General features: G+C 74.2%; 44 protein-coding genes (2 of these 44 running past the window's edge). 16 read left to right on the forward strand and 28 right to left on the reverse strand.

What is annotated here, in order from left to right; genetic code table 11:
- The 3 genes from ACZ58N_RS04225 to ACZ58N_RS04235 all read right to left on the reverse strand — a co-directional run.
- Window positions 1-719, reverse strand: the beginning of a protein-coding gene (locus ACZ58N_RS04225; RefSeq protein WP_471155418.1) for a helicase-associated domain-containing protein. Its footprint begins 1,765 nt before the window's first position; 719 of the gene's 2,484 nt are visible here — the first part of the coding sequence; its start codon is at window positions 717-719; its stop codon lies beyond the left edge, outside the window.
- 232 nt (window positions 720-951) lie between these two features.
- Window positions 952-2,679 carry a PP2C family protein-serine/threonine phosphatase gene (locus ACZ58N_RS04230; protein WP_471155423.1) on the reverse strand — a complete coding sequence of 576 codons (1,728 nt, stop codon included), beginning with the start codon at window positions 2,677-2,679 and terminating at the stop codon, window positions 952-954.
- Window positions 2,680-2,993: 314 nt separating this feature from the next.
- Window positions 2,994-4,067, reverse strand: coding sequence for a nuclease-related domain-containing protein (locus ACZ58N_RS04235; protein WP_471155425.1), 1,074 nt, complete (start codon window positions 4,065-4,067; stop codon window positions 2,994-2,996).
- Between the two features lie 400 nt (window positions 4,068-4,467).
- Here ACZ58N_RS04235 and ACZ58N_RS04240 point away from each other — a divergent pair, with 400 nt between their 5' ends.
- Both ACZ58N_RS04240 and ACZ58N_RS04245 read left to right on the forward strand, forming a co-directional pair.
- The gene (locus tag ACZ58N_RS04240; RefSeq protein ID WP_471155428.1) at window positions 4,468-5,448 is read left to right on the forward strand and encodes an XdhC family protein; all 981 of its coding nucleotides are present in this window, start codon (window positions 4,468-4,470) and stop codon (window positions 5,446-5,448) included.
- A gap of 531 nt (window positions 5,449-5,979) precedes the next feature.
- The gene (locus ACZ58N_RS04245) at window positions 5,980-6,384 is read left to right on the forward strand and encodes a DUF6479 family protein (RefSeq protein ID WP_471155431.1); all 405 of its coding nucleotides are present in this window, start codon (window positions 5,980-5,982) and stop codon (window positions 6,382-6,384) included.
- Window positions 6,385-6,467: 83 nt separating this feature from the next.
- Here the strand turns inward: ACZ58N_RS04245 and ACZ58N_RS04250 are convergent, their stop codons facing one another.
- Both ACZ58N_RS04250 and ligD read right to left on the reverse strand, forming a co-directional pair.
- Window positions 6,468-7,379: an ATP-dependent DNA ligase gene (locus tag ACZ58N_RS04250; protein ID WP_471155433.1), complete on the reverse strand. Its 912-nt coding sequence runs from the start codon at window positions 7,377-7,379 to the stop codon at window positions 6,468-6,470.
- A complete protein-coding gene (ligD, locus tag ACZ58N_RS04255) occupies window positions 7,376-8,260 on the reverse strand; it encodes a non-homologous end-joining DNA ligase (protein ID WP_471155436.1) in 885 nt (294 codons plus the stop codon). The genes ACZ58N_RS04250 and ligD overlap by 4 nt, the downstream gene beginning before the upstream one ends.
- A gap of 31 nt (window positions 8,261-8,291) precedes the next feature.
- On the opposite strand from ligD, the gene ku reads away from it, so the two are divergent.
- Window positions 8,292-9,533 (forward strand): non-homologous end joining protein Ku, encoded by a 1,242-nt coding sequence (ku, locus tag ACZ58N_RS04260; protein WP_471155439.1) that lies wholly within the window; start codon window positions 8,292-8,294, stop codon window positions 9,531-9,533.
- 103 nt (window positions 9,534-9,636) lie between these two features.
- On the opposite strand, the gene ACZ58N_RS04265 is transcribed toward ku, so the two are convergent.
- Complete coding sequence (locus tag ACZ58N_RS04265; RefSeq protein ID WP_471155441.1) at window positions 9,637-10,446, reverse strand: nuclease-related domain-containing protein; 810 nt, start codon at window positions 10,444-10,446, stop codon at window positions 9,637-9,639.
- Between the two features lie 211 nt (window positions 10,447-10,657).
- Here ACZ58N_RS04265 and ACZ58N_RS04270 point away from each other — a divergent pair, with 211 nt between their 5' ends.
- The 3 genes from ACZ58N_RS04270 to ACZ58N_RS04280 all read left to right on the forward strand — a co-directional run bounded on the left by ACZ58N_RS04270 (window position 10,658) and on the right by ACZ58N_RS04280 (window position 13,540).
- The gene (locus tag ACZ58N_RS04270) at window positions 10,658-11,299 is read left to right on the forward strand and encodes a hypothetical protein (RefSeq protein ID WP_471155444.1); all 642 of its coding nucleotides are present in this window, start codon (window positions 10,658-10,660) and stop codon (window positions 11,297-11,299) included.
- A gap of 196 nt (window positions 11,300-11,495) precedes the next feature.
- Window positions 11,496-12,305: a hypothetical protein gene (locus ACZ58N_RS04275; RefSeq protein WP_471155446.1), complete on the forward strand. Its 810-nt coding sequence runs from the start codon at window positions 11,496-11,498 to the stop codon at window positions 12,303-12,305.
- Window positions 12,302-13,540 carry an ATP-binding protein gene (locus ACZ58N_RS04280; protein WP_471155448.1) on the forward strand — a complete coding sequence of 413 codons (1,239 nt, stop codon included), beginning with the start codon at window positions 12,302-12,304 and terminating at the stop codon, window positions 13,538-13,540. Before ACZ58N_RS04275 ends, ACZ58N_RS04280 begins: the two co-directional genes overlap by 4 nt.
- Before the next feature lie 526 nt (window positions 13,541-14,066).
- Here ACZ58N_RS04280 and ACZ58N_RS04285 read toward each other — a convergent pair.
- Genes ACZ58N_RS04285 through ACZ58N_RS04295 form a run of 3 tightly spaced genes read right to left on the reverse strand, consistent with a single transcriptional unit; the run spans window position 14,067 to window position 16,013 of the window.
- Window positions 14,067-14,336, reverse strand: a complete 270-nt coding sequence (locus tag ACZ58N_RS04285) for a hypothetical protein (protein WP_471155450.1) — start codon at window positions 14,334-14,336, stop codon at window positions 14,067-14,069.
- Between the two features lie 10 nt (window positions 14,337-14,346).
- Window positions 14,347-15,060 carry a TetR/AcrR family transcriptional regulator gene (locus tag ACZ58N_RS04290; RefSeq protein WP_389706024.1) on the reverse strand — a complete coding sequence of 238 codons (714 nt, stop codon included), beginning with the start codon at window positions 15,058-15,060 and terminating at the stop codon, window positions 14,347-14,349.
- A gap of 23 nt (window positions 15,061-15,083) precedes the next feature.
- Window positions 15,084-16,013, reverse strand: coding sequence for an AurF N-oxygenase family protein (locus ACZ58N_RS04295; RefSeq protein ID WP_471155453.1), 930 nt, complete (start codon window positions 16,011-16,013; stop codon window positions 15,084-15,086).
- Window positions 16,014-16,183: 170 nt separating this feature from the next.
- Between ACZ58N_RS04295 and ACZ58N_RS04300 the strand changes: the two genes are divergently transcribed.
- Window positions 16,184-17,290: a ferritin-like domain-containing protein gene (locus tag ACZ58N_RS04300; protein WP_471155454.1), complete on the forward strand. Its 1,107-nt coding sequence runs from the start codon at window positions 16,184-16,186 to the stop codon at window positions 17,288-17,290.
- Between the two features lie 40 nt (window positions 17,291-17,330).
- Here ACZ58N_RS04300 and ACZ58N_RS04305 read toward each other — a convergent pair whose 3' ends face one another.
- Together ACZ58N_RS04305 and ACZ58N_RS04310 are read right to left on the reverse strand one after the other, a co-directional pair.
- A complete protein-coding gene (locus ACZ58N_RS04305) occupies window positions 17,331-18,800 on the reverse strand; it encodes a penicillin-binding transpeptidase domain-containing protein (protein WP_471155457.1) in 1,470 nt (489 codons plus the stop codon).
- Window positions 18,797-20,164 (reverse strand): FtsW/RodA/SpoVE family cell cycle protein, encoded by a 1,368-nt coding sequence (locus tag ACZ58N_RS04310; RefSeq protein ID WP_471155460.1) that lies wholly within the window; start codon window positions 20,162-20,164, stop codon window positions 18,797-18,799. Before ACZ58N_RS04310 ends, ACZ58N_RS04305 begins: the two co-directional genes overlap by 4 nt.
- 112 nt (window positions 20,165-20,276) lie before the next feature.
- Between ACZ58N_RS04310 and ACZ58N_RS04315 the strand changes: the two genes are divergently transcribed.
- The 3 genes from ACZ58N_RS04315 (at window position 20,277) to ACZ58N_RS04325 (ending at window position 23,790) form a co-directional block, all read left to right on the forward strand.
- The gene (locus ACZ58N_RS04315) at window positions 20,277-20,678 is read left to right on the forward strand and encodes a DUF6325 family protein (protein ID WP_471155461.1); all 402 of its coding nucleotides are present in this window, start codon (window positions 20,277-20,279) and stop codon (window positions 20,676-20,678) included.
- On the forward strand, window positions 20,678-21,166 hold the full coding sequence (locus tag ACZ58N_RS04320) for a hypothetical protein (RefSeq protein ID WP_471155463.1): 489 nt from the start codon (window positions 20,678-20,680) through the stop codon (window positions 21,164-21,166). The genes ACZ58N_RS04315 and ACZ58N_RS04320 overlap by 1 nt, the downstream gene beginning before the upstream one ends.
- Before the next feature lie 1,472 nt (window positions 21,167-22,638).
- Window positions 22,639-23,790: a C40 family peptidase gene (locus ACZ58N_RS04325; protein ID WP_471155466.1), complete on the forward strand. Its 1,152-nt coding sequence runs from the start codon at window positions 22,639-22,641 to the stop codon at window positions 23,788-23,790.
- Here the strand turns inward: ACZ58N_RS04325 and ACZ58N_RS04330 are convergent.
- From ACZ58N_RS04330 to ACZ58N_RS04350, 5 genes are all read right to left on the reverse strand, one after another.
- Complete coding sequence (locus ACZ58N_RS04330) at window positions 23,721-25,001, reverse strand: styrene monooxygenase/indole monooxygenase family protein (protein WP_471155469.1); 1,281 nt, start codon at window positions 24,999-25,001, stop codon at window positions 23,721-23,723. The two genes, ACZ58N_RS04325 and ACZ58N_RS04330, sit on opposite strands and share 70 nt — an antisense overlap.
- 168 nt (window positions 25,002-25,169) lie before the next feature.
- Window positions 25,170-25,793, reverse strand: a complete 624-nt coding sequence (locus ACZ58N_RS04335) for a GTP-binding protein (protein WP_471155471.1) — start codon at window positions 25,791-25,793, stop codon at window positions 25,170-25,172.
- Window positions 25,774-26,157 carry a DUF742 domain-containing protein gene (locus ACZ58N_RS04340; protein ID WP_471155473.1) on the reverse strand — a complete coding sequence of 128 codons (384 nt, stop codon included), beginning with the start codon at window positions 26,155-26,157 and terminating at the stop codon, window positions 25,774-25,776. Before ACZ58N_RS04340 ends, ACZ58N_RS04335 begins: the two co-directional genes overlap by 20 nt.
- The gene (locus ACZ58N_RS04345) at window positions 26,154-26,627 is read right to left on the reverse strand and encodes a roadblock/LC7 domain-containing protein (RefSeq protein ID WP_471155475.1); all 474 of its coding nucleotides are present in this window, start codon (window positions 26,625-26,627) and stop codon (window positions 26,154-26,156) included. Before ACZ58N_RS04345 ends, ACZ58N_RS04340 begins: the two co-directional genes overlap by 4 nt.
- Window positions 26,624-29,896, reverse strand: coding sequence for a sensor histidine kinase (locus ACZ58N_RS04350; RefSeq protein WP_471155478.1), 3,273 nt, complete (start codon window positions 29,894-29,896; stop codon window positions 26,624-26,626). Before ACZ58N_RS04350 ends, ACZ58N_RS04345 begins: the two co-directional genes overlap by 4 nt.
- A gap of 377 nt (window positions 29,897-30,273) precedes the next feature.
- Here ACZ58N_RS04350 and ACZ58N_RS04355 point away from each other — a divergent pair, with 377 nt between their 5' ends.
- On the forward strand, window positions 30,274-31,047 hold the full coding sequence (locus tag ACZ58N_RS04355) for a protein phosphatase 2C domain-containing protein (protein WP_471155480.1): 774 nt from the start codon (window positions 30,274-30,276) through the stop codon (window positions 31,045-31,047).
- A gap of 95 nt (window positions 31,048-31,142) precedes the next feature.
- Here the strand turns inward: ACZ58N_RS04355 and ACZ58N_RS04360 are convergent, their stop codons facing one another.
- Both ACZ58N_RS04360 and lon read right to left on the reverse strand, forming a co-directional pair.
- A complete protein-coding gene (locus ACZ58N_RS04360; protein ID WP_389711796.1) occupies window positions 31,143-31,583 on the reverse strand; it encodes a MarR family winged helix-turn-helix transcriptional regulator in 441 nt (146 codons plus the stop codon).
- Window positions 31,584-31,783: 200 nt separating this feature from the next.
- A complete protein-coding gene (lon, locus tag ACZ58N_RS04365) occupies window positions 31,784-34,192 on the reverse strand; it encodes an endopeptidase La (RefSeq protein ID WP_471155484.1) in 2,409 nt (802 codons plus the stop codon).
- A gap of 204 nt (window positions 34,193-34,396) precedes the next feature.
- On the opposite strand from lon, the gene ACZ58N_RS04370 reads away from it, so the two are divergent.
- Window positions 34,397-34,744 (forward strand): hypothetical protein, encoded by a 348-nt coding sequence (locus tag ACZ58N_RS04370; RefSeq protein WP_471155485.1) that lies wholly within the window; start codon window positions 34,397-34,399, stop codon window positions 34,742-34,744.
- A 132-nt stretch (window positions 34,745-34,876) separates the two neighbouring features.
- Here the strand turns inward: ACZ58N_RS04370 and ACZ58N_RS04375 are convergent, their stop codons facing one another.
- From ACZ58N_RS04375 to ACZ58N_RS04385, 3 genes are all read right to left on the reverse strand, one after another.
- Window positions 34,877-35,650 carry a DUF4097 family beta strand repeat-containing protein gene (locus ACZ58N_RS04375; protein WP_471155486.1) on the reverse strand — a complete coding sequence of 258 codons (774 nt, stop codon included), beginning with the start codon at window positions 35,648-35,650 and terminating at the stop codon, window positions 34,877-34,879.
- A 223-nt stretch (window positions 35,651-35,873) separates the two neighbouring features.
- A complete protein-coding gene (locus tag ACZ58N_RS04380) occupies window positions 35,874-36,773 on the reverse strand; it encodes a sulfurtransferase (RefSeq protein ID WP_471155488.1) in 900 nt (299 codons plus the stop codon).
- Window positions 36,774-36,936: 163 nt separating this feature from the next.
- On the reverse strand, window positions 36,937-38,271 hold the full coding sequence (locus ACZ58N_RS04385; protein ID WP_471155490.1) for a glycosyltransferase family 39 protein: 1,335 nt from the start codon (window positions 38,269-38,271) through the stop codon (window positions 36,937-36,939).
- Window positions 38,272-38,400: 129 nt separating this feature from the next.
- On the opposite strand from ACZ58N_RS04385, the gene ACZ58N_RS04390 reads away from it, so the two are divergent.
- The 4 genes from ACZ58N_RS04390 to ACZ58N_RS04405 all read left to right on the forward strand — a co-directional run bounded on the left by ACZ58N_RS04390 (window position 38,401) and on the right by ACZ58N_RS04405 (window position 45,317).
- A complete protein-coding gene (locus ACZ58N_RS04390; protein WP_471155493.1) occupies window positions 38,401-39,087 on the forward strand; it encodes a hypothetical protein in 687 nt (228 codons plus the stop codon).
- Window positions 39,088-39,300: 213 nt separating this feature from the next.
- Window positions 39,301-40,041 carry a response regulator transcription factor gene (locus tag ACZ58N_RS04395; protein WP_281210121.1) on the forward strand — a complete coding sequence of 247 codons (741 nt, stop codon included), beginning with the start codon at window positions 39,301-39,303 and terminating at the stop codon, window positions 40,039-40,041.
- The gene (locus tag ACZ58N_RS04400) at window positions 40,038-41,171 is read left to right on the forward strand and encodes a HAMP domain-containing sensor histidine kinase (protein WP_471155495.1); all 1,134 of its coding nucleotides are present in this window, start codon (window positions 40,038-40,040) and stop codon (window positions 41,169-41,171) included. Before ACZ58N_RS04395 ends, ACZ58N_RS04400 begins: the two co-directional genes overlap by 4 nt.
- 258 nt (window positions 41,172-41,429) lie before the next feature.
- On the forward strand, window positions 41,430-45,317 hold the full coding sequence (locus ACZ58N_RS04405) for a multifunctional oxoglutarate decarboxylase/oxoglutarate dehydrogenase thiamine pyrophosphate-binding subunit/dihydrolipoyllysine-residue succinyltransferase subunit (RefSeq protein WP_471155497.1): 3,888 nt from the start codon (window positions 41,430-41,432) through the stop codon (window positions 45,315-45,317).
- 76 nt (window positions 45,318-45,393) lie between these two features.
- Here ACZ58N_RS04405 and fxsT read toward each other — a convergent pair whose 3' ends face one another.
- The 7 genes from fxsT to ACZ58N_RS04440 form a co-directional block, all read right to left on the reverse strand.
- Entirely contained in the window at window positions 45,394-48,396 is a 3,003-nt protein-coding gene (gene fxsT, locus ACZ58N_RS04410; protein WP_471155499.1) for an FxSxx-COOH system tetratricopeptide repeat protein, read from the reverse strand.
- A 110-nt stretch (window positions 48,397-48,506) separates the two neighbouring features.
- Window positions 48,507-50,024 carry an HEXXH motif domain-containing protein gene (locus ACZ58N_RS04415; protein WP_471155501.1) on the reverse strand — a complete coding sequence of 506 codons (1,518 nt, stop codon included), beginning with the start codon at window positions 50,022-50,024 and terminating at the stop codon, window positions 48,507-48,509.
- Window positions 50,021-51,286, reverse strand: coding sequence for an FxsB family cyclophane-forming radical SAM/SPASM peptide maturase (locus ACZ58N_RS04420; RefSeq protein WP_471155503.1), 1,266 nt, complete (start codon window positions 51,284-51,286; stop codon window positions 50,021-50,023). The genes ACZ58N_RS04415 and ACZ58N_RS04420 overlap by 4 nt, the downstream gene beginning before the upstream one ends.
- 97 nt (window positions 51,287-51,383) lie before the next feature.
- A complete protein-coding gene (fxsA, locus tag ACZ58N_RS04425; protein ID WP_471155505.1) occupies window positions 51,384-51,650 on the reverse strand; it encodes an FxSxx-COOH cyclophane-containing RiPP peptide in 267 nt (88 codons plus the stop codon).
- Window positions 51,647-56,185 carry an SAV_2336 N-terminal domain-related protein gene (locus tag ACZ58N_RS04430; RefSeq protein ID WP_471155507.1) on the reverse strand — a complete coding sequence of 1,513 codons (4,539 nt, stop codon included), beginning with the start codon at window positions 56,183-56,185 and terminating at the stop codon, window positions 51,647-51,649. The genes fxsA and ACZ58N_RS04430 overlap by 4 nt, the downstream gene beginning before the upstream one ends.
- 6 nt (window positions 56,186-56,191) lie before the next feature.
- Window positions 56,192-57,223, reverse strand: coding sequence for an AAA family ATPase (locus ACZ58N_RS04435; RefSeq protein WP_471155510.1), 1,032 nt, complete (start codon window positions 57,221-57,223; stop codon window positions 56,192-56,194).
- A gap of 166 nt (window positions 57,224-57,389) precedes the next feature.
- Window positions 57,390-57,671, reverse strand: the final stretch of a protein-coding gene (locus ACZ58N_RS04440) for a VMAP-C domain-containing protein (protein WP_471155512.1). The gene runs 1,830 nt beyond the window's last position; 282 of the gene's 2,112 nt are visible here — the last part of the coding sequence; its start codon lies off the right edge, out of view; its stop codon occupies window positions 57,390-57,392.

Genomic DNA, 57,671 nt, shown 5'->3' on the forward strand with positions numbered 1-57,671 from the left:
AGCGGTGGGCCGGGAATCAGGTGGTCCAGCAACTGCTGCGCCCGGAGGGGTGCCTCCGCCACCAGTGCGCGTACCCGGGCGGGATCGGCGAGGAGGGCGGTGATCAGCGCCTGAGCCTGGTCGCGCGTACGGGCCGGGCCCTCACCGAACAGGGTCGTGGCGATCCGCTTGACCTCCGGGGCGTTGAAGGCGCAGGTCAGCAGCCGGGTGGCGGTGCGCCCGTAGCCGTCGAACCCGGCGGCCCGAACGTGGAACAGCGGCGGCAGCGCCAGTTTCCCCTTGGGCGCGGGGAGCAACAGTGCGCGTTCCCTCAGTCGGGCGAGCATGTGCTCCGCCGCCCGCCGATCCTCCCCCGGCTCGAACCAGGCCAGGACGTCCCGCTCGGGCACCAGTCGGTCCATGGGCTCCACCGCGGCACCGGGCTTCTGCTGTTGCCAGGGGTATCGGGGCCCGTCCTCGTCCTCGCCGCCGGCTACGGGGCCGTGCCGCTCCAGGGCGAGGGCGGCGATGGAAGCGAGCAGTTGCAGCTCTCCGGCGTTGCCCGCCACCAGGCCCTGGGCCACCGACAGATCGGTGAGCAGGTGCTCGGCGAGCTCGCGGAGGGTGCCGATCCCCCGCGACCCGGCGGCGAGCGGCAGCTCCCGCTCCTCCAACAGCGCGGTCAGACGCTGAGGTTCCAGGGTTCCCAGCCATTTCGCGAGGGCGGTACGCGCGTTCACCCGGCCAGGCTAGCGCCGTCGGGTCGACCCGCGGGGGTGAACCGGTCGCGAACGCCTTCTCGGACTGCCGTGCTCGGTTCCCACGCGGGATCGCGCCTCCTGGCCCTTCACCTCGCGGCCGCGTGTGCGGGTCTCGCCGCCCGGACGGCCAAGACCTCGCCGCCGGCCCCGGCTCCGGCACGGGGTCTTCGTGTGTGCGGCCGACTCGTCTCCCGGGGTGGCGCGTCGGGGCTCATGTGGGCGGCAGGACCTGGACCGCCACCAGGCAGGTGTCGTCCGCGAGTTGGTCCTTTTCGTACGAGGCCATCAGGGAGTCCAGGGTTTCCTGGGCGCCGAGGCCCGTGCAGGTGGACAGGCGGCGGCGGAGTTCCGCGATGCTGTCCGTGATGTCCTCGTCCCTGCGCTCGACGAGGCCGTCGGTGTAGAGGAGGACGAGGTCCCCGATGTTCAGGGGCAGGGTGGCGGTGGCGTACGGGTTCCCCGGCAGCATTCCCAGGAGCGGGCCGCGGTGCGAGGCGTCGAGCACGGTGGCCTCGTCGCCGCGGAGCAGGAGGGGCGGGGGGTGGCCGGCGCAGGCCCAGGTCAGGCGCTGCTCGCCGTCGATGTGGCCGATGACGGTGGTCGCCGTCTCCGCCGACGGGTCGGCGCACAGCAGTTCGTTGAGCCAGGTGGTCAGGTCTCCGGCGTCGGTTCCCGGTGCGTGGGCGAGGCCGGCGAGGGCGTGGCGCTGCTGCGCCATCCGGGCGACGGCTCCCAGGCCGTGCCCGCAGGCGTCCCCGACGGCGAGCAGGATCCGGCCGTCGGGCAGGGCCCGGCACTTGTACCAGTCCCCGCCGATCGCGGCGTGCGGTTCCGCGGGCAGGTAGGCCGCGGCCACCGCGTATCCCAGGCCCGCGATCTCCGTGGAGTGGGTGGGCAGGAGCGCCTCGCGCAGGGTGGATGCCACGCGGCGTTCGGCGGCGACCTGCTCGCGGAGCCGTTCGCGTTCGTGGCGGATCTCCGCGAGCCGGTTGCGGGAGCGGACCTGCGCGGTGAGGTCGCGCGCGATGAGGTGGAGCGCCCAGGGGACGGCGTCGTCGTCGGTCACCGGGCGGCCGAGGACGTGCAGCGTGCGGATGTCGCCGTGGACTGTGAAACGGATGTCCTGGCCCGGTGGTTCCTCGCCGTCGAACAGGGCCCGCAGGAGTCGTCCGAACGCGGGGACGTCGTCGGCCGGCACGGTGTCGCACAGGTCGATGAGCGTCATCGGGCGGCCGGGTCCGGTACGGAAGATCGCGGCGAGGCCGTCGGACCAGGTCGCGGTTCCGGAGAGCAGGTCGAAGTGGGCCCAGCCCATGCCGGCGATGCGCTGTGCCTCCAGGGACATCAGCTCCGCGGGCTGTTGCGCGGGGCGCCACGTGGCGAGGACGTGGCCGTCGCAGCAGGCGGCGTCGTAGAGCAGTTTGGTGCGGTGCAGGCCGTCGGGGCGCCACTCGGTGTAGTCGACGGGGTGGGCCTTGAGGGCGCGGCCCGTGCGCAGGACCTCCCGGAGGGCGGCGAGGAGGCCCGCGCCGTCGGCACCGGGGCGGACGTCGAGGAGGCGTTCGCCCACGTGCCGGTCGGGTGCGTCGAGCCACGCGGAGGAGCGGACGTGGTTGCCGGCGCGGATGCGGAAGTCGACGGTGCGGCCGTCCTCGTCGGTGACGGGCGTGAGCAGGGCCGCCGACACGGGGATCGCGGGCAGGGTCGCGCACACGCAGGCCCAGGGGTCGTGTTCCCGCGCGGCGTCGCCGCAGCCGTGGCCGCGGTCGGCGCTGCCGCCGCAGGGGCACGCCTCGGCGACGGCCGGCGTACGCGGGTCCGGGGCGGGGGCCTCGTGGCGCACGCCGGCACGGCGGGCCGCCGCGGCCCGGAGGGCGCCCACCTCGCCGGCGATGAGCCGCTTGAGTCCCTCAGGGTCCTGGGGAACGGCCGGGCCCATAGGTCGCCTGCTTTCTCGGTGCGGTGCGGAGCGGCTCCCCGCCATCGGCCGGCGCGGGACAGGTACGCCCATGCTGCGCACGCCTGCCGCGCCGGCGCACGTCGGCATACCGCGGCGACCGGTGGCGTGCGGCGGTGGGGTCGGGGGCCGGCGGTGCGGGGTCCGGTTTCGGATGCCGTCGACGGGCGGGGGTGCGGGACGGGGTTCCGAGCGGGGCGACGGGTCCGGGCGTGGACGGGACGGGTGGGGACGGGACGGGTGGGGACGGGACGGGTCGGGTCGGGTCGGTGGGGGCGCCGGGGCGCTGCTTCGCGTCAGGGGGCCAGCCAGGCCCTGCGGTGGCGGGCGACGGCGTACACGATGTCGACCTGTTCCGGGGCGAGCCTTCCGGTGAGGGGGCCGAGGGCGGCGACCTCCCGTTCCCGGTAGACCCGGACCCGGAGTTGGGGGTGGGGTCGGGTGGGGGCGCGGGTGGATGTGGAGGTGGATGTGGAGGTGGATGTGGGGGTGGTCGCCCTGGGGATCTCGTGGGCGCCCACGAACACGAGGACCGGCTCGACCTCCACGGGGAACGGGCAGTGCCGTTCCAGGACGCTGCGGGCGAGTGCCGCCTCGGCGCGGCTCCGGGCCGGGTAGGGGTGGGGCGGCCCGTGATCGACCTTGACCACGTCGTCGCCCACCCAGATCGACTTCCCGCGGAAGTTCTTGGTGTTGACGGTGAACACCCCGCCCGGTCCGACGAGCAGGTGGTCGATGTCGCCGCCCCGGGTGAGGGGGATCGAGTGCAGGACCTTCCAGCCCTGGTTCCGCAGTCGGTCGAGTTCGGCCCCGGCGATGCGCTCGCCCGCCAGTCCCTTGAACCAGGGGTCCCACTCGGTCTCGCGCCGCAGGAGCCGGTCCAGCGTCCGGCGGAACCTGCTCGGTCCCTTCGAGCGGAGCATTTCCTGGATCCCGGAGCCGGGCCGGTTGCGCGCGAGGTCGTCGGGCGCCTTCAGGGGCGGCAGGTGCCGTGGTCCGGTGCGGCCACCGTGTGCGCGGGCCCCGGATCGGTCCGCGGGCGGTGGGGGTGGGGGCGGTGGGGCGGAGGGCAGGGCGGCGGTGGCCGGTGCGGGGAGGCGTGGTGCCGGTTCGGGTGGCGCGGGGTCGGGGCGCCCGGGTGCTGTCGGCTCCGGGCGGTCGGGGTCGGCCGCGGGATCGGGCGCGGGTTGTGTGTGCGTGGTGTGCGGGAGCTCCGCCAAGTGCCGCCTGAGCAGGGCGAGTGCCTCCTGACGGTGCTCCTCGACGAGGACCGTCACCCTGCCCGTACGGCAGTCGGCCCAGGCGACGGCGGCGCCGTCCGGCAGGTTCACGTACAGCCGGTCGTGACCGGGCTTCCGCCAACGAGACACTTTCAGCCGCCCCACGTCGCCCCCTGACCACGTCACGCCCCGGTGTCCATGGGAACAGCCGGATCGCGCCCCCACAAGATGCCCTGTCCGGGCCCGAGGGGCCGGGCCCGAACAGGGGCTCCGGCCAACGAGCCTGGATCGGGGCCGGGTTGGAGGTCGGCCGTCGCTCGGCGGTCGGGGTGAGGGCCGGGTGGCGTGGGCGTGGTACTGCCCGGGGCGGCGGCGGGGCCCGGGGGGCCGGTGGGTTCCGGTGGTCCGTACGAGGGCTGGGAGCGGGGTCTGTGGGATTTGGGGGGTGGGGCGGGGGTGGGGGCGTGCGTAGGGTGGTTGTGGAGGCCGCCTTGTGTTGTTGACCAGGCACTTTGCGGGTACGTAGCGCGTAGAGGATGGGGCGACGAGCATGCGTGAACTGGCGGAGACGGCGCGGCAGTGGGTGTCCGAGGGGCGGGCCGGGTTCCTGGCCCGGCCGGTGACCGAGCAGGGGTTCGGGCCGCGGGACCCGTCCGGGGCGGTGCTCGTGGACGCGCGCGGGGAGTGTGTCGGGGCGCTCTACCGGGGTGTGTTCGACGCCGAACTCGTCGCCGAGGCCGGGGCCATGGAACCGGGGCGCACGGCCCGGGTGTGCGAGGTGTCGGTCCGTGCGGGGGAGGCCGTGGAAGCCCGGCTGACGTGTGGCGGGCAGGCCGAGGTGCTGATCCAGCCGTTGACGGAGATCCCGGCCGAGTGGTGGGAGCTGCTCGGGACGGGGGCCGGTGTGGCTCTGGTGACCCGGTTGGACGAGAGTGCCGAGAACGCCGTGAGCCGGGTCGTGCGGGTGGGCGGTACTCCGGTCGACGATGCCGAGCGTCGGGCCGGGGAGCTGCTGGGGACCCGTCGACCCGGTCGTGACGCGCTGTACGGGGGGTCCGGGCTGGTGCTCGTCGAGGCGTACCCGTCCGCACCGCACGTGGTGATCGGTGGTGGCGGGGAGCTCGCCGAGGTCATCGGGAAGCAGGCCGCGCTGCTGGGCTGGGAGTCGGTCACCGTGCACACCGCCGTCGAGGCCGGGAAGGTGCTCGACGAACACCGGGACGCCGCCTGCCTGGTGCTGCTCAGCCACGAGCCGGACTTCGACGTGCCGACCCTGAGGACGGCCCTGGCGCTCGGGATCCCGTACGTCGGGGCCCTCGGCTCGCGGCGGACGACCGCGCGGCGCCGGGAGGGGCTGATCGCGGCGGGAGTCGGGGCGGACGGGCTGTCCCGGGTGCACGGCCCGATCGGCCTGGACCTCGGCGCCAAGACCCCGGCCGAGACGGCCCTGGCCATCTGCGCGGAGATCCTGGGGGTGCTGGGCGGGCGGGACGCGCAGGGGCTGCGGGACTCCGACGGGCCGCTGAGGTGACGGGCCGCCGCGGGGCGGTGAGGCGGTGGACGGCGGTGAGGCGGTAGGTGCCGGCGGGACGGCAGGTGGTGGCGGGCCCTGAGGGGTCGCAGCCCGCCGAGTCGGGGTGACGGATCCCTGGGGGGCGGCCCCTCAGGGACCCGGGCGGTACGAGTCCCCTGAGCGGGGCGGGCCCCTGAGGAGTGGCGAGCCCCCGGGTGGGGCGGGCCTCCTCGGTGAGGGAACCCCGGACACAGGCCCGCCGGGCCGCGACCCGTCGGGGGCCGCCTTGCGCGGCGCCGCCGCCCGGCGGGTCGTGCTGCCGTGGTCTGCGGAGGGGTGGGCATCCGGGTGCGCCGGGTGCGCGGGTGGCCTCCGTTCACCCGTCCGGAGTACGCGGCCCGGGGCGGTCGGTCGGGGGACGAAGGGACCGGCCCGTGGGCGGTCGGGGGCGTTCCGGGTGGTGTTCCCCGGTGCCGGTCGGGCGGGGGCGTGCGCGGATTCCTCGCACCACCCGCGTGAATTCGGAGCAAATGCGGGAAAATAGGACGTATGAACACGACCCTGAACACCCTCGCGCTGGACACGGCGGTCAGCGACATCGCGTGGTTCCTGGTCATCGGGATCATCGTGGTGGGCTTCCTGCTGGGCGGTTTCATCCTGGGCAAGCGGGTCCGGAACCAGGAACCGGCACCGCCCACCGCCGAAAGCCAGCCGCACCTGCCGGAGGGCGGGGCGGTCTACGAGGTCCGTGAGGAACGCGAGTCCGTGGAGATCCCGGAGGGCGGCCTGCGGCCCCACGAAATGCAGGGCTACGGCAACTTCGGCTCCACCACCCACAGCCACCAGGACGAGGCCCGCGCCGAGCGGGAGGCCGCGCACCGGCACACCGAAGGGCCCGAGCCGCACTCCCAGCCCGGGGCCCCGCCCGACGCCGGACGCGGCGCCCACGCCTGACGTCCCCGACCCCGTCGACCCCACCGACCCCGACGCCCGACGCCCGACGCCCGCCATCCTCTGACCCGCGCCTCCCGCGCGGGTCAGAGGTCCGTTCGCAGCCGCAGCACCTCGGGCGGCGGGTGGCGGGCCGAACTGTGGCGGACCTCGGCGGCCAGGGGCGGATCGAGCGGGCGGTACGGCACCTCGCCGAGCCCGATGGCGGTGACCGTGGCCCCGGCAGGGGCGGTCCGCGCTCGGGCGGCCACCGCGGCCGCCAGCTCCGTGCGCAGCCCGGCCGCCAGCGGGCTCGACACGAGCGGCGCCTCGTCCTCCTCCCCCGGCAGGACCAGGACCAGGGCCACCGGGCGGGCCGGGGTGCCGGTGTAGCCGATGCCCGCCGCGTCCCGGACGTCGGTGTGGCGGAGTTTGCGCCAGGCGCGCCGCCCGGCCGGGTAGGGCTGGTCCAGCCGTTTGACGACCAGGCCCTCGATGCCACTGGCCGGCAGGGTCTCGTACCAGGTCTCGGCCAGCTCCGGGTCGGTGGTCATCGGGACCGGCTGGAGCGGCGGCCCGAGCGGGAGCAGCAGGTCGACGAGGAGGGCCCGGCGGCGTTCGTAGGGGCGGCCGCGCACGTCCAGCCCGGCCAGCTCCAGTACGTCGAAGGCCGCGTACGAGGCGGGCAGGCTCTGCGCGAGCACGGCGGCCCGGGCGGCGGTGGCGGCCGCCGCACGCCGTTGGACGAGCGCGAAGTCGGTGCGGCCGGCGTGCCAGACGACGACCTCCCCGTCCAGGACGGTCCCGGCGGGCAGCAGGCGGGCGGCGGCGGCCAGGTCGGGGAAGGCAGGGGTCACGTTCCGGCCGGAGCGGGCCCGGAGCAGGACGTCCGTCGCCGTCCGCACGACGACCATGCGGTGCCCGTCGAACTTCGGCTCGTACGCGAGACCCGCCCCGCGCGGCAGGGTCCGTACGGCGGCGGCCAGAGCGACCCGTACGGGCCCGGTGGCCGCGGTCACGGCAGCCTCCCCGTCAGGGCCGGATCGAACAGCGGCGCGAGGAGATCGCCGTCCTGAGCGAGCCGGGGCGGGATGTCGTCGGCGAGGAACACCAGGTCGGAGGCGGTCCGACAGGCGTCGACCTCCTCCCAGGAGACGGGCGCGGAAACGGTCGGCAGCTCGCGGGCGCGCAGCGTGTAGGGGGCGGCCGTCGTCTTGGCGGCGGCGTTCTGACTGTGGTCGACGAAGACCTTGCCGGGGCGCAGTGCCTTGGCCATCCGGTGCACGACCAACTCGGGGAGCGCGCGTTCGGCCTCCTGGGCGAGGGCCTTCGCGTACGCGGACACCAGCTCGGACGGGGTGGGCTCCAGGGCGACGGCCAGGTGGATGCCCTTCGAACCGGAGGTCTTGGCGTAGGAGCGCAGACCGTCGGCGGCGAGGCGGTCGCGCAGCCAGAGGGCGGCGGCGCAGCATTCGACGACGCCGGCGGGCGGCCCGGGGTCCAGGTCGAGGACCATCCGGTCGGCGACGGCGGGTCGACCGGCCGTCCACTGGGGGGTGTGGAGCTCGACGACCAGGTTGGCCGCCCACATGAGGGTGGGCAGGTCGTCGACGATCACCTGTTCGGCCGATTCGTCCTCGGAGCGCGGGACACGGGCGGTGCGCACCCAGTCGGGTGTGCCGGGCGGCGGGTTCTTGGTGAAGAACAGTTGGCCGTCGGGCCCGTCCGGATAGCGCAGGAAGGAGACGGGCCGGTCGCGGAGGTGCGGGAGGAGGGAGTCCGCGACGGTGGCGTAGTAGTGCAGCACCTCGCCCTTGGTGAAGCCGGTCCGCGGGTACAGGACCTTGTCCAGGTTGCTGAGGGCGATGCGACGCCCCTCCACCATGGTGATCGGCGTCATAGGATGAGATTGCCACGAATCAGGAGGAACCGTGCGATCCATTTGGAACGGGGCCATCTCCTTCGGCCTGGTCAGCATTCCGATCAAGCTCGTGAACGCCACCGAGAGCCATTCGATCTCCTTCCGTCAGATCCACCTCGCCGACGGCGGGCGGATCCGCTACCGCAAGGTGTGCGAACTGGACGGCGAGGAGGTGTCGGGCGCCGACATCGGCAAGGGGTACGAGGAGGCCGACGGGGCCATCATCCCGATCACCGACGAGGACCTGGCGCAGTTGCCGATCGCGACGGCGAGGACGATCGAGATCATGTCGTTCGTCCCGTCGGAGGAGATCGATCCGTTGCAGATGGACGCCGCGTACTACCTCGCGGCGAACGGCCCGACGGCCGCGAAGCCGTACACGCTGCTGCGGGAGGCGTTGAAGCGGAGCCGGAAGGTGGCCATCGCCAAGTACGCGCTGCGGGGGCGGGAGCGGCTCGGCATGCTGCGGGTCGTCGATGACGTGATCGCGATGCACGGACTGCTGTGGCCGGACGAGATCCGGGTCCCGGAAGGGGTGGCCCCGGAGGCCGACGTATCGGTCCGGGAGGCCGAACTCGACCTGGCGGACGCGCTGATGGCGACGCTCGGGGAAGTGGAGATGGCCTCGCTCCACGACGACTACCGGGAGGCCGTCGAGGCGATGATCACGGCGAAGGCGGGCGGGGCGTTCGAACCGTCGGAGACGGTGGCGGAGCCGGCCGGGGGCCAGGTGATCGACCTGATGGCGGCACTGGAGAAGAGCGTACGGGCGGCCAAGGCCTCCCGCGGCGGGGCCGGCCCGGACGTGGAGCCGGACGCGGAGCCGAGTGCGGAGTCCGGTGCGGAACCGGCCGAGGTGACACCGATCCGGCGGCGGTCTGCGGCCGCGCCGAAGGCGGTCGGCGGGAAGAAGTCGACGGCGTCGACGGCCACCCGGAAGACGACGGCGGCTGCGGGTACGAGTACGGGTACGGGTGCGGGTCGGAGCACGAAGACGGCCAGGTCGGTGAAGACGACCGCGGGAACCGCCAAGGCCACCGGGTCCGCGAAGGCCACGGGAGCGGGTGCGGGCACCACCAAGTCGACGGCGAGGAAGACCACTTCGACGGCGGGGAAGAAAGCGACGGCGGGAAAGGCCACCACCGCGAAGGCCGCTTCCAGGACCGCCGCGAAGACCACGGCGAAGAGCGGTGGAGCCGCGAAGGCCGGAGCCCAGCAGGCCTCCCCCACCCGCAAGAAGGCCTCGGCCTGACCGACCGGTCGCGACCGGCCGGCCCCGACCGGTCGCGGCGCGACCCAGGCGCGCCCCGGCCGGTCCTGTCCGGCCGGGCCGGCCGGACAGGGCCCGGGTTGCGTCACCCGGCGTGGGCGCCCCGCCAGGTGCCGAGGTCGCGGCCGAGGGTGAACAGGGCCTCGATGTCCGGGACTTTGAGGGTGACGGGCGCCTCCGCCAGGGCGGTGACGGCAGTCGCCTGCTGGAGGACGCGGACGTCCCGCAGGGTCGGGGCGACGTCCAACCGGGAGGCGTCCGCCACGACGAGGACCGGGACGATCGGCGCGGACAGGGCCCTGGACGCCCGGCCGGCCGCGCCGCGTATCCGGCGGGGATCCGGGCGCGGTTCGGAACGGCCCACCGTGAGCTGGAGGTCACCGATGTGGACGCGCTGGCGGCGCCCCGGGACCGACAGGATCGCGAACACCCCCGGCGGGCCGATCAGCAGGTGGTCCAGCAGGCCGAACCCCGGGATCGGCACGTCGTGCACGGCCCGCCAGTCCACCGCCTCCAGGGCCTCCAACTCGGCGCCCGTCCGTTGCCTCGCCTGGAGGTCCTGACGCATCCGGTGCCGGGCCCGGCTGCCGGGTGAACCGTGGGTCAGCTCGCCGATCAGGGTCTCCCCCGGCCGGTTCGGGGCCAGGTCCTCGTCCGGAGCGAGCACCAGGCGGCGCAGATCGGCGGCGGTGGGAACCGGGGGCGGCCCCAGCGTCCAATCACCGGTCAGGTACGGGCGCAGGGCGGCCAGTACCGCCTCGCGCTGGTCGCCGGCCAGCAGGCTGACCCGGTTGGGTTGCCGGTCGTACCAGGCCACCGCCCGGCCGTCCGGTCCGTTGACGTACAGCCGGCCGCGACCGGGTCGGCCGCTCGGCAGCACTCGCAGTCCCCGCATCGTCCTCACCCCCGCCCTCCATGGGAGCAGGAGGCGGGCCGCGGGGCAATCCCTCGACTGTGTAACGACTCCGTCGGGTCCCTGCCGCCCCGCTGTTACAAGACCACCGCCGTACCGCAACGGCCGCCGGCTACTTTTGGCCTGTCCGGGCTCCCCCGGAACCCACCGGACCCCGGGACCCACCGGATCCGAACTGCCCCGAAGGAATCGCGTGAACTCCGCCCGCCGCCGCACCCTCGTCCGCGTCGCCGTCGTGACCGCGTGCGCCGCGGGCCTGCCGGCCCTGACCGTCACCGCCGCGTCCGCGGATCCGTTGGCCGACGCGGCACCGGCCGCCTCCTCGACGCAGCGGACGCTGGTCAAGAGCGTCGCCCTGGCGGACGGCCGGTCGACGGCCAGGGTGTACCGGCTCGCGCAGGACGCGTACCAGGCCGACATCCAGCGGGCCGGGGTCACCGTGGCCACCTTGACCAGCCGCGCCGGAGCCACCGGCTTCGGCAGCAGCGGCGAGCTGCGCGCCGCCCTGCTGCCCGACGGCCGGCTCACCTCCTGGGTCGGTGACACCCGCCCCGGGGACGACGCCCGCGCGGTGGACGCGGGCGGGCACAAGACCGGTACGCGCAGCGGGCACGCGGTCCCCGCGTCGGCGCAGCGCGTGGACGCGGACGGGTCCCGGGTGGGCGGGTCCGGGTCGGGCGGGGCCGCCGGTACCGCCGAGGCGCTGCGGCTGCACACCCTGGCCGACGGGCCCGGTGAGGGCGTGCTGCTGCTCGCCGCGGGCGGTGGGATCGCCGCCGTCGGCGCGGCCGGACTGGGATTCGCGATGCTGCGGCGCGGGCGCTCCGCGGGCTGAGCCCCGGGGCGGTCGCCGCGGGCGGGGCCGGGGCGGCGTGCGGGGCGGCGCCGGTGTCAGGGGTGGGGCCGGTGTGCACGGTGGGGCTGGTGTGCAGGGTGGACCGATCGACAAATGGGGCGTACCTCTGCATAAGGTTGACGGGATACCGACCGTCGACGCCGCCTTCGTGGCGCGGAGAGGAGCCCCTGCCGTCGTGGCCGTACCCGTGATCCCGGGCCGCTCGCGCACGCCGCGTCGTGCGGGCCGGCCGCTGCTCCTGGCGGCGATCCTGCTGCCGCTGGTCATGGGGTGCGGCAACACCGGCGGGCTGGTGCCGGCCGGGCCGACCCCGACGGCGAGCGGACCCGTACACCTGTGGCCGGAGCGCCGGGGCGCCGACGTACCGCCCGCCGATCCCGGGGGCGCGCCGCCCCAGTACGTACCGGGTTTCCCGCCGGTCGCCGACCAGGACGTCCACGCGGTCGACCCCGTGGCCCTGGTCCAGGCGGAACTGCGGGCGTACCCGGACACCTCCGTGGGGCCCGACGGCATGTACCCCGAGACCGCCGCCGCGGTGCTGGCCTGCGGGAAGGAGGGGTCGGACCCGGCGAAGTGCCCGGTGCTGGCGCCCTACTACCGGGACCTCACCGGCAACGGCGTGGACGAGCTCGTGATCGGCATCGAGTTCCCCGACAAGATGATGTCCGTACGGGTCTACACGGCGGATCCGGACGGCCGGCTCAACCGGATCATGGCGACCACCGAGACCGTCGTCGCGGTGGAACTCGCCGGTCGGGACGTGATCCTGCGGGTGCCCAGCGGGAACCCCGGGTACGAACTGATCACCGCGTGGTCCTGGGACGCGAAGCAGCGGTCGATGCTGCCGACGCGGGAGCAGATCGTCCGGATCCCGGCGAAGCAGCCGGGGGTGTCGGGTTCGCGGAAGCCGTCTCCGTCCGTTTCGTCGGCGCCGGCGACGTCGCCGTCCATGTCGCCGTCTCCGTCGGGGGCGGGCGGCCGGTGAGGGTGCGGCTGCCGGCGTGGACGGCGACGCTGACGTGGAAGTCGGCGTGCTTCATCGTGGTGATGTGCTGCTCGCTGGCGGCGGTGCTGGGTGTCCTGGTGCACGTCGAGGTGACCCGGCAGACCGTGGCGACGGCGCGGGACAAGGCCCTGGCCCGGCTGCACGACGCCTCGCGGGCGTACGAGGCCGGTGAGGTCCTGCCGCCCGACTCCGGGCTGGACCCGGCCGGGTTGCCGCCCGAACTGCGGGACCTCGCGGTGAGCGGCAGGCGGGGCACGGTGGTGGCCGACTACGAGGGGCGGGCCGTCATGTGGGCCGCCGCCCCGGCCGACGGGCGGGCCCTGGCCGCGGCGGTCGACTACAGCCAGAGCGCCCGGACCATCAGCGGCCTGGACAACGCGATCATCGGCTCGTCGGCGCTGGCCCTCGGGGGGACCCTGCTGGTGGGGGCGTTCGCGGTGACGCGGGTGACGCGTCGGCTGCACCAGACGGCGACGGTCGCGCGGCGGATCAGCCACGGCGACCTCGACGCGCGGGTCGACGACCCGCGCACGAAGGATCCGGGGCGGCGCCAGGACGAGGTGTCGACGGTGGCCGGGGCGTTGGACACGATGGCCGGCACGCTCCAGGACAAACTGCTGCGGGAACAGCGGTTCACGGCGGACGTCGCACACGAGTTGCGGACGCCGTTGACGGGGTTGCAGGCGGCGTCCGAGCTGCTGCCGGAGGGGCGGCCCACGGAGCTGGTGCGGGAGCGGGTTCGCACGATGCGTCAGCTGACGGAGGACCTGCTGGAGATCTCGCGGCTGGACTCGCGCAGCGAGGTCGTCGAGACCGATCTGCACCAGTTGGAACGGCTGGTGCGGAGGGTTGTGCGGGGGGCGGCGGGGGTGGGGGTGACGGAGGTCGTCGTACGGCGTGACGTGCACGTCGAGACGGATCGGCGGCGGTTGGAGCGGGTGCTCGGGAACCTGGTCGTGAACGCGCACAAGCACGGGCGGGGGCCCGTGGTGGTGACGCTGGACGGGCCCGTGGTGACGGTACGGGACCACGGGGACGGGTACCCGGACTACCTGCTGGAGCGGGGGCCGCAGCGGTTCCGGAGCGGGGGGAAGGGGCACGGGCTGGGGCTGACGATCGCGGTGGGGCAGGCGGAGGCGATCGGGGCGCGGCTGGAGTTCCGGAGGGCGGAGGGGGGTGGGGCGGAGGCGGTGCTGACCCTGCCGTTGCCCTGACCGGGCGGGGGGTGGGGGTCGGGAGCGGTGCCGGTCGGGGGCTGCGGGTGGGTCGGGGCCGGTGCCGGGGTGGGGTGTCGTCCGGGACGGGCATGATTTATGGCGCCCTGGCAGGGGCTGCGATGGCCGAGCGGCGCCTTGCGCCAACAAATCACGTTTTAGTCCCGGACGACACCCCACCCCGTCCCCGACCCCGACCGAATCCAGCCTCGCCGGCGCTTGAGGCGCGGGGTCCGGGGCGGAGCCACGGGGGCCTGTGGCGGGAGCCGGCCGCACCCTCCGGCCCCGTCGCACCGCCCGGCCTCGCCGGCCCGCCCCGGCGCACCACCCAGCCTCGCCGGCGATTGAGGCGCGGGGTCCGGGGCGGAGCCACGGGGGCCTGTGGCGGGACACCGCCCCACCCTCCGGCCCCGTCGCACCGCCCAGCCCCACCGGCCCGCCCCGGCGCACCACTCAGCCTCGCCGGCGTTTGAGGCGCGGGGTCCGGGGCGGAGCCACGGGGTGGTGCCGGGAAGGGGTGGCCGGGTCAGGGGCGGGGGGGTTTGGTCCAGGGCCAGCGGGGTTTGGGTTTTGTGCCCGTCGGGGTGAAGGCGTACTTCCAGCCCTTCTGGAGGCCCAGGCGCTTCGAGTAGCCCGCCGGGACGCGTTCGTAGAGGAGGACCGTCGGGGGGCCGCCGTCGGCGTCGGGGACGGGGATCTCGTACCACTTCGGGGGGTGGCCGGTCGGGCCGACGAGGATCGGGAGGACCCGGCCGTCCATGGGGCCGCCCTCGAACGGGGTGGGTTCGCTTCTCACCCCTCCAGTGTCACAGCAGGTGGGCGGCCTCGGAGACCACGGGGATCACGCGGCGCGCGAGGACGCCGACCGGGCCGTCCGCCGATTCCAGGGCGAGCGCGGCCCGCGCGGCGGCGGCGGTTTCCGGGTCGGTGGCGGCGGTGGCGGTGAGCAGCGCGATGAACTGGTCGACGAGCCAGTCGCGGAGGGTGTCGACCTCCGGCTGCTTGCCCTCGTCGATCCAGATCAGGGAGGCGGCCTCGACGGCGGTGATCCAGGTGCGGACCATCATGCGCAGGCGCGGGCCGGGGGTCGGGACGGCGAGGTGGAGCAGGATCTGTTCGGCTGCGGCGCGCCTGATGCCGTCGACGGTGGCGGTGGTGCGGGAGGTTTCGACGACGCTGCCGCCCTGGAGGAGGGCGGCGAAGCCGGCGTCGTGTTCGTCGACGAAGGCGAGGTAGCGGTCCAGGGCCCGGGACAGGCGTTGGGTCAGCGGGCCGGCCTGGGGTTCGGCGAAGCAGAGTTGGAGGAGGTCGGCCGCCGAGCGCAGGGCGGCTTCGTACAGTTGTTGCTTGCCGCCCGGGAAGTAGCGGTAGACGAGGGGGCGGGAGACCCCGGCGGCCTCGGCGACGTCGTCGAGGGAGATCTCCTCCGGGGCCCGGTGCGCGAACAACGACAGGGCGGCGTCGAGGAGCTGGGCACGCCGCTCCTCGACGCTCAGTCTGCGGTAGGCGCGTACGGTCATGCACGCAGCGTAGACGACGCCCGTCAGGCCAGGAGGCCGGAGCTCTTCCACAGTTTCCGGCCGACTCCGCGCATCATGCCGATGTCGTCGAGGAAGTCGGTGAGGCGTTTGGCGCCGGTCTGCATGACCTCCCGGCGGTGGCCGCTGGCCTTGACCTGGGCGACGGCTTCGCGGCGGTCGAGGCCGATGTTGTCGTAGACGGCCGGGTTGACGAACGCGAGGGAGAAGACGCGGGCGGCCTCGCCGCAGCTGACGCGGGTGAGTTCCTGTTCCCAGCGGGGGGCCGTGAGCATCTGGCGGCGCAGTTCCTCACGGGCGTAACGGACGTGCCGGGCCTCCTCGATGACGTGAATGCGGGTCACGCCGCGCACGAGGGGCTGGATGCGCTCGTCCGGGAAGGTCAGGCGCTGCATCCAGTCGAGGATCTCCTCGCCGAGGAGGGTGCAGGCGAAGGAACCGGGTGTGGTGGAGATCGTCTTGAGGACCCGGGCCAGGTTGTGGTTGGCGCGGGAGACCGGGTAGGCGGGGGCTCCGCCCGTCTGGATCATGCGCGCGAACATCATCGAGTGCCGGCACTCGTCGGCGATCTCGGTGAGCGCGTAGCGGACGTGGTTGCTGGTCAGCGCCTTGTCGTAGATGTGTCGGACCAGCAGCTGCATGAGGATGATCTCGAACCAGATGCCGAGGGAGGCGAGCGCGGCGGCTTCGTGGCGGGAGAGCTCGATGCGCTGTTCCTCGCCCATCCGCTTCCACAGCGGGGTGTCGTAGAGGGAGAGCAGCTCGGGCGGCCAGTAGTACTTGCCGTCGACCATGGGGGCGTCCCAGTCGAGTTCCTTGTCGGGGTCGAAGGAGTGCTTGGCCGACGATTCGAGCAGGCGCTCGGCGATCTGCTCACGGTCCTTCAGCTCGCCGAGGGCGTCCCTCAGCACGGCTCGCTGCGTCACGGTGGTCATGGCTTCGGGCACCTCGTGGTCGGGGGTTACCGGCGGTCTCCCCTTATGAGACTGCCTGTCAGCAAGGTCGTCAATCCCTCGCGCGCGACTTGTTGACCCCGCGTCTACCAACGTGTGACGCTGCCAACTGTCCGGTCCGGTACGGAAGTACGCGAGACGAGGAGGCGTCGGTGTCGACGCATGAGCTCTACACGAACGACCCGGGCGAGGGCGTCCGACAGATCCCCGCCTCCGGTTCGGCCCGCTTCAGCTGGGAGTACGACGGCGGCCGGGAGCGGCTGCTGGCGCTCTACCAGAAGGGCAAGGACAAGCAGTGGGACGGCGCCAAGCGCATCGACTGGGACATCGAGGTGGACCCCTACGATCCGCTCGGCACCCCCGACGAGGTCCTCACCCTGTACGGAACCCGGCACTGGGCGAAGATGACCGACCGGGACAAGGGTGAACTGCGCCGGCACTACAGCGCCTGGAACTTCAGCCAGTTCCTGCACGGCGAGCAGGGCGCGATGGTGTGCGCGGCACGCATCGTGGAATCGGCACCGGACCTGGACGCGAAGTTCTACTCCGCCACCCAGACCATGGACGAGGCGCGTCACGCGGAGATCTTCGGGCGCTTCCTCCACGAGAAGGTCGGGATGCTCTACCCGATCAACGACAGCCTCGGGGGGCTGCTCGGCGACACCCTGCGCGACTCCCGCTGGGACATGCCCTACCTGGGCATGCAGGTGCTCATCGAGGGGCTGGCGCTGGCCGCCTTCGGGATGATCCGCGACACGACGGACAAGCCCCTGCCCAAGCAGATCCTCGCCTACGTGATGCAGGACGAGGCCCGCCACGTCGCCTTCGGACGGATGGCCCTGCGCGACTACTACAAGCAGCTGAGCGACGCCGAACTGCGCGAGCGCGAGGAGTTCGTCATCGAGGGCTGCCACCTGATGCGGGACCGGCTGCGCGGGGTGGAGGTGCTGGAGAACTTCGGCATCCCGAGGCGCGAGGCGGAGGAGTTCAGCGAGCAGTCCGATTTCCTGCACCTGTTCCGCAAGTTGCTGTTCAGCCGGATCGTGCCCTGCGTCAAGGACATCGGGCTGTGGGGCGAACGCCTCCAGAAGGCCTACCTCGACATGGGCGTCTTCGACATGGGCAACTCCAACCTGGACCTGCTGATGAACCAGGACGAGGAGATCGCCGAAGCCCTCGACCGCGAGCGCTTCGCCACCGAGGAACGCGAGCGGGCGGAGGAGGTCGAGGCGACCGTCCGGGAGGGCGGGGCGGAGTAGGGCTCGTCCGTGGCGGGCCGCGCCCGCGAGGACCGGTGCCTCAGTCCGTCGGTGGCGCCGACAGGGCCGCCTCCATCACGGCCCGCGCGATCGGCGCCGCCGCGCCGTTGCCGCTGATGCCGCCACGGTCCGCCGCCGCGTCCTCGACGACCACCGCGACCGCGACCGCCGGCTGCGGCGCCCCCTCGGCGCGGGCCCAGGAGATGAACCAGGCGTACGGGGTGCCGGCGTTGCCGACGCCGTGCTGCGCCGTGCCCGTCTTCCCGCCCACCCGCGCGCCGCGGATCGCCGCGTTGCGCCCGGTGCCGTCCTCGACCACCGCGACCATCAGCTCCTGCATCCGCAGCGCCGTGGCCGGACTCATCGCCCGGCCCAGCGAACGCGGATCACCGCGCCGAACCTGCGAACCGTCGTCCTGGGTCGTACGGTCCACCAGGTACGGGGACCTGAGCTCGCCCCCGTTGGCGACGGCCGCCGCCACCATCGCCATCTGCAACGGTGTCGCCCTCGTGTTGAACTGGCCGATGGAGGAGAGCGCCAACTGGTCCTGGCTCATGTCGGTGTCGAAGTTGGACCGCGACACCCACGAGGGCACCCGCAGGCCCGCGTCGTTGAACCCGAACCGGTCCGCCGCCTCGGCCATCCGTCGCAGCCCCACCTGGACCCCGATCTTGGCCATCACCGTGTTGCAGGACCACCGCACGGCCTCCGCCATCGACGCGTCCTCGCACCCCGTGCCCGCGTTCGGCAGCAGGGTGTGCGTCCCGGGCAACGGGTACGGGTCCGGCGTCCGGGTCGGCGCGTCCACGTCGGTCACCACGCCCGCGTCCAGCGCGGCGGCAGCCGTCACGATCTTGAAGGTGGAGCCGGGCGGGTACGTCTCGCGCAGCGCCCGGTTGAGCATCGGCCGGGACGGGTCGGCGTTCAGGCGCGCCCAGGCCGCTTCCACCGCCCCGCCGGTACCGGAGAGCACCCCGGGATCGTACGAGGGGCTGCTGACCAGGGCGAGGATCTTGCCGGTCGCCGGTTCGAGAGCGGCCACCGCACCCCGCTTGCCCGCCAGGCCCCGGTACGCCGCGCGCTGGAGGGCGGCCCGGATGGTGGTGACGGCGTTGCCGCCGCCGGGGCGTCCGCGCGAGAGGTCGTACCAGAGCGGGAAGGCGGAGAGCCCCGGGTCGGTGCCCGACAGCACGGCGTCCTCGGCGCGTTCGACGAAGCTCGTCCCGTACGTCTGCGAGGAGAAGCCCGTGACGGGCGCGAAGAGCGGGCCCTCGGTGTAGGTCCGCTCGTGGCGCAGCACCTGGCCGCTGTCCCGGGAGCCGGTCACGGGACGGCCGTCGACGAGGATGTCCCCGCGCGGTTCGGCGTAGCGGTCGATGGCGGGGCGTTTGTTGGCCGGGTTCGCGCCGTGCGCGGCGGCCTCCCAGACCTGCACCCGACCGACGTTGACCAGCAGGGCGACCAGGAGCAGCGCGCAGAAGTACGCGCACCAGCGGATGTAGCGGATCACGCGGGGTCCTCCTGCGGCTCGGGCCTGCGGGCGCTGTCGCTGAGCCGGACCAGCAGGGCGACGATGATCCAGTTGGTGACGACGGAGGAACCGCCCTGGGCGAGGAACGGCATGGCCATGCCGGTGAGCGGGATCAGCCCGGTGACGCCGCCCGCGATGACGAACACCTGGAGGGCGACGATCGAGGCGAGTCCGGTGGCGAGCAGCCGACCGAAGGGGTCGCGCAGCGCCAGCCCGGCCCGGAAGCCCCGGGACACGAGGAGCCCGTACAGGAGCAGGATCGCGGTCAGGCCGACGAACCCGAGCTCCTCCCCCGCGGTGGCGAGGACGAAGTCCGACTTGGCGGCGAAGCCGATGAGGAAGGACTGCCCGTGCCCGAGGCCCGCGCCCAGCAGGCCTCCGGCTCCGAAGGCGAAGAGGGACTGGGCCAGCTGGCCGGGGCCCTCGCCGCGCTCGATGGAGGCGAAAGGATTCAGCCAGTCCTCCACCCGACTGTGCACGTGCGGTTCGAACGCGCCGACGGCGTAGGCGCCGAGCGCGGCCAGCAGCAGCCCGATGGCGATCCAGCCGATCCGCCCGGTCGCGGTGAACAGCATGATCACGAAGAGGCCGAAGAAGAGCAGCGACGTACCGAGGTCCCGCTCCAGGACCAGCAGGCCCACGCTCAGCAACCAGATCGCCAGGATCGGCCCCAGGACCCGCCCGGGCAGCAGGCGCAGCTTCCAGAACAGGAGCCGGCCGGTCAGGGCGAGGGCGGTGCGGTTGGCGGCGAGGTAGGCGGCGAAGAACACGGCGAGCAGGATCTTCGCGAACTCCCCGGGCTGGAAGGACAGCCCCGCGAAACGGATCCAGATGTGGGCGCCGTTGACGGCCGGGAAGAACACCGGGACGAGCATCAGCGCGAGGGCGACCGTCACGGACAGGTAGGCGTACCGCTGGAGCACCCGGTGGTCCCGGAGCACGAGGACGACCAGGACGAAGAGCACCACCCCGAGCGCGGACCAGCGCAGCTGGTCGCCGGCGGCGGGCGCGCCGGGGGTGCTGAGGTCCAGCCGCTGGATGAGGACCAGGCCGAGGCCGTTGAGCAGCGCCGCGATCGGGAGCAGCAGCGGATCCGCGTACGGGGCCCTGAGCCGGACGGCGAGGTGCGCGAGCAGCGCGGCCCCGGCGAGGCCCGCCGCGTGGTGCGCGGCGGGCCGCGGGATCCGCCCGGTGGTCGCGAGCCCGACCGACAGGTAGCCGAGGACCGAGATCAGGACCGCGCCGACGAGGAGGGTGAGCTCGATCCCCCGGCGCTTGGGGGCTCGGGCATCGGGGGGCGGGGGCGGAACGGGGTCCGTCACCTTCGCCGTCAGGGCGGTCATATCAGGAAACGTAGCAAGGGAGCGGAGGGTATGTCCGCTTATGTCATAGTGTGCCGAAGAGTCGTCAGAAACGGTCAGGACGGCGTCAGTCAGGGAAGAGGGCCGCGGCGCAATGGGACCAGTCGAATTCATCGTCCTCGCCTTCCCGGAGGAGCAGCTCCGGGTGTCCGCCGTCGAGGCCGTGATGGGCCTGCGCAAGACCGGCGTGGTCCGACTGATCGACGGTCTCGTCGCCACGAGGACGGCCGGCGGGAAGGTCCTGGCGGCCGAGTTCGACGAGTACGTGGAACTCCGCGGCCTGCTGGCCGGTCGGGACGTCGCCCGCCTGATCGGACCGGAGGACGTACGGGAGGCGGCGGAGCTCCTGGACCGGGGCAGCTGCGCGCTGCTCCTGGTGGTCGAGCACGTGTGGGCCCAGGACGCGGCCGTCGCCGTACGGGCCGCGGGCGGACGGATCGTGGGCTCGGTCCGCATTCCGGCGGAGCGCGTCGAGGAACGGGTGGAGGTCGCGTGATGTTCATCCGCCCGGCAGGCCCCACCGTCACGGCCGCCACCCGCCCACCGGGCCACCCCCTCCTCCAGGGCCTGCTCCGCCGGGCGTCGGGCGCGGCGGAGTGGACGCAGGGCGAGGAGCGGGAACGCGAGCGGGAGCGCGAGGAGTGGGAACGCACGGGGTGGGGTGAGGGCACCGGGGGCACCGAGGGGGCCGCGGAGGCGCTTGCGGACCTGGAGGGCGACGCGGAGGCCTGGGGGGTGGCGGCGCGGGAGAACGGAACCGACCGGACGGACGCGGCTGCGGCTGGGGCTGGGGCTGGGGCTGGGGAGCCGAACCCGCAGCCGACCGCGTCACCGGCGGGGGCGGAGGCTGTCGCCCCGGAGCGCGCGCCAACCGCGCAGCCGGGCCTCGCGGCCGAACTCACCCAACTCGCGGCCCTGGCGAAGGAAGGCCTGCTGACCCCGCAGGAGTTCACGACGGCGAAGTCGAGGCTGCTGAGGGGCTAAGGGCTGGGGGGGGCGGGATCATCGATGAGCGGCGGGGTCCCGGGGCGGGGCCCGGCTGGTCGGTATCAGGGAGGGTTTGGTGGTTTCCCGCCGGTCTCATCGTCTCCCCGTGTCGGGCCGGTCCCTCAAGGGCGCTCACTTCGTTCGCGTCGCTTCGCGATGGCCTACGGCCACCCTTGACCGACCGACCCGCCCCGGAAAGCCGAAGACCGACGGGAACCCCCCAAAAGAACGGTCACGGGTCAGAGAGGGGAGGTGCGGGTCCCTCAGTGACGAGACGACGGGCCGGGCGCCGGCAGATCGGGCATACGGGGAGGTCGGAGAGCCTGCGGCCGGGCCACGGGCGCGGCCATGAGCCCCTGCCTGCCCGTCAGGACGAAAAGGTCGGCCTGAGGCGTAGGTAGGGGCGAAGACACGCCGGATCGTCACGTCCTTCGCTCGGTTCGGCGACCGAAGGCCGTCCGTGGCTGGACATAAGCCGCCCATGTCGTCCGTGGCGGACCAAGGCCTGCGACTGCGGCCCGCAAGTGGGATGGGAGAACACAACCCACGACCCGAGGGACTCGAAGGCCCCCACGAACGCCAGCACGTCCGCCAGGTCCGCGCACCAACCTCCCCGCTCGCGCATTCGTGACCTCACATGCCCCCTGTGCATGCCCACCGGCCCGCACATGACCACTGGCTCGCGCACGCTCACCGGCTCGCGCGTGCCCACGGACTCGCGAACGACCGGGTCCGTGGGCGGGTGGGCATGTGTGCGGGGGTGCGGGTCATGCGTCGTGGGTTTTATGTCTGTTCCTGACCCATGGCCGGTCGTCGGTCGATGAGGCGACCTCGGCCACGATCCGGGGCCGGTGCGGGCTTATGTCCGGCCATGGGCAGCTCGCAGACGCCGAACCGGGCGAAGGACGTACGAACCCGGTGCGTGGGAGCCGTCTGCGGTGCCCTGAGGTCGATTCCCTCGTCCTGACGGGCAGGCAGGGGCTCATGGCCGCGCTCGCGGTCCGGCCGCAGGCCCTCCGACCTCCCCGCATGCCCGATCTGCCGGCGCCCGGCCCGTCGTCTCGTCACTGAGGGACCCGCACCTCCCCTCTCTGACCCGTGACCGTTCTTTTGGGGGGTTCCCGTCGGTCTTCGGCTTTCCGGGGCGGGTCGGTCGGTCAAGGGTGGCCGTAGGCCATCGCGAAGCGACGCGACGACGAAGGAGGAGCGCCCTTGAGGGACCGGCCCGACACGGGGAGACGATGAGACCGGCGGGAAACCACCAAACCCTCCCTGATCCGGACCAGCAGGACCCCGCCACCCCCCGACCCCGACCCCGACCCCGACCCCACCAACAGAACACCCCCGCCGCACCCGCAGCCCCCACTCCCCGCCCCACCCCCAAACGGATGGCACCCGCGGCTCGGCGGGCCCGGCTGGGGGATTCGTCATACCGGGCGTGGCAGCATCCAGGGGTCGGAGGTGATTTTGTGACAAAACGACTGGTTCGTCTTGGGTGCATCGCGGCGGTGTTGGTCGTCGTGGGCTCCCCGCCCCGGGCCCGGGCCGAGCCCGTCGGCGAGTTGCTCGTACGGTTGCAGGGTCTCTACCAGAAGGCCGAGGAGGCCAGTGAGGCCTACAACGCCGCCGAGGTCGCCCTCAGGGCACGGCAGGACGACGAGCGGCGTCTCGGGGTCGAGTTGGGGCGGACCCGGTCCGCGCTCAGCGCCGAGAAGGTGGCCGCCGGGCGGCTGGCCCGGGAGCAGTACCAGGGCTCGCGGGAGTTCTCCCCGTACCTGCGGCTGCTGCTCTCCGGGGACCCCCAGCAGGCCGTCGACCAGCGCCGGCTGACCGCCCGCGAGGGGGCTCGGCGCGCCGGGATCGTGGCGCGGCTGGAGCGCGGTGAGAAGCAGGCCGATGTGCTGGCCGCCGGGGCGCGCAAGGCGCTGGAGGCGCAGCGGGTGCTGGCCGAGGAGCAGAAGCGACACCGGGAGGACGTCGCGGGCCGGCTGAAGGAGGTCGAGCGGCTGCTGGCGGCGCTCACGCCCGAGGAGTTGGCCCGGCTGGGGGAACGCGAGGAGGCGGTGACGGCCGGGGCGCAGCGGGATCTGCTCGGTTCGGGCCGACTGCCCGCGAGTACCGGTACGCCGACGGCGGCGGGTGGCGCTGCCCTGGGATTCGCGACGGCGCAGATCGGCAAGCCGTACGTGTGGGGCGCCGAGGGGCCGGCGTCGTTCGACTGCTCCGGGCTGACGTCGAAGGCCTGGGCGCACGCCGGGCGGTCGATCCCCCGGACCAGCCAGGAGCAGTGGGCCCGCTTGCCGAAGGTGCCGCTGGACCGGCTGCGGCCGGGGGACCTGGTGGTGTACTTCCCGAAGGCCACGCACGTCGCGCTGTACATCGGGGACGGCAAGGTGATCCAGGCTCCCAGGCCGGGAGCTTCGGTGAAGGTGTCGCCGATCGCGGCCAATCCGCTGCTGGGGGCGGTGCGACCGGATCCGGAGGGGACACCGCTGGCGGAGTTCACCCCGCCGCCGCTGCCCGGGGCCGCGACGGCGGGGGACGATTCCGGTTACTCCGCCGAGGAGGCTCCGGATGCGGAGCCGGCGGTGGAGCCGGCGGCGGCGACCTCGGCGAGGTAATCGGCCGCGTCCTCGGGGTCGTAGAAGTAGTTGTCGAAGTCGGCCGGGTTGTCGAAGCCGTTGGCGAACCGGTCGGCGACCGGCTGGAGCTGTCCGGCCGCGCCGATCAGGTTCAGCACGTGCTCCGGGGGGACGCCCAGCATGGCGTTGGTCCACTGGGTGACGGGCTTGCCCGTGGTGAACCAGTACTTGTCGAAGGTCGCCTTCATCCAGGCCTCGTCGAACGGGTTGTCCCCGTGCATGAGGATCGAGGAGAGGTACGAGGCGGCGCACTTGGCGGCGGAGTTCGAGCCCTGTCCGGTGATCGGGTCGTTGGCGACGACCACGTCCGCGACGCCGAGGACGACTCCGCCGCCGGGGAGCCGGCCGATCGGGTTGCGGACGACCGGGGGGTACCGGCCGGCGAGGGTGCCGCCCGCGTCGGTCAGTTCGGCCTTCGTCGCCCGGGCGTACTCCCACGGCGTGTGGGTCTTCATGAGCTCCAGCGTCAGCGCGAGGTGCTCCGCGGGCTCGGTGACCCCCTTGAACACGTCGATCGGACCGCCGGGGAGGCCCTCCCAGAAGAGGATGTCGGCGCGGCCGGAGGTGGTGAGGGTCGGCATGACGAAGAGCTCGCCGACGCCGGGTACCAGGTTGCAGCGGACCGCTTCGGTGTCCGGGTGCTCGGGGCGCGGGTCGAGTCCGTGCACGTAGGCGACGGCGAGGGCGCGCTGCGGGGCGTCGTGGGGGGAACGCGCCGCGTCCCGCCCGAACATCGAGACGAGTTCGCCCTTGCCCGCGGCGACCAGGACGAGGTCGTAGGTGCGGGAGAAGTAGTCGAGGTCGGCGACGGACGCCCCGTGGATGACGAGCTGGCCGCCGCGCTGCGTGAAGGTGTCGAGCCAGCCCGCCATCTTCACGCGCTGGTCGACGGACTGCGCGTGGCCCTTGAGGCGGCCGAGCCAGTCGATGGGGCGGGAGCCGTCGGGGCCGGCGACCGAGACGCCGAGGCCCTGGATCTTCGGGGCCTGGCGCTCCCAGAAGTTGATGCCGAGGTCCCGCTCGTGCTGGAGCGCGGAGTCGAACATGCACTGCGTGGACATGACCCGACCGGTGCGGATCTCGTCCGCCATCCGGTTGGACATGAGGGTGACCTCGTAGTCCTTCGCCTGGAGGCCGAGGGCGAGTTGGAGGCCGGACTGACCGGCTCCCACGACAAGTATCCTGCGCATCTCACGTTCTCAATTCGGGCTGTGGGGACCGAGGGGACGGGGACGGTATAGCACCGGACCGCGGGGACCGAAAGGTCGGCCGGAGCCGAAGGACGGACGGACCCACGGACCGGCCCCCTTCGGGCGGGCCCGCGGACGGCCCCCTTCGGACGGAACCGCCGGGCGGTCCTATTCGGGTGTCTCGTCCAGTGCGTGCCCCACCAGGGTCAGCAGGGATTCGACGACCGAGTCGCGGCGCCGCGCGTCCATGACCACGACGGGGACGCCGGGCGGGATCGAGAGGGCCTCGCGCACGTCCTCCGGCTCGTACGAGTGGGACCCCTCGAAGTGGTTGACGGCGACGGCGTACGGCAGGCCGCAGCTCTCGAAGTAGTCGAGGGCGGGGAAGCAGTCGCGGAGCCGGCGCGTGTCGGCCAGGACGAGGCCGCCGACGGCGCCCCGCACCAGGTCGTCCCACATGAACCAGAACCGTTCCTGGCCCGGCGTCCCGTACACGTACAGCACGAGGTCGTCGGCGAGGGTGACACGACCGAAGTCCATGGCGACGGTCGTGGTGCGCTTGTCCGGGGTCCCGGTCAGGTCGTCGGTGGGGACGCCGGCCTGGGTCATGACCGCTTCGGTGCGCAGCGGGGTGATCTCGGAGAGGGAGGACACGAAGGTCGTCTTTCCGACGCCGAAGCCACCGGCGACGAGCACCTTCACGGCGACGGGCGCGCGTGAGCGGTCGTACTGCCAGGGCTGGGCGGGCTCGTCGTCCACGAGGGCGGCCGGGTCAGAGACGGCGAAGACCACTGAGCACCCTTTCGAGCAGTGCGCGTTCGGGGCGGCCGGTGCCGTGCCCCGTGCCGTAGACGCGTACGCGGCCCTGGTCGGCGAGGTCGCTGACCAGGACGCGGACGACGCCGAGCGGAAGCTTGAGCAGGGCCGATATCTCGGCGATGGTGCGCATGCGGCGGCACACCTCGACGATGGCGCGCATCTCGGGCGCGCGGTCGTTCGTCGCGGGCGTGCCGGTGTCCAGGGCGGCGACGAAGGTCTCCACCAGCAGGACCTGCGTGAAGCGGGTGCGGCCGCCCGTGAGGGAGTACGGGCGGACGCGGGCGGGCCGGCGGTCGGCGCCGCGTATCGGAAGTCGGTCGGAGGCCGTACTCCTCACGGGGTCTTCTCCATCGACTGGCGCAGTTCACTGCGGACTTCGGGGGTCAGGACATGGCCGGCGCGGCCCACGAACAGAGCCATGTGGTAGGCGACGACGCTCATGTCGCAGTCGGGCGTGGCGTGCACCCCCAGCAGGGAGCCGTCGCTGATGGCCATGACGAAGACGGAGCCGTTCTCCATGGCCACCATGGTCTGCTTGACGGTGCCGAACTCCATGAGCGCCGCGGCGCCGGTGGTGAGGCTGCCGAGCCCGGAGACGATGGTGGCGAGGTCGGCCGAGGCGCCGCGGGGGCCCCTCGGGCGGTCCTGCGGGGCGTCCGTGCCTGGCTCGGAGGAGAGCAGGAGGAGGCCGTCGGAGGAGACGACGGCGACGGAGTTGACGCCGGGCACCTCCTCGACCAGGTCGGTCAGCAGCCACTGCAGGTTGCGGGCCTGGGTGCTCAGTCCGTACGTACTGGGCGCGGTCATGTGCGTGCCTCCTGTGCGGTGTCCCCCTGGTCGGTGTGACCCTGCCCCCGGTCCTGCGTACCGTCCTGGTACTGATCCTGGTACTGGTCCTGCGCGAGCTCGGCGGCGACGACGCGCCGCCCGTCCTGGGCGCCCTGGTAGAAGCCGCCGAGGCGGCGGCGCAGTTCCTCTGCGTCCACCCGGCGCGGCTCGGGACGGGGCTCGGCGGGGCGTGCCGGGCCCGCGGAGGCTCGCGGGGTGCGCTTGGGGAGTCCCTTGCCGGTGACGGCCTCGGTCACGGGGCGTCGGGGGAGGGTCTCCGCCTCGTGTCGGGGGTGGCTGCCCTGGCGGGGGACGAAGTGGTCGTCGGCGTCGGCCCGGTGGTGCGCGCCCCGGTCGGTGTCGGGGGCGGGGACGGTGTGGGTCTGCGCGAGGAGCGACAGTCCTTCGTCCCGTACGGAGACCCGCGCGGCGGCGTCGGCGTCCGGACCGGGGCCCTCCGGCTCGGGGTCCGCCACCGTGAAGGCGTCCGCGTCGGCGTCGGCGACGACGCGGGCGAGGAGCTCCTCGCCGGCTCCGGCCGCGTCCGGCGCCTCCGTTGCCGGGGCGGGCACCGTGAAGACCTGATCGGCGGGGGGTGTCTGCGCGCTCTCGTCGGCGTCGAAGGCCTCGGCGAGCGGGACGACCCGTACGGGGCTGTCCTCGTCGGCGGGCCCGATCGGCGCCGGCACCGGGTCGGGGACCGGGGCGGAGGCGGTGAAGACCTGTTCGGCCGGCGGCAGTTCCCCGGCGTCGAAGCCGTCGAAGCCGGGGAGGGGTGCGAAGCCCTCGGCGGTGTCGGCCTCGGGCACGACCCGGGCGAGCAGTTCCTCGTCGGGGCCGGCCGGTTCCGGCTCGGCGTCCGCGGCACCGGTGTCGAGGGCGTCGGCGGCGAAGGTGTCGGTGCCGAAGGCGCCGGTGTCCGTGCCGAGGGCGTCGGCCCCGGTGTCGAACGGTGCCGTGCCCGACGGTTCCGTGTCGAAGGGCTCGGTGTCGACGGCCCCGGTGTCGAAGGCCTCCGCCAGCGGGACCACCCGCGCCGGCGCCTCCACGGCGGCGGCCGTGTCGGGGTCGGCCGTGTCGGGCTCCGTCAGCTGTGCGGGCTCGGCGGGCTCGGCGGTGTCGTGCTGCGGACGCGGCCGCGGCGGCAGGGTGTTCTCGTTGGCCTCGGCGACCACGCCCGGCAGCCGGAACGCCGGCATGCCCGGCTCGGCCAGGGTGTGGACGGCGGTGGCGGGGGCGCCGGCGGGGAGCAGCGTCGCGGGGACGACGACCAGGGCCTCGGTGCCGCCGTGCCGCGCGGCGCGCAGCTCGGCCGTCACGCCGTGGCGGGCGGCGAGCCGGCCGGCGACGTACAGGCCGAGGCCGAGGCCGTGTTCGGCCTCCGGTTCCTCGTCGTAGGCCTCCGGACTGGCCAGCCGGGCGTTGAGGGACTCCAGGCGGTCCTCGGTGACGCCGATGCCGCAGTCCACGACGGACAGGACGACCTCGCCGGAGTCCTGGAGCCGGCCGGAGACCTTCACCTTGGCGTCCGGCGGCGAGAACGTCGTCGCGTTCTCCAGGAGTTCGGCCAGGACGTGCGAGATGTCGTCCGCGGCGTGACCGGCGACCTGGGTGTACGAGGGGAGGGCGGCCAGCTCGACGCGCTCGTAGCGTTCGATCTCGCTGACGGCCGCCCGCATGACGTCGACGAGCGGCACGGGCAGGCTCTGGCCGTGGCCGTGTTCCTGTCCGGCCAGCACGAGGAGGTTCTCGTTGTGGCGGCGCATCACCGTCGCCAGGTGGTCCAGCTTGAAGAGGGTGGCGAGCCGGTCCGGGTCGCCCTCCTTGGACTCCAGTTCCTCGATGACGGCCAGCTGGCGCTCGACGAGGCCCAGGGTCCGCAGCGACAGGGAGACCGAGGTGGTCGACATGATGCGGCGGTGCTCTTCGAGGCCGGCGCGCAGTGCGGCGAGTTCCTTCTCCAGCGCCTCGCGGCCCGAGGCGAGGGCCTCGTTGCGGCCGATGAGGCGTCGCCTGTCGGCGTCGAGTCCGGCGATGCGGGTGTGCAGGGCGACCGTCTGGTCGCGCACGGAGTTGAGGTGGCGGACGACTTCCGCGAACTCGTCGTTGCGGCCGGTGAAGCGGACCGGCTCGACGGAGCCCTCCGCGGTCGACAGTCGTTCCGCGCCGCGGCGCAGTACGGACAGCGGCCGGGTGAGGGAACGGGCGACGGCGGTGGAGAAGCCGATGACGAACAGGAACAGGACGCCGAGTGCGGCGACGACGAGTTCCAGGCGGGTCACGTCGTCGTCGCGCTGGGTGGCGAGGGCGGTGGCCCGGGTGCCCGCGAGGGTGGATTCCACGGACCGCATGCGGTCGATGCGGGCGGTGAGGGCGGTGCCGACGGCGCCGGCGTCGACCTTGCGGTCGGCGGGTGTCAGCGTGGGCCGGTCGGTGAGCCGCTTGAGGTAGTCGTCGGCGGTCTTGACCTCGGGGCCGGTGACGGTGACGGCGAGGGTCTCGCGCACGTCGGGCCGGGCGATGCGCGCGAAGTCGTCGAGGGCGGCCTGTTCGCGGACGCGGGCGCGCTGCGAGGCGGTGGTGAGTTCGTCGACGACCGGCGCGTTGGCGGGCTGGTCGCCGCGGGGGACGGCCAGCGCGGCCAGCAGCAGTCCGCGGGTTGCCGAGGCCTGTTCCACGGCTCGGCCGAGGGGGACGAGGGGGCGCGTGGTGCCGAGGGCGGCCTCGGCGCGCGGCGGGGTGAGTTCGACGAGCCGGTCGCCGGGGGCGAAGAGTTCGGCGAGGACGCCGGCGTAGGCCTGGTGGGCGGCGAGGGCGGTGCCCTTGCCGTCGACGGCCTCGGCGCGGACGGCCTGGATCTTGCCGAGGGCGCGCGCGAGTTCCTCGTCGGCCTCGGTCCGGACCTCGGCGAGCTGCCGGTCGGTGCGGGCGGTGCGTTCGTCGACGGGGCCCTTGCCGGCGCCGGGCCGGCCCTTGGCCACGTACTCGACGACGGCGTCGCGCTCGTCACCGAGGAGGTGGGTGAGGGTGAGGGTGTGCCGCGTCTGCTCCGCGAGGGTGACCAGGCGTTGTGAGTCGTTCAGTTCCCTCGTGGCGGAGACGACGGCGGGTGCGCCGGCCGCGAGGACGGTGAGTCCGGCGACCGCCACACCGATGACCAGCCTGCGGCGGACGCGTACGCGCCGTCCTGCCTTGGCGGGTCCGTCGGCGCTGGCGGTGCCGTTCTTCCGAGACCGCTTCTTCTGCACCGGTGCTCGCAATCCTGTACGTGTGCTCGTGCTCGTCTACTCGTGTGGCCGAGGTAACGGCCGGTCAACAAGTAAACGCCCCCTGCCCCCTCGTACCGCCTCAGACCTTTGCAGTGTGATGCGAAGAGAGCCGCACATCGCCCACCCGGCCACTCGAAGGAGTGAACATCACGGAGGAGTGGCCGACCAACTCGGGCACCCCGTGTCAGGGGCCGGTCGTGGACGGGTGGTTGAAAGATCGAGCCGGGCTTTGGCACTATGCCCGCCCACATCGCCACGGCGTACCGGCGGGCGGGCCGTTCGGGGTACGCCACCCCTCCCCCGTATTGGTATGGACCTCCCTGCGCGCGAGGGGGTCCGGCGGGCAGAATGCCCCCATGCGCATCGACCTCGCCACGGCCCCCGGCGACCCGGAACGCCCCAATGAGGACTGGCTGTCGGCCTCGGCGCCCCCTTCGGGCGGCGGCGTCCTGGTGGTCCTGGACGGAGTCACCCCGCCGCGCGGCGGCGACGGTTGCGTGCACGGCGTGCCGTGGTTCTCGGCGCGACTCGGCGGCCGATTGACCGAACTGTCCGGATCGCGGCGGGACATGCCGCTGGACCGGATCCTGGCGCTGGCCATCGGCGACACCGCCGACGCACACCGGTACACCTGTGACCTTTCTCACGCCCGGACCCCTCAGGCGACGGTGGTGCTGGTCCGCTGGGACGGGTCCTGCGTGGAGCACCTCGTCCTGTCGGACTCGGTGCTCCTGCTGCGCGGAAAGGACGGCCGGGTGTCGGCGGTGCTCGACGACCGGCTCGACCGCATTCCGGGCGAGATCCGTCGGTCGGTCGCGGCGACGGACGCGCTGCGCAACGCCGAGGGCGGGTTCTGGACGGCCGCCGCGGACCCCGCCGTCGCGGACCGGGCCGTCACCGGGCGCACCCCGCGCGAGGAGGTCGTGGCGGTGGCCGCGCTCACGGACGGGGCGAGCCGCTGGACGGACACGTTCGGGGAGGGCGACTGGGCGGCCTGCCTGGACGTGCTGCGCGAGGAGGGCGCCGAGGGGCTGATCGGGCGGGTGCGGGCGGTCGAGTCCGATCCGCTGCGCCCGGCCGCCCGGCACAAGCGGCACGACGACGCGTCCGCGGCCTACGCGGAGCTGTAGCGCCGGGCGGGGCCGGAGCCGGCCCGGCGGACCCACGGCTGCCCGGTGGCGGGCCGGGTGGCGGGTGGGCGGTGGGCCGGGCGGTGGGCCGGGCCTCACTCCTCGCCGGAGTTGAGCTGGCGCAGGAGTCTGGCGAGCTCCGCCACTTCGCCCCGGTCCCAGTCCGCCAGCTTGCGCATGTACTGCTCGCGGCGGGCGCCGCGGACCCGCAGGAAGCGGTCCCGGCCCTCGTCGGTAAGGCCGACGAGGAAGGCGCGGCCGTCGGCGGGGTCCGGCTCCCGGGCGACGAGGCCCAGTACCTCCAGGGCCCGCAGCTGGCGGCTCATGGTGGCCTTGCCGACCCCGAAGTAGGCGGCGAGTTCGGTGGCCCGCTGCCGGCCCGCCGCCTCCAGTCGGACGAGGAGCCCGTAGGCGGCGGGCTCCAGTTCGGGGTGGAGGGCGCGGGCCATCTCCCCGGAGGAGGCCCGGGCACGCCGGAGGAAGACGGACAGCTCCCGCTCCAGGGCGAGGAACTCCTGGTCTTCACTTCCGTGCACGTCCGCTCCCGTTCGGTGGTGTGTGTGCGGCACCGGTGTGGCCGCCGTCCTCGGCCGGGGTCCCTCGCTGACATCTTTGTTCGAGACCCGCTGCGCGGGCCCCAGTATTTCGCAGCGGAGGCCGCGAGGGCCCGGGGCCCCGCCGGAGCGGGTCCCGGGCCCTCGTTCGGGCGGTGGTCGGGGGCCGGTCGGGCGACCGGTCAGGCGACCTTGGTGAAGGCGACCTCGGCGGGGGCGAGCGCCAACTCCAGGACCTGGCGTACGTCCGTCACCGGGTGGACTTCCAGACCCTCCAGCACCTCCGCCGGGACGTCGTCGAGGTCGGCCTCGTTCCGCTTCGGGATGATCACCGTGGTCAGTCCGGCCCGGTGGGCGGCCAGCAGCTTCTGCTTGACCCCGCCGATGGGCAGGACCCGTCCGGTCAGGGAGACCTCGCCGGTCATCGCCACGTCGGTGCGGACCTGCCGGCCGGAGAGCAGCGAGGCGAGGGCCGTCGTCATGGTGATGCCGGCGCTGGGGCCGTCCTTGGGGACCGCGCCCGCCGGGAAGTGGATGTGGACGCCCCGGTCCTTCAGGTCGGCGACGGGCAGCTCCAGTTCGGCGCCGTGCGAGCGCAGGAAGCTGAGGGCGATCTGCGCCGATTCCTTCATGACGTCGCCGAGCTGGCCGGTGAGGGTGAGCCCGGCGGCCCCGGTCTCGGGGTCGGCGAGCGAGGCCTCCACGAACAGCACGTCCCCGCCGGCCCCGGTGACGGCGAGGCCGGTGGCCACGCCGGGCACGGCGGTGCGCCGCTCGGCGGGGTCCTGCGCGGACTCGGGGACGTGGTGCGGGCGTCCGATGAGCGCCCGCAGGTCGTCGGGTCCCAGGGTGAGCGGCAGGTCCCGCTCCCCCAGTTCGTTCTGGGACGCCACCTTGCGCAGCAGGCGGGCGAGGGACCGCTCCAGGGTGCGCACGCCGGCCTCACGGGTGTACTCCCCCGCGAGCCTGCGCAGGGCGGCGTCCTCGATGACGACCTCGTCGGCGCCGAGGCCCGCCCGCTCCAGTTGTCGGGGCAGCAGGTGGTCGCGTGCGATGACGACCTTCTCGTCCTCGGTGTACCCGTCGAGGCGGACGAGTTCCATGCGGTCGGCCAGGGCTTCGGGGATGGCTTCCAGGACGTTGGCGGTGGCCAGGAAGACGACGTCGCTCAGGTCCAGTTCGACTTCGAGGTAGTGGTCGCGGAAGGTGTGGTTCTGGGCCGGGTCGAGGACTTCGAGGAGGGCGGCGGCCGGGTCCCCGCGGAAATCGGAGCCGACCTTGTCGATCTCGTCGAGGAGGACGACGGGGTTCATGGACCCGGCCTCCTTGATGGCGCGGACGATCCGGCCGGGGAGCGCGCCGACGTAGGTGCGGCGGTGGCCGCGGATCTCGGCCTCGTCCCGCACGCCGCCGAGTGCGACGCGGACGAACTCGCGGCCCATGGCGTGCGCGACGCTCTCGCCGAGGGAGGTCTTCCCGACGCCGGGCGGGCCGACGAGGGCCAGTACGGCCCCGCCGCGACGCCCGCCGACGACGCCCATGCCGCGCTCGCCGCGGCGCTTGCGCACGGCGAGGTACTCGGTGATGCGGTCCTTCACGTCGCTCAGCCCGGCGTGCTCGGCGTCGAGCACCGCGCGGGCGCCGCGGATGTCGTAGGAGTCCTCTGTGCGCTCGTTCCAGGGCAGTTCGAGGACGGTGTCGAGCCAGGTCCGGATCCAGGAGCCCTCCGGGCTCTGGTCGCTGGAGCGTTCGAGCTTCTCGACCTCCTTGAGCGCGGCCTCGCGGACCTTCTCGGGCAGGTCGGCGGCCTCGACGCGGGCGCGGTAGTCGTCGGACTCCTCGCCGTCCTTCTCCCCGTTGATCTCACGGAGTTCCTTGCGCACCGCCTCCAGCTGGCGGCGCAGGAGGAACTCGCGCTGCTGCTTGTCGACGCCGTCCTGGACGTCCTTGGCGATGGACTCGGCGACGTCCTGTTCGGCGAGGTGTTCGCCGAGCCACCGGACGGCGAGGCGCAGCCGGGCGACGGGGTCGGCGGTCTCCAGCAGCTCCACCTTCTGGGCCACGCTCAGGAACGGCGACCAGCCGGAGTTGTCGGCGAGCGCGGAGACGCCCTCGATCTGCTGGACCCGGTCGACCACCTGCCAGGCGCCGCGCTTCTTGAGCCAGCTGGTGGCGAGCGCCTTGTACTCGGTGACCAGCTCGGCGACGGCGCCGGGCAGCGGGTCGGGCTCCTGCTCGTCGACGCTCTCGCCCTCCACCCACAGGGCGGCGCCCGGCCCGGTGGTCCCGGCGCCGATGCGGACGCGGCTCCTGCCGCGGATCAGGGCGCCGGGGTCCCCGTCGGAGAGCCGGCCGACCTGCTCGACAGTGCCGAGCACGCCGGTGCCCGCGTACGTCCCGTCGACCCGCGGGACCAGCAGGACCCGGGGCTTCGCGGCCCCGGCGCCGGTGCCGGCCGCGGCCTGTGCGGCCTCCACGGCGGCGCGGACGTCGGCGTCGGACAGGTCCAGCGGAACGACCATCCCCGGCAGCACGACCTCGTCGTCCAGCGGCAGCACGGGCAGGGTGAGCGGTACGGACGTCGAAGCCATGATCTTCCCTCCGGCAGTGAACTTGAGCTATGCCGACTCAATGCACGTGAGTCCCCCAATGTTCCCCAACGGGCGTTCGCCGGGGGCGAACGGCTGTCCGGGGCGGGAGCCCAGGGCTTCGAAGTTCCTGATCCAGCGTTGAGGGGCTCGCGCCCGGCCGTGACAGTGCATGAGGCAATTGCCCCTCAACGGATGGGATGCGCAATGCGCACATTGGCTTCAGGACTCGCCACGGCGACGCTCGTGGGTGCGACCCTGCTCGGTGCCGGCCAGGCGAACGCGGCCTCGCCGGTCACCGCGGCACCGACTTCCGCGGCGGCCACTCCCGCACCGAGCTGCGTCAAAGGATCGGGCACGGCCATCCTCATGAAGGTCGTGACCGTCTGGATGACCAACAACTGCACGACCACGCAGCGGGTCACGCCGACGTGGACCAGCACGATGGATCCGGCGCCCGGCTGTTACGAGATCCAGCCGGGCCAGGAGGCGGTCTTCCAGCGGTCCATGCCGTTCGCCTCCGCCTACCGCTTCACGGGCCTGGTCACCTGCTGAACCCCGCACGCCGGTCGACCGGCGCGGGTCGGGCCGTCGTCCCTGGTGGGCGGCGGCCTCCGCGCCGCCGGGGGCGGTTCGCGTTCCGTGAGGGGGCGCGGTGGGTGGAGCAGGGCTCCTCGTGGCGGTGGCTCAGGTCAGGGCCGAGGCCCTCACGTCGCCCGATGTCGTTTCGAGGCGCAGCCGGGAGGGTGCGGCCGGGGCGTGGGGCAGGGTGATGTCACGGTCTCCGGAGGTGCTGGAGCCGGACAGTTGGTACGGAGCCGGCGGGACGCGCAGCGTGACGTCCCCCGAGCCGGTGACGGCGCTCACCGAGACCGGCACCGTCGTGAAGGCCAGGCGGGCGTCGCCCGATTCGGAGCGGACGTCGGCCTCGGGGCCGGACAGGGCGTCGGCGGTGATGGATCCGGAGGACGTACGGATCCTCAGCGGGCCCGCGATCCGCTCGGCCCGCACGTCCCCGGAGTCCGAGGTCAGCTCGGCCGCCGCGACGCCCGACACCGTGATGCGGCCACTGCTGTTGCCGATCTTGACCTTCGCGGAGGCCGGGACCTCCAGCCGGTAGTCGACGTAGCAGCTCTCCGCGCATCCGGTGGTGAAGGTGAGGACCCCGTCCGTCACCCGCTGACCGGGGTCGGGCGGGGTGTCCCCGCGGTAGCGCACGGTCCGGTGGACGACGACCCCCGGCCCGGTGCCCGGCGTCACCTCGACGGAGCCGTGCCGCCCGTCCGTGACCTCGACGGCCGTGACCGCCTCGGCGACGGTGGCGTCGGCGGACGCGGTCCTCATGTGGATCCGGTCCCCGATGCCGTCGACGGAGCACCCGGCGAGGAGGAGGAGCACGGCGGCCGCCGTGGCGCCGACCGTCTTGCGGGCGAGCAGGGCTGATGCGGTTTCGGATGCCATGCGGAAAAGTCTGTCGATCCCGCGCTCCCGGCACGCTGGTGCCGGTACCCGGGCGCGGGGTGGGGTTATCCCCCGCGAAGGCCGGCGGAGCCCGCCTCCGCCGGGGCGCCGGGAGCCCGTCACGGAGGGCGGGCCCGGCCGGACGGCGCGTCGGGCGCCCCCGGGGCGGCTGCCCGGATCGGCCGGCGTGCGCCCCGGATCGGCCGGCGGGGACGGCCCCGGATCAGCCGCCCGACGGGCCTCCGGTCCGCACCGGTCGCCGCCCGGCCGGGTCGCCCCACTCGCTCCACGAGCCGTCGTACACCGCCAGGTCCCGGTACCCGGCCAGGGTCGCGCCGAGCGCGAGGACGCAGGCGGTGACCCCGGATCCGCAGCTGAAGTAGAGCCGCTCCCGGCTGCCCGTCAGCGGTGCGAAGGCCGCCCGGAGTTCGTCCGCGGCCAGCATCAGCCCGTCGGGCCGCAGCAGTTCCCCGAAGGGGAGGTTCACCGATCCCGGCATGTGGCCGCCGCGCAGGCCCGGGCGGGGCTCGGGGGCGGTTCCGGCGAACCGGCCCCGGGTGCGGGCGTCGAACACGGTCGCGGCCGGGTCGGTGAGGGCCGCCGCGACGGTGTCGGCGTCCACCACCAGCCCGGGGCGCGGTCCGGCGGTGAAGGAGCCGGGCGGACCGGCGTAGTGCGGTGGGACCTCCTCGACCGGCAGGCCGGCGGCGGTCCAGGCGGGCAGGCCGCCGTCCAGGACGGCGACCCGGTCGAAGCCCATCGCGCGCAGCATCCACCAGGCGCGGGCGCTGGAATGCATGCCGGCGCCGTCGTACACGACGACGGTGTCGGTGTCGTCGACGCCGAGGTCGCGCATCGCCGCGGCGAACTCCTCGGGGCCGGGCATCGTGTGCGGGGCGGCGGCCGTGTGGTCGGACAGGGCTCCGTCGAGGTCGAAGGGCCGTGCTCCCGGGATCCGGGTCCGCGCGCCCCGGTGGGCTCCGACGGAGGCGTCGAACACCACCGGCCCGTTCCCGCCGAGCCGTTCCGCGAGCCATGCCGCCCCGACGAGGGGCCCGGGCAGGTCCACGCCCCCGGTGCGGGCGGCGGGCGGGACGGGCGTGGGTTCCGCTGACGGTGACACGGGCGACTCCGGGGGATCGGCTGGGAGCGGAGGCGCGACGGCGGCCCGCCGCGCGGCGTGGTCGGACCATCCTCGCGCCCGACGCCTCGGGGGGCGCGGGGTTTTCCGCCGCGGGCGGACGCCCGCCCGGCCCCGGGGCGCGCCGCCCGCCCCGCGCCGGGCGTCAACCGCAGTCACCCGGGCGGGCGTACACCGCGACGCGCGCCCCCCGCACCGGGGTCATCGAGCACAGGGTGAAGGAGGACGCCAGGGCTTCGCGCTTGGCGGCTTCGTGCGGGTAGGGGTCCAGGGGCTGTCCGACGGGGTCGAGCAGGGCGATCACCCGGGGGGAGGCGGCCAGCGCGGCGCGGATGGCGTCGGGGGTGCGCTCGGTGCCCTGGAGGCTCCGCGAGTCGGCCGGGGTGCGGTCCAGGGCCACGTCGCGCAGGCCGGCGTACGCGTCGGGCGAGGACAGGAGCCACTCCCGCCGCCGGGAGGGCATGAAGAGGACGGCGTCGCCGGGCCCGGCCCGTTCCCGGACGGCGGCGGCCACGGCGAGGACGTCGTCCTTGCGGCTGTCCGGGGTCCGCAGCCACGCCGACCACATCCCGAACGGCACGGCCAGCGCGGCCACCAGCAGCCACGGCAACGCGCCCCGCGCCCGCGCGAGCCGTGCGCCGGCGAGCAGGGCGAGGCCGGTCAGGGAGTAGAGGACGTACCGGTCGACGTACCAGGGGTGGACGAGGGAGACGGCCATCAGGAGTCCGGGCGGGAGCAGCGCGAGCGGTACGGCGACCCGTACGAGGTCCCGTTCGCCGGGCGGGGCCTTGCGCGCGAGCAGCAGGACGGCGGCCGTCAGGACCCCGTACGCCGCCCAGTCCTGCCAGGACGGCCGGCCGAGCCAGCCCAACTGCTGCTGCGCCTGCCGGGCGCTGACCACCGCGAGCGGCAGCAGTCCGGCGACGACCGCGGCGGCGCTCCACCGCCAACCGCGGACGTACCGGGCGGCGGGGGCGTGGGCGAGCAGCGCGAGGACGGCGAACTCGTGCAGCCAGCAGCCGAGGAGCAGCACCGCGGCGTAGGCGGTCCAGCGGCCGCGGAGCATCAGGTACGTCGCCCAGATCACGGCGGCCGCGACGAGGGCGTACGAGCGCCCCTCCTGCGCGTACATCTGCACGGGCGGCAGGAGGGCGTAGCCGGTTCCGGCCACCAGCGCGGCCCGCTCGCCCACCGTCCGACGGGCCACCGCGGCCACTCCGGCGGCCGCGAGGGCCGTGCCGGCGACGGAGGGCAGCCGCAGCGCCCACAGGCCGCCGTCGCCGAGGGCGAACACGCCGTGCATCAACAGGTAGTGGAGGCCGTGGACGGCGTCGACCTGCCCGAGGAGTTCCCACAGGCCGGTCAGGGGCCGGTGGGCCACCTGCCACGTGACGGATTCGTCCCGCCACATGCTGCCGCCGCCGGGGCCGCGGCGCAGGCCCCAGAGGCCGAGGAGCAGGGCCACCAGCGGGGGGAGCACGCGCCAGGGGGCGATGCGGCGGATGACGGCCTCCTGGTGCTTACGGACGGGTGGTGGGGGCCTCCATACTCGGGGTTCGGGTCGAGACCCGCGGAGGTGGGTGTGCGAGCGTTCCGAACGGAGACGCCGATGACGGGACGGGCGGCGGCGCGGCGGGCGGCGGCCGGGCCGGCGCGGACGGCCGCGGCGACCGCGGTGCCGGCCGCGGTGCTCCTGGGCACGGTGCTCCTGGCCGGCTGCGGCTCCGGGGAACCGGGGGCGGGCGACGCCCGCGGCCCGGCGACGGGCACCGGCGTCCCGGCGGCCACGGCGGCTGCCTCCCCGGGGCCCTCGTCGGGAGTCACGGGATCCGCGGCACCCACCGGACCGGGCACGGACCCGGCCCCCGGCCCGTCCGCGAGCGACCCGGCGGGCAGCACCGCGAGCAGCCCGGCCGGCGGGACCCCGAGCAGCACCCCGCCCGGTCCCGCCGCCGCCGAGACCCTGCTCCGGGTGTCCCGCACCGGCGGCTACGCGGGCCGCGCCCACACCCTGATCGTCAAGGGCGACGGCTCCTGGACCCGGCTGGACGGCCGGGCCGGCCCCGAGGGCGCCGGGAAGCTGGCGCCGGCCGGGCTGGAGGCGTTGCGCGGCGCGCTGCGCGACGCCGACCTGCCGCGGCTGCCCCGGGTCGCGATGTCCGACCGTCCCGTCTTCGACGGCTTCGTCTACGCCTTCGTCCACGCCGGCACCGAGGTGGCCTGCGACCAGGACTCGCTGACCCCCGGCCTGTCGAGGGTCCTGGACCGGCTCCCGCCGTTCGAGCCCCCGCGCTGACCCGTGGCCGGCGCGGTGAGGTATGTCACCGGTGACCGCGCGCCGGTGACCCGCCGCGGCACCGCGAACGGCCGCGCACACGGCCCGTACCGCCCCGGCGACGGGCCGCGGCGAGGATCGGAACCCGGTGCTCCCTGTCCGAACCGTGCATAGCCGCAGGCCGGTGGCTCCTCTACGCTGCACCCCAACACGCGGGATCTTCAGGGGCGGGACATGGAACAGACACACACCACCCACACGGGCGCCGCGGCCACCCCGGGCGCCCAACGGCGCGTGCTCGTGGTCGAGGACGACCGCACCATCGCCGACGCCATCTCGGCGCGGCTGCGCGCCGAGGGCTTCCAGGTGCAGACGGCGTACGACGGTCCGGCCGCGGTCGCCGCGGCCGAGAGCTGGCTGCCCGAGCTGTTGGTACTGGACGTCATGCTGCCCGGCTTCGACGGGCTGGAAGTGTGCCGCCGGGTCCAGGCGCAGCGGCCGGTTCCGGTGCTGATGCTCACCGCCCGCGACGACGAGACCGACATGCTGGTGGGCCTCGGCGTCGGGGCCGACGACTACATGACGAAGCCGTTCTCCATGCGGGAGCTGGCGGCGCGGGTCCACGTCCTGCTGCGGCGGGTGGAGCGGGCCACACTGGCCGCGCACGCCCCGCGCGGGGCGACCCTGCGCCTGGGCGACCTGGAGATCGACCACGCCCAGCGCCGGGTCCGGGTGCAGACGGAGGACGTGCACCTGACGCCGACGGAGTTCGACCTGCTGGTGTGTCTGGCCGGAACCCCGCGGGCGGTGCTCTCGCGCGAGCAGTTGCTGGCCGAGGTGTGGGACTGGGCCGACGCGTCCGGGACCCGTACGGTCGACAGCCACATCAAGGCCCTGCGCCGGAAGATCGGCGCGGAGCGGATCCGTACGGTCCACGGCGTCGGGTACGCCCTGGAGACCCCGGCCCAGGCATGAGCGGCGGCACCTCGCAGCGCCGGCCGGGCGGTCGGCGTCCCGGGACCCGGGCTCCCGCCAAGCGGTCGGCGGGCGGGCTGCGGCCGTACTCGCCGTTCTCCATCCAGACGAAGCTGGGCACGCTCGTCGTGGTCTCGGTGTTCATCACGACGGGGCTGCTGCTGGTGGCCCTGCGCACCGACACCGAGCTGCGGTTCATCACGGTGTTCTCGGTGATCGCCTCGATGCTGATCACGCAGTTCGTGGCGCACGGCCTGACGGCGCCGCTGGACGACATGACGCGGGTGGCTCGGGCGATCTCCCAGGGGGACTACACGCGCCGGGTGCGCGGGGCGGGCCGCCGGGACGAGCTCGGTGACCTGGCCACCACGATCAATCTGATGGCGGACGACCTGGAGGCGGTGGACCGGCACCGCAAGGAACTCGTCGCGAACGTCTCGCACGAACTGCGCACGCCGATCGCGGCGCTGCGGGCGGTGCTGGAGAACGTGGTGGACGGGGTCTCGGCCGCCGATCCGGAGACCATGCGGACCATGCTGAAGCAGACGGAGCGCCTCGGCCGGCTGGTGGAGACGCTGCTGGACCTGTCGCGCGTCGACAACGGGGTGGTTCCGCTGCGGGCGCGGCGCTTCGAGGTGTGGCCCTACCTGTCGGGGGTGCTGAAGGAGTCGGGGTTGGCCGCCGCGGGGCGGCCGGGGCTGTCCACGGGGTCGGGCGGGCACACCCGTAACGACGTGCACCTCCACCTGGACGTGTTTCCGCCGGTGCTGACGGCGTACGCGGACGCGGAGCGGCTGCACCAGGTGGTGGCGAACCTGATCGACAACGCCGTCAAGCACAGTCCGCCGCACGGCCGGGTCACGGTGCGGGCCCGTGCCGGGGAGGAGCCCGGGAGCCTGGAGCTGGAGGTCGTGGACGAGGGTCCGGGCATTCCGGAGGCCGAGCGGCACCGGGTCTTCGAGCGGTTCAACCGGGGGGCCGCGCGGGGCGGTGACGGGGGCACCGGGCTGGGGCTGGCGATCGCCCAGTGGGCCGTGGGCCTGCACGGCGGTGCCATCGGCGTGGCCGAATCGTCACGAGGTTGCCGAATCCTTGTCACTCTTCCGGGCAGCTCACCGGCGACGTCTTGACGTAGGGTTCGAGTGGGAAGGACATGATCTCGGCCACATGTGCCCGGGGTCGTCAGGGGTGCGAAGCCATGGAGGCCGCAACCTGGTTGCCTGCTACCCGAACCACGCTTGTTTCCCGCCATTCCAGGCGGCGAAACCCGCCGTTCGATGTGACCTGCACGACGGAAGTCCCGCCCGGCCTGCATTGGGTGGCCGGGGAGGCGTAGCCTTTATCACCGCTGTCCATACCTTGTGAAGCGGAAGAGGGCGGTTGCCGCCGTGTCGCCACAGTCCCCCAGTAACCCGAGCACCACGACCGAAACAGCAGAGCGTGGGAAGACCCCTGCCTCAGGCTTCGGTGCGAATGAGTGGCTCGTCGACGAGATCTATCAGCAGTACCTCCAGGACCCGAACTCGGTCGACCGGGCCTGGTGGGACTTCTTCGCCGACTACAAGCCGGGGGGCGCAGTCGCTCCGGTGAAGTCGGACAGTCCCGAGAAGCCCACGACGACGGACGGCGCCTCCGCACAGGCCGCCGCCCCCGCCGCCCGGGGCCCGCAGGCCGACGCCGCCGCCACGGGGGCGGCGAGTGCCGCCCCACCGGTCTCCGCCGCGCCCACGCCCGCGTCAGCTCCTGCCCCTGCTCCTGCCACCCCCTCTGGTGCCCCTGCTGTGACTGTCACCTCCCAGGCCCCGGCCGCCGCACCGGCCGCTCCTGCCCCTCAGGCCCCGGCCGCTCCCGCCGCCGCTCCCGCCGCCCAGAAGGCCGCGCCCCCCACCGAGGCCCCCGCGGGCCCCGAGCTGGTGACGCTCCGCGGCCCGGCTGCTGCCGTCGCCAAGAACATGAACGCCTCCCTCGACGTGCCGACGGCCACCTCCGTCCGCGCCGTCCCGGTGAAGCTGCTGTTCGACAACCGCATCGTCATCAACAACCACCTCAAGCGCGCCCGGGGCGGGAAGATCTCCTTCACGCACCTGATCGGCTACGCGATGGTGCAGGCGATCAAGGCCATGCCGGCCATGAACCACTCCTTCGCCGAGAAGGACGGCAAGCCGACCCTGGTCAAGCCGGAGCACATCAACTTCGGTCTCGCGATCGACCTGGTGAAGCCCAACGGCGACCGTCAGCTCGTCGTCGCCGGCATCAAGAAGGCCGAAACCCTCAACTTCTTCGAGTTCTGGATGGCCTACGAGGACATCGTCCGCCGGGCCCGCGTCGGCAAGCTGACGATGGACGACTTCACCGGCGTCACCGTCTCGCTGACCAACCCCGGCGGCCTGGGCACCGTGCACTCCGTGCCCCGCCTGATGCCCGGACAGTCGGTCATCATGGGCGTCGGCTCAATGGACTACCCCGCCGAGTTCCAGGGCACCTCGCAGGACACCCTGAACAAGCTGGGCATCTCCAAGGTCATGACCCTGACCTCGACCTACGACCACCGGGTCATCCAGGGCGCGGCCTCCGGCGAGTTCCTGCGCATCGTCGCGAACCTGCTGCTCGGCGAGAACGGCTTCTACGACGACGTCTTCGAGGCGCTGCGGATCCCGTACGAGCCGGTCCGCTGGAACCGGGACATCGACGCCTCGCACGACGACGACGTCACGAAGGCCGCCCGCGTCTTCGAGCTGATCCACTCCTACCGGGTCCGCGGCCACGTCATGGCCGACACCGACCCGCTGGAGTACAAGCAGCGCAAGCACCCCGACCTCGACATCACCGAGCACGGCCTCACCCTGTGGGACCTGGAGCGCGACTTCGCGGTCGGTGGCTTCTCCGGCAAGTCGATGATGAAGCTCCGCGACATCCTCGGCGTGCTGCGCGACTCCTACTGCCGCACCACCGGCGTCGAGTTCATGCACATCCAGGACCCGAAGCAGCGTCGCTGGATCCAGGACCGCATCGAGCGCCCGCACTCCAAGCCGGAGCGCGAGGAGCAGCTGCGGATCCTGCGCCGGCTGAACGCGGCGGAGGCCTTCGAGACCTTCCTGCAGACGAAGTACGTCGGTCAGAAGCGGTTCTCGCTGGAGGGCGGCGAGTCCGTCATCCCGCTGCTCGACGCCGTCATCGACTCGGCCGCCGAGGCCCGCCTCGAAGAGGTCGTCATCGGCATGGCCCACCGCGGCCGGCTGAACGTGCTCGCGAACATCGTCGGCAAGTCGTACGCGCAGATCTTCCGCGAGTTCGAGGGCAACCTCGACCCGAAGTCGATGCACGGCTCCGGCGACGTCAAGTACCACCTGGGCGCCGAGGGCACCTTCACGGGCCTCGACGGGGAGCAGATCAAGGTCTCGCTCGTCGCGAACCCCTCGCACCTGGAGGCGGTCGACCCGGTCCTGGAGGGTGTCGCCCGCGCCAAGCAGGACGTCATCAACAAGGGCGGTACGGACTTCACCGTCCTGCCGCTGGCGCTGCACGGCGACGCGGCCTTCGCGGGCCAGGGTGTAGTCGCAGAGACGCTGAACATGTCGCAGCTGCGCGGTTACCGCACCGGCGGCACCGTCCACGTCGTGATCAACAACCAGGTCGGCTTCACCGCCGCCCCGGAGTCCTCGCGTTCGTCGATGTACGCGACCGACGTGGCCCGCATGATCGAGGCGCCGATCTTCCACGTGAACGGCGACGACCCGGAGGCCGTGGTCCGCATCGCGCGGCTCGCCTTCGAGTTCCGTCAGGCGTTCAACAAGGACGTCGTGATCGACCTCATCTGCTACCGCCGCCGCGGTCACAACGAGTCGGACAACCCGGCGTTCACGCAGCCGCTGATGTACGACCTGATCGACAAGAAGCGCTCGGTGCGCAAGCTGTACACCGAGTCCCTCATCGGTCGCGGCGACATCACGCTGGAAGAGGCCGAGCAGGCGCTCCAGGACTTCCAGGGCCAGCTGGAGAAGGTCTTCGCGGAGGTCCGCGAGGCCGCGACGGCTCCGGCCGTCGGTGCTCCGGTGACGCCCGCGCAGACCGCGCAGGAGTTCCCGGTCGAGGTGAACACCGCGATCTCGCAGGACGTGGTCAAGCGGATCGCCGAGTCCCAGGTCAACATCCCGGACAACGTCACCGTCCACCCGCGTCTGCTGCCGCAGTTGCAGCGCCGCGCGGCGATGATCGACGAGGGCACCATCGACTGGGGCATGGGCGAGACCCTGGCCTTCGGTTCGCTGCTGATGGAGGGCACCCCGGTCCGGCTGTCCGGTCAGGACTCGCGCCGCGGCACCTTCGGTCAGCGCCACGCGGTCCTCATCGACCGGGAGACCGGCGAGGACTACACCCCGCTGCTCTACCTGTCGGACGACCAGGCCCGCTACAACGTCTACGACTCGCTGCTCTCCGAGTACGCGGCGATGGGCTTCGAGTACGGCTACTCGCTGGCCCGTCCGGACGCGCTGGTCCTCTGGGAGGCCCAGTTCGGTGACTTCGTCAACGGCGCGCAGACCGTCGTCGACGAGTTCATCTCCTCGGCCGAGCAGAAGTGGGGCCAGACCTCCGGCGTCACGCTGCTGCTGCCGCACGGCTACGAGGGCCAGGGCCCGGACCACTCGTCCGCGCGTCCCGAGCGCTTCCTCCAGATGTGCGCGCAGGACAACATGACGGTCGCGATGCCGACCCTGCCGTCGAACTACTTCCACCTGCTGCGCTGGCAGGTCCACAACCCGCACCACAAGCCGCTCATCGTCTTCACCCCGAAGTCGATGCTGCGTCTGAAGGCCGCGGCGTCGAAGGCGGAGGAGTTCACGACCGGTTCGTTCCGTCCGGTCATCGGTGACGCCACCGTGGACCCGAACGCGGTCCGCAAGGTCGTCTTCTGCGCCGGCAAGGTCTACTACGACCTGGAGGCCGAGCGGGAGAAGCGCGGCATCACCGACACGGCGATCATCCGCATCGAGCGGCTGTACCCGCTGGCGGGTGCCGAACTCCAGGCGGAGATCGCCAAGTTCCCGAACGCGGCGAAGTACATCTGGGCGCAGGAGGAGCCGGCGAACCAGGGTGCGTGGCCGTTCATCGCGCTGAACCTGATCGACCACCTCGACCTGGCGGTCGGCGCGGAGGTCCCGGCGGGCGAGCGGCTGCGGCGGATCTCCCGTCCGCACGGTTCGTCCCCGGCGGTCGGTTCCGCGAAGCGTCACCAGGCGGAGCAGCAGCTCCTGCTGAACGAGGTCTTCGAGGCGTAGTCGGCCCGAGCCCGCACGCGGAAGGCCCGGTCCCCCTCGGGGGGCCGGGCCTTCCGGCGTCGTCACGGCCACGGCCCTACGGTTGGGGTTCGAAGTCCCAGTAGGGGCGGGTCTGTCGGCGGGCGGACACGGTGTGGACGTGTTGCGGGCCCAGGGTGCGGGTGAGGGCCTTGATGCCGGCGTCCTCGTGCTTGGAGGCCTCGATGTCCTCCCGTACGGCGCGCAGGTCGGCGGCGAGCCCGATCCGGGCGCTGAGCGTCATCGGGTGGTCGGCGCCGAGGACGCGTTCGGCGTCGCGCAGGGTTTCGCGGCTGAGGTCGAGGGCGTCTTCGAGGCGGCCGGTGATGTTGCGGTGCCCGGTGGCGTTGAGGGCGCAGCCCAGGGTCCAGGGGTGCCGGTCGCCGAGGGCGCCGCGCATCCCGACCAGGGCCTGTTCGGCGAGGTTGAGGGCCTCGGCGCGTTCGCCCTGGGCGCGCAGGACCAGGCCGAGGTTGCCGACGGTGCCGATGCTGTAGGGGTGGGCGAGGCCGAGTTGGGACTGGTAGCCGCGCACGACGTCCTCGGAGATCCGGCGGGCCTCCTCGATGTCCCCGTACTCGCGCAGGTAGGTCGCGTAGTCGGAGGCGACCATCAGCGTCCAGGGGAACTCGGCGCCGAAGACGCGGGTGGAGCGTTCCAGGACGCTCCGCAGGCGGGCACCGGCGCCGGGGATGTCCCCGGAGCGGCGCAGGCACTGGCCGAGGTTGTGCTCGGCGCGCAAGGTCTGCGGGTGGTTCGCGCCGAGGACCTGGATGTGCAGCTTGAGGCCCTGCTCCTGGCGGGCCAAGGCCTCGCGGTAGCGGCCCATCAGACGCAACCCCATGGCGCAGCCGACGCCGGAGGAGAGGGTGGCGATGTGCCGGACGCGCAGGACCCGTTCGCGGCGGCGCAGGGTGTCCAGGTCGATGTCGTAGGCCTCCTGGTAACGGCCGAGGAGGCGCAGGGCGACGGCGACGTTGTTCTGGGCGTTGAGGGTGGTGGAGTCGTCCTCGCCGAGGAGTTCGCGGTAGGTCTCGAAGGCGTGTTCCAGGAGCTGTCGGGCCTCCTCGAACTTGGCGGTGCTGAGGAGGACGCCCGCGTAGGTGCTGGTGGCGCGGAGGGTTTCGAGGTCGCGGTCGCCGCGTTCGGCGACGAGCCGGTCGGCGACGGCACGGGCGAGGGTTTCGGCGCGGCGGAAGTGGCCGAGCATCCGCAGGGCGCCGCCGTAGTGGTAGCTGAGTTCGCGGACCTGGTCGTGGTCGTCGCCGAGCAGGGTCCGCCAGATGCCGTCGGTGCGTTCGGCCAGGCGCAGGCAGGTGCGGTACTCCCCGGCGAGGGTCAGGTAGCGCAGGCAGTGCAGCAGGAAGTTCTGGATGCGCGGGTTCGAACTGGTCAGTACGCCGGCGGACTCCAGGTGCGGGATGAGTTCGGCGTAGCGGGGCCAGAGCCTGGAGTCGGTGGGCCGGCCCGGGTCGGCGGCGGCGAGGACCTGGCGGACCGAGCGGGACAGTTGTTCGGCCTCCTCCTCGGCGAGGTTCTCGCGGACGATGTTGTGGACCATGCGGTGGAGTTGGACGGTTTCCAGGCCGCCGCCCTCCTCCACGGACAGGTCGGAGTACTCCAGGCGGACGACGGAGAACTGGACGAGCTTGTTGAGGGCCGCGTTCCAACGGATCTGGTCGTTGACGATCCCGGCGAGGTGCTCGGGGACGTCGTCGGCGGGGAACTCGCGCAGCAGCCGCAGCGGGACCCGGCCGGGGGCGAAGAACACGAACAGCCGGAGCAGGGCGAGGGCGTCGGGGAAGTTCTCCCGCACGTTGTTGAGGAGTATCGCCAGTGCGGTCGGGAACGGCAGCGGGTAGTCGTCGGAGAGGGTGACGGCCTCGTGGGAGTCCAGCCGGTGCTGGAGGAGGGTGAGGTACTCGCCGACGCCGATGGGCGAGTCGGCGAGCCATCCCGCGGTCTGGTCGAGGGCGAGGGGGTAGTCCTCCAGCGCCTCGGCGAGCTGGTCGGCCTCGTCGCCGGTGAGGCGGCCGGCCCGGCGGCGGATGAACGTGAGCGACTCGGGCCGTGCGTAGAGGGGTACTTCGACGAGGCTGGTGTGCCGGGCGGCCCATTCGCGGTTCCGGGAGGTGATGATCACGTCGCCGGCGCCGGAGGGCAGGAGGTCGGTGAGGTCGTCGGGGTGGTCGCAGCCGTCGAAGACCATCAGCCAGCGGTGGTACGGGGTGCCGCGCCGCAGGGCCTCCAGCACGGCCCGGATCTGCTCGCCGTAGCTGCCCGCGCCGAGCGGCAGGCCGAGGGCGGGCGCCAGGTCGGCGAGGCGTTCGCGCAGGGTGGGCCGGTCCTCGGCGGGGATCCACCAGACGACGTCGTACTCGGAGGCGAACCGGTAGGCGTACTCGGTGGCGACCTGTGTCTTGCCGACGCCGGACAGTCCCAGCAGGGTGACGGTGGACGCGCCGGGCGGGGCGTCCGTGAGGGCGGCCCGGAGCCGGCCGATGACGTCGTTGCGGCCGGTGAAGCGCGGGTTGCGGCGGGGGACCCGGCCCCAGATCTCGGGCGGGTCGTTGGGGAAGCGGGGTCCGCGGCGCCCGCTCTCGGTGCCGATCCGGTCCGTGGGGAGCTCCAGCCGGCGCAGCACGCGGTACTCGGCCTCGTAGGAGTCCAGGCCCCACAGGTCGGTCTTCTCCAGGGCGGCGACGGCACTGGGCAGCGGGGAGTCGGTCAGGCAGACGGCCGCGAACCGGTCGGGGTGGGAGGCGGTGACGGTGCGCAGCGCCGCGTTCCACTCCTCGTCGGTGTGGGTGCCGGCGGAGAAGTAGCGCTCGCTGAGCACGACGAGGACCTTGCCGCCGGCCCGGGCCAGGTCGTCGAGGGCGTCGGTCAGGCCGGGACTGCTCTGCGGATCCCAGCGTTGGAGGGCGACGCGGTGGCCGTGCTCCTCCAGGCGGTGGGCGATCCACACGGCCCAGGGCCGGTTGAAGCCCGCGAAGCTGATGACGAAGCGCTGCGGTTGGGGGGCTCCGTCGCGGTCGTGACGCGTACCGGTACCGGTCATGCGGCCGTCTCCCTGGGATCCGGGCGGTGGACGGGGTGGGGCGGGTACGGGGTGGGGCGGGACTGAAAAGGTACCGCAGCGGACGGGTCGTCAGGCCGCTGCGACGCCTCTCATCCCGCGGCGAACGCGGCGAGTTCGGGATGGGCCGCGCACCAGGCGCCGCGTTCGCGTTCCAGGGTCCGGCGGGCGGTGGCGTGCTGGTCCCCGGGGGGCGGCAGTTCGTCCATGGCCCGCTCCGCGATGCTCATCCCCTCGACGAACTCACTTCCGGTGACGGTGAGTTGCGGGTGGGCGCGCAGGATCGGCAGGACGGCGGCCACCTGGGCGCGGACCCGGGCGTGCTGGGCCCAGGCGCCGCGGGCCCCGTACAGGGCGGCGCGCTGCCAGTACCCGGCCAGGGCCAGGTGGGCGTACGCGCCGTGCAGCAGCCCCTCCAGCGGCCTGGGGTCGCTGCGCCAGGGCGCCCAGTGGCGGGGCGTGCGGTCGGCGGTGTGCAGGGTCAGGACGTCGGCCAGGGCGGCCAGCTTCCCGTGCTGCACCTCGTGGACGAGGGTCGCGGCGAGGGCGGGCGGGGCCTGCGCGCGGGCCAGGACCGACCCGGCGGCGGCGGGGAGCGTGGCGCCGCTGGAACGGGACCCGCCGGCCAGCGGGACCACGGAGCGCAGCAGTCGGGCGGCCTCCTCGGCGCGGGTGGAGTCGTAGCGCTCCAGGAGGGTGAGGGCGCCGGACCACTGGGTGTCCCAGCGCTTGTGCCCCTTGGCGGTGAGCCGGCGGGCCGGGCGGACACCGGTGGGCCCGCCGTCGGCGGGGGCGGCGGCCCGGTACGGGTCGAGGTCGTCGAGGGCGGTGACTCCGCCGGGCAGGGCGTGCAGGGGGAGGGTGTCGGCGCCGTCCCAGGAGCGTTCGGTGAGGGCGAGGGGGCCCGGGCGGTCGGGCCGCAGCAGGCCCAGGGTCGGCAGGACGAGCCGGCCGTGGACGGGTCGGAGCGTGACCTTGAAGCTGATCCCGGCGCGCAGGGCGGCGGCCACGGCGAGGGCTCCGAGGTGGCCGAGGTCGGGGGGCGGCCCCTGGGGTGCGTGCAGCCGGCGCAGGGTCTCCTCGGCCCAGACCCCGGTGGCGGGGTAGTGCAGGACGTCGCGGACGGCCTCGGGGTCCTGGCGTTCGGCCTCCTCCAGCAGTGCCCAGCGTTCCGCGGCCTCCGCGTCGGGGGCGGCGTCGAGGACGGCGCGCAGCAGGACGAGCCGCTTGGAGCGGCGTACGTCGCGCACCAGGCGGGTGCCTTCGGCGGAGGGCTCGGTGGAGGCGAGGGCGCGCAGCGTGTGGGAGCTGACGGCGAACCGGGCCAGGTCGGTCGGGGCGGGAGAACCCGCGGAGGAGGTGGGGCCGGCGGGTCGGGTGGGTTGTGGGGGTTGGGTGGGTTGGGCCGGTACGGCCGCCGCGCGGGGCGTCCGCCCGGCCCCACCGGCCGGCAGGGGTCCGGCGGAGTGGGATCCGGCGGGGTGGGCGGCTTCGGCCGGGTCGGCGGCCCCGGAATGCCGGTCCGCGGCGGGGCCGGGGGCGGCATCGGCGGAGGCATCGGGGCAGGCGGTGGCATCGGTGCGGGGCGTGGTTTCGGCGCGGTGGTTCATGAGGCGGCCCGTCCGGTGGTGGCGGCCGTGTGCAGGGCGCGGGCGACGTGGCGGATGACGGCCTGGAGGTCGGCGCAGTACACGGACGGCTGGCGGAAGCCCTCCCGCTCGCGGTAGCGGTGCGGGTAGTGCCCGCCCCCGCACACCTCGACGAGTTCGCAGGCCCGGCAGGCGGGCGCGAGCGCCTCCCGGCCGAGCTGGCGGGCGGCGAACCCTGGATGGTCGAGCAGTTCGTCGAAGCTGTGGCTGTCGAGGGTCATGCCCGTCGCGGCGGCCCCTTCGTAGGCGGACTTGAGGGAGTCGGCCTGCTCGATGCTGCCGTCGGTCTCGACGACCGCGGTCGTCACGGGGGCCAGGCCCAGCGTCTCGGTGGCGGCGGGCAGGCCCAGCAGCAGGGCGATGACCTCCTCGAAGATCCTGATCCGGGTGCGCCGTACGCCGTCATGCCACCAGCGTTCGAACACGGCCAGCAGCCAGTCCCCGTACGGGCTGGCGTGCCGCGACCAGCCGGGCGGCGGGGTGCTCCAGTTCGCGAGGGGCAGCAGCAGCCCGATGGCCGGCGGTTGGAAGGCCAGCAGGGACTCGTACGTCTCCACCGGGTCCTGGGTCACGTCCACCACGCACAGCACCCCGGCGTAGCTGTCGGGGTGCCGGGCGAGCAGTCGCAGGCCGCGGGTGGCCGCCCCGAAGCCCGGCCGCCCGGTGTGGTCGACGCGGCGGGCGTTGTGGGCGGGCAGACCGCCGTCGAGGCTGACACCGACGCGGATCCCGGCGGCGGACAACGCGGCGAGCCGGCCGCGGGTGAGCAGCGTGCCGTTGGTCTGGACGGCCGCGGTGACGCCGGTGCGCGGCGAGAGGCGGGCCAGCGCCGCCCGCACCGCCTCGACGGGCGCGGCCAGCGCGGCGGGCGGGCCGAGGAGGGGTTCGCCGCCGTGCAGGACGAGGTCGACCCGGGTCAGGGCGTGAGCGGCGGCGTGCTCGGCGATCCGCTCGGCGGCGCGCAGCGCGGTGGCGGGGGCCATGACGGCGGGGCGGGTGCGCCAGCCCTGGTCGGCCATCTCGTAGACGTAGCAATAGGTGCAGGCCAGGTTGCAGCGGCCGTGCGTCTTGAGGACGAACTGCCGGATCGGCTGCGGGCGGTGACCGGCGGCGCGCAGGGCGGGCACGTCGAGGCGGGTGTAGGGCCAGGGGGCGTGCCGCGCGTGGTGGGACGGGGTCCGGTGGGCGGGCAGCACGAGATCGCTCGTGATCGCATGGCTCATCGCCTGTACCTCCCGCTGCGGACGGTGCATCCCTGCCCTCCGGACCGGTCCGGCTAACGGCGGAAAGTGGTCAACTCCCCCTGTGGCCGGTGGTACTTCAGGCTACGCCGGAGTCGAAGGCGTTCAGGATCTCGGCCGGGTGCGTGACCCGTTCGACCATGCCCTCGATCACCTCGGCGAGCACCGGATGGTCGATCCCGCGCAGGGCGGCCAGATCGAGTCCCGAGAGGTCCGGCAACCGGCCGGGGCAGGGTCGCGCGGTTGCCGCCGTTTCCTGGCGTCCGGTCACCATGGGTTCCTGGTCCCCCTGTTGTCGGTCGGTCCACTGGCTCTTCCCGTCGCCCGGCGGGCGGAAACGACTCACAGGCCCGCCTCCAGGTCCCGTATCCGCGCCCGCAGGGCCCGCCGCCGATCGCCCGGCCGCCCCGTGTCGGGTCCGTCGGCGGCTCCCTCGTGGGGGTGGGAGTGCGGGCCGTCGTGACGCGGGTCGCGGCGGGGGTCGTGCGGGACGTCGTGCCGGGCCGCGGGCGGCTCGGCGCGGGTTCCGGCGTGGCCGCCGCCGTCGGCGGAGCCGGATCCGGACCCGGGCACGGAGTCGGGCACGGCCCCGTGACCCCCGTCCCGACCGCCGCCGCCCCCCTGGCCGGGGTCGTGCGCGGCACCGTGGTCGGAGGGGCGGCCGTCGGGGTCCGGGCCGGCGGAGGCCCGGCGGCCGTCCGAACCGGATTCCCGCCCGGGCCCGGACGCGGCACCGCGTTCCGGGTCCTGACCAGGGGCAGGCCCGACCCCCGGACCGAAGTCGGGCACGGCACCGTGCCCGGCGTCCCGGCCCGCCCACCGCCCGGTGTCCCGCTCCGTCTCCCGGCCGAAGTCGCCCGCCGGACCGTGGCCGGCGTCCCGAGCGGTGCCGGGCACGGTGTCCCGGCCGAAGTCGGCGACGGCGCCGTGCCCGGCGACCTGGCCGGGACCCGACCCGGCGCCCGGGGCTGCTCCGCCGCCGTGACCGGCCGCCTGCGGGGCCTCGTACGGGCCTTGGCCCGCGGAGGAGTCCGAGCCGCCGGAGCCCGCGGCCGGGGCGGGACCGCCACCCGAGCCGGACGGACCCGACGCCCCGGACGGGGGCGGGCCGCCCGAGCCCGAAGCCGGGGCAGGACCGCCGTCCGGCCCGGACCCGGGCCGGGGCTCGGACGGGGGCGGGCCGCCGGGGTCCGCGGGCCGCGCGGCGCCCGGGGTGGCGGGGGCGTCCGGGGTGCCGGGGGTCGGTGCGGCGGGATAACGGGCGTCGACGCGTTGCCAGAGTTCCAGCGCGGCCCGGTAGGCGTCGAGGGCGGCCCGGGGTCGGGCCAGCCGTTCCAGTACCTCGCCGCGGAGCTCCTGGACCCGGGCGGCGAGTTGGAGCGCGGTCTCCGCGCGGGCCTCCCGGTCGGCCTCCAGCGCGGCGCGCCAGGCCCTGCGGTAGGAGTCCGCGGCCCTGTCGAGCCGGTCGATGGTGCGGGTGTGCGCGTGGATCTCCTGCTGCACGTCGCCGTGTTCCCGCCAGGCGCGGGCCCGCTCCAGCGGCCCGTGGCCCTGCCGGGCGGCGAGTTCCAGCAGGTGCTCCGCCTCCCGCAGGTCGACGAGGTCCCCCTCGTAGGCGTGCCGCAGGCGCAGCCCGGCGGCGAGCCGCAGCAGCCGGTGCGCGGCGCCCGGATCGGACTGCGGCACCGCGGAGCGGCTCTCGCGGAGCACCCGCACGGCGGCGGAGACGAACCGTTGCCCGTCCGGGGTCCGTGCCCGCTCCAGGAGTACGTCGCCCCACTCGGGCAGCAGTTCCGCGAACGCCTCGCCGTCCCGGGGGCTCAGCCGCCTGGCCCTCCCGTACACCTCGGCCGCCGCCTCCAGGGCCACCGGATCGGCGTCGCGGGCGTACCGGGCCCGGTGCACCCTGGCCAGGCACAGCAGCCCGGCCAGGCGCAGTTCGGGATCCCCGACGGTCTCGTCGAGGGCCCGCACCAGCTCCCGGGCGGCCTCCTCCAGCCGCCCGGGCAGGTACCGCAGGGCGGTGGCCAGCTCCACCCGGACACGGGCCGGCGGGCCGACGCCGTCGGGGGCCGTACCCGTCGGGTCCACGTCATCCGGATCGGCGGTGTCCGGGTCCGCGGTCTCCGGGTCGGTGTCGGTGCGGGAAGCGGCGCCCGAGAGCGTCACCAGGACCGCCGTCAGGACGGCCGTGGCCTCCTCGGCGAGTGCCGTACGGGTGGCCGGGTCCGGCGTGCGGGGCAGCAGGGCCAGTAGCACCCGCCCGAGGGCCAGCCGCAGTCCTGGATCCGCGTCCCCCACCCCCGGACCCGCCGCCTCCACGGCCGGACCGGCCTCCTCGCCCGAGCCGGCGGCGATGTCGTGCCCACCGGTCCCAACGCTCTCACCGGTCTCACCGGTCTCACCGGCCCCAACGCTCTCACCGAGACCATCGGCCCCACGGGCCTCAGCGGTCCCACCGCCCCTGCCGTCCTCCCCCGCCGCGCCGTCCCCGCCGTGGGCATCGCCGCCCGTCCCGGCCACCCCCCCTGCCCCGCCTGCCCCATCCGTCCCGCCGTCCTCGACGAACCCACCGCCCCCGCCGCCCCCACCGCGCGAAGCCACCCCATCGGGCCCGTCGGGCCCATCGGCCCCACCACCCCCGCGCCGCTCGCCTCCCGGGGCGGGCCCCGGCCCCTCCCCCGGCCCGTTCGGCGCCGTCAGGGCCTCCAGGGCCGCGCGGGCCTCCCGTAGCGGGGCCGGGTCGTCGCGGAGGGCGGCCAGCCGGATCAGGGTGCGGGAGCGCCGGACCGCGCAGTCCCGGCGCAGCCCGGGGTCCGGCGTGGCGGCGCCCGCCGCGGCGAACTCCCGGTCGGCGGCGGCCAGCAGCTCCGCGTCCCCACCTCCCGTCAGGGCCCGTTCGTACAGCACCCGGCCCAACAGCGACCGCGCGGTCGGGGTGTGCAGCCCGGTCACGGCGCGCTGTGCCTCGTCGAGGAGCTCGGGGTCCCGCTGCGCCGCCCACAACACGAGCAGGGCAGCGGTCAGCGCGGCCTCCGCCTCCTCGGGCGGGTCCTGCGGCCCGGCGGGCAGCGCGACGGCCCGCCGGAGCAGGGCCACGGCCTCGTAGGGGGCGCGGGCGTCGCCGTCCGCGAGCCGGTCGCGAGCCGCCCGTACGGCGCGGGCCCGGCCGGGCGGGGGCCCGGCCGACACCGGCCCGCCCGCCGGGTGCTCCTCCTCGGGCGGTTCGGGCGGGCCCGGCAGGTAGCGGCGCACGACCCTCGCGGAGACGTGCGCGAAGGCCTGCGGGAGCTGTCCGCCGGGGGCGCGCGCCGGGCCGGGGTCGGACGGCGCGGACGCCACCCCGGTCAGCTGCGAGACGGCGAGCGCGGGGAAGTTCCGTACGCCCCGACCGAAGTGGGCGAGCACGTACTCGGAGCAGTGCTTGAGCACCAGCGCGGCCTCGTCCCGGCCGAGCGGGCCCAGCAGCACGTCCTGCACGCCGGGCACGAACTCGTACCACTGGCCCGGCACCTCCCCGGTGCGTCGCAGCAGTCCGCTCAACAACACCTCGGCCAGGTCCGAGGGTTCGGAGTCGGGCAGCATCGTGCGCTGCACGAGCCGCATCACGGGCAGCGTCAGTGGAGCGGCCGCCAGGTACACCGCGAGCTGTACGGCGCCGGGCGCGGCCGACGCCCGGAAGCGGGCCACCAGTTCGCGCGGCGGCCGGGCGACCCGGGGCAGCGGGACGGGCGCGGCCGGATGGCGGGCCTGGACCCGGCCCACCTCGGCCGGTACGGGGCCGGTGCCGAGGCCGGCGACGAGCCGGGCCCAGGCGCCGAGCGCGGTCGCGTTCGGCGGGAGGACGGGTACGGTCAGCCCGCCGCCGGGCCGACCGGGACGCGGCGGCCGGTCCCGGCGGAACCGCAGCCGGCCCCCGCCGGGGCCGCCCGCCCCGTCCTCGGTGCGTTCCAGGACCCCGCGCTCGGTCGGCAGCCAGCTGCGGCCCCACAGGCGTTGCGGCAGCGGCTGGACCACGACGCAGGGGGTGCACTGGGCCCACCGGTACAGCAGCCGCTGCGCCTCGCCCTCGCGCCACAGCGGTCCGGCGCAGTCGGACACCACCATGGTCAGGGCCCGTCCGGTGGGGTCGCGCAGTTGGTCGCCCGAGCGCAGGCCGACGCCGGGCGCGGGGCCGCGGCCGACGGCGGGGGTGCCGTCGGCGAGGCGGTGCAGGCGGTGGACCTGGACGTCCCGGAAGGCGCCCAGCCGTTCGCAGACCGTCCTCAGTTCCTCGAACATCTCCTGCCACACCGCCATCGACGGGGAGGCGTCCATGACCAGGCGGACGGTCGCCTCGCGCCGGCTCTCCGGCCGGAACACGGGGATGACCAGGCCGAGGGCGCGGGCGCTGGCCTCCGCGGTGGCGTTCTCGTCGAGGACGGTACGGGTGGGTCGGCCCGGCGGGCGGTGGCGTTGGAGGGCGCGCAGGGCCCGCTGGATGTCGAGGATCCGGGGCAGGGCGGCAGCCCCGGGAACCCGTACGGGCACGGCGTCGCCGACGGGTACCTCGGTGTCCGCCGCGGTGTCGGAGGGCACGCCCGGCCCGTCGGCGTACAGCCCGACCGGATCCTCGACCTCCGGTTCCGCGGGGACCGGGCCCGGGGTTTCGGGAGCCGGCGGCGCGATCCCGTCCGGGACTCCCGGCCCGGGGGCCGGTCCGGGGCGTTCGGCCGGCGCCTCGGCGTCGGGACCGGGCCGCGCGGGTGGGCGGGTGCGCGCGGCCAGCCACAGGGCGTCGGCGAGCTCCTCGGCGGACGGGTCGAGCCCGGCGGCCCGCAGCAGTACGGCGAGGGTGCGGACCTCGGGGTCGGAGGGCGGTGGCGGCACGGCTGCGGGCACGGCCGGTCACCTCGGGCGGTCGAGGCGCTGGATGAGCAGGTCGGCGAGGTCCTCCCGGGTGGGCGGGGCCGCGTAGTGGGTGAGGTAGATGGCGTTGAGCAGTTGGTCGGCGGCGACGAGTTCGGTGCGGGAGCGGCTGAGGAACTCGCGGATCAGTTCGGCGCCCAGTTGCGCGGCCTCCTCCCCGAGGTGCGCCCTCACCATGGTGGCGAGGCGTTTCTCGCCGGGCTGGCCGAGCTTGAGCTGGATGCAGCGGCGCAGCAGCGCGGCGGGGAAGTCCCGTTCCCCGTTGCTGGTGAGGATGATGAACGGGAAGGCCCGGCAGCGCACTCGCCCGTTCCGTACGGTCACCCGTGCCCCGTCGTCGGTGAGGACCCGCACCTCGGGTTCGGTGTCGGCGACGCGTTCCAGCTCGGGGAGGGTGAACTCCCCTTCCTCCAGTACGTTCAGCAGGTCGTTCGGCAGGTCTATGTCGCTCTTGTCGAGTTCGTCGATGAGCAGCACGCGGGGTTTGTCGGTGGGCAGCAGGGCCGTTCCGAGCGGACCGAGCCGGATGTACCTGCCGATGCCGTCGGCCGGGCCCGGCCCGCCGCCGGCGCCCGCCGCGTGTCCGGCGCCGGCGGCGATCTGGACGTCCTGGAGTCGGGCGAGGGCGTCGTAGCGGTAGAGCCCTTCCTGGAGCACGGTCCGCGACACCACGGGCCAGCGCAGCACGCGGCCCAGTTTCAGTTCGTGCGCGACGGCGTGAGCGAGGGTGGACTTCCCGGTTCCGGGGTGGCCGGTGACGAGCAGCGGCCTGCGGAGGTAGAGGGCCGCGTTGACGGCCTCCAGTTCCTCCGGTTCGGGCCGGTGCAGTTCGGCGGCCTGCCGGTGGGCGCCGAGCCGGCGGGCGACGTTCCCGTCCGGGGCGGTCGCCGCGCCGCAGGGCTCCTCGACGGGGCCGCCGTCGAAGTCCCGCCAGGGCGGCGGGTCGGGCAGCGCGTCGATGCCGTCGTGGGGTTCGCCCACGCCCCGGTAGATGAGCCATTCGTCGTTCACGGCCGTCCCCTCCCTCGATGCCCCACCGACACCGGACCGCCCGCGCACCCGCGCCGGCCGCCTGCTCCCCGTTCCCGCCGGGTTCCGTACGCCCCGGGCCCCGGATGTCCCCGCCCCCGCGGACGCCCGTCCCGTGCCGGGCCGCCCGGTCGGCGGCGCGCCCGGCTCACAGGTCGCCCTGGAGGGGTTCGTCCTCGGGCAGGGCCCGGGCCGGGTCCTGCCAGACGAGTGCGGTGCCGGCCGCCCAGTACGCGTCGGGGTCGGCCCCGTCGGCCCGGGCCCGCAGGGTCCGGAGCCGTAGGGGGAGCACCGCGCCCCGGCCGGCGTCGGCCAGTTCCTCGCGCAGCCCGCGGTGGAACGGCGCGCAGGAGGCCCCGGGGTCGCCGGGGGGCCGTCGGCACACCGTCACGCCGTAGCCGGCGTCGCGTACGAGGTGCAGTGCGCCCAG

This window comes from Streptomyces sp. NPDC040432 (assembly GCF_055595445.1).

Coding starts and splice junctions, on each gene's coding strand:
- ACZ58N_RS04230 (WP_471155423.1), bottom strand. CDS start 2,679: ATGGGCCCGGCCGTTCCCCAGGACCCTGAGGGACTCAAGCGGCTCATC.
- ACZ58N_RS04240 (WP_471155428.1), top strand. CDS start 4,468: ATGCGTGAACTGGCGGAGACGGCGCGGCAGTGGGTGTCCGAGGGGCGG.
- ACZ58N_RS04245 (WP_471155431.1), top strand. CDS start 5,980: ATGAACACGACCCTGAACACCCTCGCGCTGGACACGGCGGTCAGCGAC.
- ligD (WP_471155436.1), bottom strand. CDS start 8,260: ATGACGCCGATCACCATGGTGGAGGGGCGTCGCATCGCCCTCAGCAAC.
- ACZ58N_RS04265 (WP_471155441.1), bottom strand. CDS start 10,446: ATGCGGGGACTGCGAGTGCTGCCGAGCGGCCGACCCGGTCGCGGCCGG.
- ACZ58N_RS04290 (WP_389706024.1), bottom strand. CDS start 15,060: ATGACCGTACGCGCCTACCGCAGACTGAGCGTCGAGGAGCGGCGTGCC.
- ACZ58N_RS04295 (WP_471155453.1), bottom strand. CDS start 16,013: ATGACCACCGTGACGCAGCGAGCCGTGCTGAGGGACGCCCTCGGCGAG.
- ACZ58N_RS04310 (WP_471155460.1), bottom strand. CDS start 20,164: ATGACCGCCCTGACGGCGAAGGTGACGGACCCCGTTCCGCCCCCGCCC.
- ACZ58N_RS04315 (WP_471155461.1), top strand. CDS start 20,277: ATGGGACCAGTCGAATTCATCGTCCTCGCCTTCCCGGAGGAGCAGCTC.
- ACZ58N_RS04320 (WP_471155463.1), top strand. CDS start 20,678: ATGTTCATCCGCCCGGCAGGCCCCACCGTCACGGCCGCCACCCGCCCA.
- ACZ58N_RS04330 (WP_471155469.1), bottom strand. CDS start 25,001: ATGCGCAGGATACTTGTCGTGGGAGCCGGTCAGTCCGGCCTCCAACTC.
- ACZ58N_RS04345 (WP_471155475.1), bottom strand. CDS start 26,627: ATGACCGCGCCCAGTACGTACGGACTGAGCACCCAGGCCCGCAACCTG.
- ACZ58N_RS04355 (WP_471155480.1), top strand. CDS start 30,274: ATGCGCATCGACCTCGCCACGGCCCCCGGCGACCCGGAACGCCCCAAT.
- lon (WP_471155484.1), bottom strand. CDS start 34,192: ATGGCTTCGACGTCCGTACCGCTCACCCTGCCCGTGCTGCCGCTGGAC.
- ACZ58N_RS04370 (WP_471155485.1), top strand. CDS start 34,397: ATGCGCACATTGGCTTCAGGACTCGCCACGGCGACGCTCGTGGGTGCG.
- ACZ58N_RS04375 (WP_471155486.1), bottom strand. CDS start 35,650: ATGGCATCCGAAACCGCATCAGCCCTGCTCGCCCGCAAGACGGTCGGC.
- ACZ58N_RS04390 (WP_471155493.1), top strand. CDS start 38,401: ATGACGGGACGGGCGGCGGCGCGGCGGGCGGCGGCCGGGCCGGCGCGG.
- ACZ58N_RS04395 (WP_281210121.1), top strand. CDS start 39,301: ATGGAACAGACACACACCACCCACACGGGCGCCGCGGCCACCCCGGGC.
- ACZ58N_RS04400 (WP_471155495.1), top strand. CDS start 40,038: ATGAGCGGCGGCACCTCGCAGCGCCGGCCGGGCGGTCGGCGTCCCGGG.
- fxsT (WP_471155499.1), bottom strand. CDS start 48,396: ATGACCGGTACCGGTACGCGTCACGACCGCGACGGAGCCCCCCAACCG.
- ACZ58N_RS04415 (WP_471155501.1), bottom strand. CDS start 50,024: ATGAACCACCGCGCCGAAACCACGCCCCGCACCGATGCCACCGCCTGC.
- ACZ58N_RS04420 (WP_471155503.1), bottom strand. CDS start 51,286: ATGAGCCATGCGATCACGAGCGATCTCGTGCTGCCCGCCCACCGGACC.